This window comes from Aliirhizobium smilacinae, assembly GCF_006335145.1.
Lineage (GTDB): Bacteria > Pseudomonadota > Alphaproteobacteria > Rhizobiales > Rhizobiaceae > Neorhizobium > Neorhizobium smilacinae.
In genome coordinates this window covers 228404-286074 of sequence record NZ_VDMN01000005.1, presented here as the reverse complement: position 1 = coordinate 286074, position 57671 = coordinate 228404, and the positions used below count along the sequence as shown (strand labels likewise).

General features: G+C 59.5%; 55 protein-coding genes, 1 pseudogene and 1 riboswitch (2 of these 57 running past the window's edge). Of the genes and pseudogenes, 32 read left to right on the top strand and 24 right to left on the bottom strand.

Annotated elements, in window-relative coordinates; translation table 11 throughout:
* A pseudogene (locus FHP24_RS21265) lies at window positions 1–318 on the top strand (hypothetical protein); its annotated part reaches 290 nt to the left of the window's first position; the annotation flags it as partial.
* Between the two features lie 88 nt (window positions 319–406).
* Here FHP24_RS21265 and FHP24_RS21260 read toward each other — a convergent pair.
* Complete coding sequence (locus FHP24_RS21260) at window positions 407–1315, bottom strand: LysR family transcriptional regulator (protein ID WP_139678234.1); 909 nt, start codon at window positions 1313–1315, stop codon at window positions 407–409.
* A gap of 133 nt (window positions 1316–1448) precedes the next feature.
* On the opposite strand from FHP24_RS21260, the gene FHP24_RS21255 reads away from it, so the two are divergent.
* From FHP24_RS21255 to FHP24_RS21240, 4 genes are all read left to right on the top strand, one after another.
* Window positions 1449–1928: a carboxymuconolactone decarboxylase family protein gene (locus tag FHP24_RS21255; protein WP_139678233.1), complete on the top strand. Its 480-nt coding sequence runs from the start codon at window positions 1449–1451 to the stop codon at window positions 1926–1928.
* A 66-nt stretch (window positions 1929–1994) separates the two neighbouring features.
* Window positions 1995–2747 carry an SDR family oxidoreductase gene (locus FHP24_RS21250; protein ID WP_139678232.1) on the top strand — a complete coding sequence of 251 codons (753 nt, stop codon included), beginning with the start codon at window positions 1995–1997 and terminating at the stop codon, window positions 2745–2747.
* Between the two features lie 38 nt (window positions 2748–2785).
* Window positions 2786–3208, top strand: a complete 423-nt coding sequence (locus FHP24_RS21245; protein WP_139678231.1) for a cupin domain-containing protein — start codon at window positions 2786–2788, stop codon at window positions 3206–3208.
* A gap of 65 nt (window positions 3209–3273) precedes the next feature.
* Window positions 3274–4272, top strand: coding sequence for a mechanosensitive ion channel family protein (locus FHP24_RS21240; protein ID WP_139678230.1), 999 nt, complete (start codon window positions 3274–3276; stop codon window positions 4270–4272).
* Between the two features lie 2 nt (window positions 4273–4274).
* On the opposite strand, the gene FHP24_RS21235 is transcribed toward FHP24_RS21240, so the two are convergent.
* The 3 genes from FHP24_RS21235 to FHP24_RS21225 all read right to left on the bottom strand — a co-directional run bounded on the left by FHP24_RS21235 (window position 4275) and on the right by FHP24_RS21225 (window position 7412).
* Entirely contained in the window at window positions 4275–4763 is a 489-nt protein-coding gene (locus FHP24_RS21235; protein WP_139678229.1) for an RrF2 family transcriptional regulator, read from the bottom strand.
* Window positions 4764–5187: 424 nt separating this feature from the next.
* Window positions 5188–6249, bottom strand: coding sequence for an aldo/keto reductase (locus tag FHP24_RS21230; RefSeq protein ID WP_139678228.1), 1062 nt, complete (start codon window positions 6247–6249; stop codon window positions 5188–5190).
* Between the two features lie 68 nt (window positions 6250–6317).
* On the bottom strand, window positions 6318–7412 hold the full coding sequence (locus FHP24_RS21225) for a LacI family DNA-binding transcriptional regulator (protein ID WP_139678227.1): 1095 nt from the start codon (window positions 7410–7412) through the stop codon (window positions 6318–6320).
* Window positions 7413–7609: 197 nt separating this feature from the next.
* Between FHP24_RS21225 and FHP24_RS21220 the strand changes: the two genes are divergently transcribed.
* The 7 genes from FHP24_RS21220 (at window position 7610) to FHP24_RS21190 (ending at window position 15663) form a co-directional block, all read left to right on the top strand.
* On the top strand, window positions 7610–8641 hold the full coding sequence (locus FHP24_RS21220; RefSeq protein ID WP_139678226.1) for an ABC transporter permease: 1032 nt from the start codon (window positions 7610–7612) through the stop codon (window positions 8639–8641).
* A 20-nt stretch (window positions 8642–8661) separates the two neighbouring features.
* Window positions 8662–9672: a substrate-binding domain-containing protein gene (locus FHP24_RS21215; protein WP_139678225.1), complete on the top strand. Its 1011-nt coding sequence runs from the start codon at window positions 8662–8664 to the stop codon at window positions 9670–9672.
* 91 nt (window positions 9673–9763) lie between these two features.
* Window positions 9764–11317: a sugar ABC transporter ATP-binding protein gene (locus FHP24_RS21210; RefSeq protein WP_139678224.1), complete on the top strand. Its 1554-nt coding sequence runs from the start codon at window positions 9764–9766 to the stop codon at window positions 11315–11317.
* Window positions 11314–12348, top strand: coding sequence for an ABC transporter permease (locus tag FHP24_RS21205; RefSeq protein ID WP_139678223.1), 1035 nt, complete (start codon window positions 11314–11316; stop codon window positions 12346–12348). Before FHP24_RS21210 ends, FHP24_RS21205 begins: the two co-directional genes overlap by 4 nt.
* A gap of 18 nt (window positions 12349–12366) precedes the next feature.
* Complete coding sequence (locus tag FHP24_RS21200) at window positions 12367–13368, top strand: dihydroxyacetone kinase subunit DhaK (protein ID WP_139678222.1); 1002 nt, start codon at window positions 12367–12369, stop codon at window positions 13366–13368.
* A gap of 11 nt (window positions 13369–13379) precedes the next feature.
* A complete protein-coding gene (locus FHP24_RS21195; protein WP_139678221.1) occupies window positions 13380–14021 on the top strand; it encodes a dihydroxyacetone kinase family protein in 642 nt (213 codons plus the stop codon).
* 16 nt (window positions 14022–14037) lie between these two features.
* The gene (locus tag FHP24_RS21190) at window positions 14038–15663 is read left to right on the top strand and encodes an FGGY-family carbohydrate kinase (RefSeq protein WP_139678220.1); all 1626 of its coding nucleotides are present in this window, start codon (window positions 14038–14040) and stop codon (window positions 15661–15663) included.
* A 1198-nt stretch (window positions 15664–16861) separates the two neighbouring features.
* On the opposite strand, the gene FHP24_RS21185 is transcribed toward FHP24_RS21190, so the two are convergent.
* The 10 genes from FHP24_RS21185 to FHP24_RS21140 form a co-directional block, all read right to left on the bottom strand.
* Entirely contained in the window at window positions 16862–17671 is an 810-nt protein-coding gene (locus FHP24_RS21185; RefSeq protein ID WP_139678219.1) for a phosphate/phosphite/phosphonate ABC transporter substrate-binding protein, read from the bottom strand.
* The gene (locus FHP24_RS21180) at window positions 17668–19167 is read right to left on the bottom strand and encodes an HAL/PAL/TAL family ammonia-lyase (protein WP_139678218.1); all 1500 of its coding nucleotides are present in this window, start codon (window positions 19165–19167) and stop codon (window positions 17668–17670) included. The genes FHP24_RS21185 and FHP24_RS21180 overlap by 4 nt, the downstream gene beginning before the upstream one ends.
* Window positions 19164–20165, bottom strand: coding sequence for an ornithine cyclodeaminase family protein (locus FHP24_RS21175; protein WP_139678217.1), 1002 nt, complete (start codon window positions 20163–20165; stop codon window positions 19164–19166). The genes FHP24_RS21180 and FHP24_RS21175 overlap by 4 nt, the downstream gene beginning before the upstream one ends.
* 12 nt (window positions 20166–20177) lie before the next feature.
* Window positions 20178–21494, bottom strand: a complete 1317-nt coding sequence (locus FHP24_RS21170) for an LLM class flavin-dependent oxidoreductase (RefSeq protein ID WP_139678216.1) — start codon at window positions 21492–21494, stop codon at window positions 20178–20180.
* The gene (locus tag FHP24_RS21165; protein ID WP_139678215.1) at window positions 21491–22564 is read right to left on the bottom strand and encodes an LLM class flavin-dependent oxidoreductase; all 1074 of its coding nucleotides are present in this window, start codon (window positions 22562–22564) and stop codon (window positions 21491–21493) included. Before FHP24_RS21165 ends, FHP24_RS21170 begins: the two co-directional genes overlap by 4 nt.
* A complete protein-coding gene (locus FHP24_RS21160; RefSeq protein WP_139678214.1) occupies window positions 22564–23307 on the bottom strand; it encodes a DUF427 domain-containing protein in 744 nt (247 codons plus the stop codon). The genes FHP24_RS21165 and FHP24_RS21160 overlap by 1 nt, the downstream gene beginning before the upstream one ends.
* Window positions 23308–23320: 13 nt before the next feature.
* Window positions 23321–24253 (bottom strand): ABC transporter ATP-binding protein, encoded by a 933-nt coding sequence (locus FHP24_RS21155; RefSeq protein WP_139678213.1) that lies wholly within the window; start codon window positions 24251–24253, stop codon window positions 23321–23323.
* The gene (locus FHP24_RS21150) at window positions 24250–24891 is read right to left on the bottom strand and encodes an ABC transporter permease (RefSeq protein WP_139678212.1); all 642 of its coding nucleotides are present in this window, start codon (window positions 24889–24891) and stop codon (window positions 24250–24252) included. The genes FHP24_RS21155 and FHP24_RS21150 overlap by 4 nt, the downstream gene beginning before the upstream one ends.
* Before the next feature lie 10 nt (window positions 24892–24901).
* Window positions 24902–25519 carry an ABC transporter permease gene (locus tag FHP24_RS21145; protein WP_139678211.1) on the bottom strand — a complete coding sequence of 206 codons (618 nt, stop codon included), beginning with the start codon at window positions 25517–25519 and terminating at the stop codon, window positions 24902–24904.
* 122 nt (window positions 25520–25641) lie between these two features.
* Window positions 25642–26514 carry a glycine betaine ABC transporter substrate-binding protein gene (locus tag FHP24_RS21140; RefSeq protein ID WP_139678210.1) on the bottom strand — a complete coding sequence of 291 codons (873 nt, stop codon included), beginning with the start codon at window positions 26512–26514 and terminating at the stop codon, window positions 25642–25644.
* Window positions 26515–26812: 298 nt separating this feature from the next.
* On the opposite strand from FHP24_RS21140, the gene FHP24_RS21135 reads away from it, so the two are divergent.
* From FHP24_RS21135 to thiD, 6 genes are all read left to right on the top strand, one after another.
* Window positions 26813–27748, top strand: a complete 936-nt coding sequence (locus FHP24_RS21135; protein WP_139678209.1) for an aldo/keto reductase — start codon at window positions 26813–26815, stop codon at window positions 27746–27748.
* Window positions 27749–27885: 137 nt separating this feature from the next.
* Window positions 27886–27988: riboswitch (TPP riboswitch) on the top strand.
* 136 nt (window positions 27989–28124) lie between these two features.
* Window positions 28125–28889: an ABC transporter permease gene (locus FHP24_RS21130; protein WP_139678208.1), complete on the top strand. Its 765-nt coding sequence runs from the start codon at window positions 28125–28127 to the stop codon at window positions 28887–28889.
* 16 nt (window positions 28890–28905) lie between these two features.
* On the top strand, window positions 28906–29850 hold the full coding sequence (locus tag FHP24_RS21125) for an ABC transporter substrate-binding protein (protein WP_139678207.1): 945 nt from the start codon (window positions 28906–28908) through the stop codon (window positions 29848–29850).
* 2 nt (window positions 29851–29852) lie between these two features.
* Window positions 29853–30590: a hydroxyethylthiazole kinase gene (locus FHP24_RS21120; RefSeq protein WP_139678206.1), complete on the top strand. Its 738-nt coding sequence runs from the start codon at window positions 29853–29855 to the stop codon at window positions 30588–30590.
* Window positions 30580–31239, top strand: a complete 660-nt coding sequence (thiE, locus tag FHP24_RS21115) for a thiamine phosphate synthase (RefSeq protein ID WP_139678205.1) — start codon at window positions 30580–30582, stop codon at window positions 31237–31239. Before FHP24_RS21120 ends, thiE begins: the two co-directional genes overlap by 11 nt.
* The gene (thiD, locus tag FHP24_RS21110) at window positions 31236–32036 is read left to right on the top strand and encodes a bifunctional hydroxymethylpyrimidine kinase/phosphomethylpyrimidine kinase (protein ID WP_139678204.1); all 801 of its coding nucleotides are present in this window, start codon (window positions 31236–31238) and stop codon (window positions 32034–32036) included. Before thiE ends, thiD begins: the two co-directional genes overlap by 4 nt.
* Window positions 32037–32057: 21 nt before the next feature.
* On the opposite strand, the gene FHP24_RS21105 is transcribed toward thiD, so the two are convergent.
* Window positions 32058–32459, bottom strand: a complete 402-nt coding sequence (locus tag FHP24_RS21105; RefSeq protein ID WP_246091886.1) for an ArsR/SmtB family transcription factor — start codon at window positions 32457–32459, stop codon at window positions 32058–32060.
* Window positions 32460–32583: 124 nt separating this feature from the next.
* Between FHP24_RS21105 and FHP24_RS21100 the strand changes: the two genes are divergently transcribed.
* From FHP24_RS21100 to FHP24_RS21050, 11 genes are all read left to right on the top strand, one after another.
* Window positions 32584–33447, top strand: coding sequence for an ABC transporter substrate-binding protein (locus tag FHP24_RS21100; protein WP_342782350.1), 864 nt, complete (start codon window positions 32584–32586; stop codon window positions 33445–33447).
* 2 nt (window positions 33448–33449) lie between these two features.
* A complete protein-coding gene (locus FHP24_RS21095) occupies window positions 33450–34583 on the top strand; it encodes an LLM class flavin-dependent oxidoreductase (RefSeq protein ID WP_139678202.1) in 1134 nt (377 codons plus the stop codon).
* A complete protein-coding gene (locus FHP24_RS21090; protein ID WP_139678201.1) occupies window positions 34576–35397 on the top strand; it encodes an ABC transporter permease subunit in 822 nt (273 codons plus the stop codon). The genes FHP24_RS21095 and FHP24_RS21090 overlap by 8 nt, the downstream gene beginning before the upstream one ends.
* A complete protein-coding gene (locus FHP24_RS21085) occupies window positions 35394–36098 on the top strand; it encodes an ABC transporter ATP-binding protein (protein WP_139678200.1) in 705 nt (234 codons plus the stop codon). Before FHP24_RS21090 ends, FHP24_RS21085 begins: the two co-directional genes overlap by 4 nt.
* A gap of 49 nt (window positions 36099–36147) precedes the next feature.
* The gene (locus tag FHP24_RS21080) at window positions 36148–37101 is read left to right on the top strand and encodes an aliphatic sulfonate ABC transporter substrate-binding protein (RefSeq protein ID WP_139678199.1); all 954 of its coding nucleotides are present in this window, start codon (window positions 36148–36150) and stop codon (window positions 37099–37101) included.
* A gap of 1076 nt (window positions 37102–38177) precedes the next feature.
* Entirely contained in the window at window positions 38178–39512 is a 1335-nt protein-coding gene (locus FHP24_RS21075; protein WP_139678198.1) for a CitMHS family transporter, read from the top strand.
* Window positions 39513–39549: 37 nt separating this feature from the next.
* Window positions 39550–40887 (top strand): acyclic terpene utilization AtuA family protein, encoded by a 1338-nt coding sequence (locus FHP24_RS21070; RefSeq protein ID WP_139678197.1) that lies wholly within the window; start codon window positions 39550–39552, stop codon window positions 40885–40887.
* A gap of 4 nt (window positions 40888–40891) precedes the next feature.
* Complete coding sequence (locus tag FHP24_RS21065; protein ID WP_139678196.1) at window positions 40892–41203, top strand: AtuA-related protein; 312 nt, start codon at window positions 40892–40894, stop codon at window positions 41201–41203.
* Window positions 41204–41269: 66 nt separating this feature from the next.
* Complete coding sequence (locus FHP24_RS21060; protein WP_139678195.1) at window positions 41270–41929, top strand: CoA transferase subunit A; 660 nt, start codon at window positions 41270–41272, stop codon at window positions 41927–41929.
* Window positions 41926–42582, top strand: a complete 657-nt coding sequence (locus FHP24_RS21055) for a 3-oxoacid CoA-transferase subunit B (protein WP_139678194.1) — start codon at window positions 41926–41928, stop codon at window positions 42580–42582. The genes FHP24_RS21060 and FHP24_RS21055 overlap by 4 nt, the downstream gene beginning before the upstream one ends.
* A gap of 170 nt (window positions 42583–42752) precedes the next feature.
* Window positions 42753–43925 carry an acetyl-CoA C-acetyltransferase gene (locus FHP24_RS21050; protein ID WP_139678193.1) on the top strand — a complete coding sequence of 391 codons (1173 nt, stop codon included), beginning with the start codon at window positions 42753–42755 and terminating at the stop codon, window positions 43923–43925.
* Between the two features lie 204 nt (window positions 43926–44129).
* Here the strand turns inward: FHP24_RS21050 and FHP24_RS21045 are convergent, their stop codons facing one another.
* The 5 genes from FHP24_RS21045 to mdoH are packed head-to-tail and all read right to left on the bottom strand — an operon-like array spanning window position 44130 to window position 49278.
* Window positions 44130–44915, bottom strand: a complete 786-nt coding sequence (locus FHP24_RS21045; protein ID WP_139678192.1) for a class I SAM-dependent methyltransferase — start codon at window positions 44913–44915, stop codon at window positions 44130–44132.
* Window positions 44912–45967, bottom strand: a complete 1056-nt coding sequence (locus FHP24_RS21040; RefSeq protein ID WP_246091884.1) for a glycosyltransferase family 4 protein — start codon at window positions 45965–45967, stop codon at window positions 44912–44914. Before FHP24_RS21040 ends, FHP24_RS21045 begins: the two co-directional genes overlap by 4 nt.
* Window positions 45964–46362 (bottom strand): 6-pyruvoyl trahydropterin synthase family protein, encoded by a 399-nt coding sequence (locus FHP24_RS21035; protein ID WP_139678191.1) that lies wholly within the window; start codon window positions 46360–46362, stop codon window positions 45964–45966. Before FHP24_RS21035 ends, FHP24_RS21040 begins: the two co-directional genes overlap by 4 nt.
* A gap of 28 nt (window positions 46363–46390) precedes the next feature.
* Window positions 46391–47368, bottom strand: a complete 978-nt coding sequence (locus tag FHP24_RS21030; RefSeq protein WP_139678190.1) for a zinc-dependent alcohol dehydrogenase — start codon at window positions 47366–47368, stop codon at window positions 46391–46393.
* Window positions 47365–49278: a glucans biosynthesis glucosyltransferase MdoH gene (gene mdoH / locus FHP24_RS21025; protein ID WP_281287467.1), complete on the bottom strand. Its 1914-nt coding sequence runs from the start codon at window positions 49276–49278 to the stop codon at window positions 47365–47367. The genes FHP24_RS21030 and mdoH overlap by 4 nt, the downstream gene beginning before the upstream one ends.
* 206 nt (window positions 49279–49484) lie before the next feature.
* Here mdoH and FHP24_RS21020 point away from each other — a divergent pair, with 206 nt between their 5' ends.
* Both FHP24_RS21020 and FHP24_RS21015 read left to right on the top strand, forming a co-directional pair.
* Window positions 49485–49925, top strand: a complete 441-nt coding sequence (locus tag FHP24_RS21020; protein ID WP_139678188.1) for a DUF2231 domain-containing protein — start codon at window positions 49485–49487, stop codon at window positions 49923–49925.
* A 2-nt stretch (window positions 49926–49927) separates the two neighbouring features.
* On the top strand, window positions 49928–51484 hold the full coding sequence (locus FHP24_RS21015; RefSeq protein ID WP_139678187.1) for a PQQ-dependent sugar dehydrogenase: 1557 nt from the start codon (window positions 49928–49930) through the stop codon (window positions 51482–51484).
* 53 nt (window positions 51485–51537) lie between these two features.
* On the opposite strand, the gene FHP24_RS21010 is transcribed toward FHP24_RS21015, so the two are convergent.
* Both FHP24_RS21010 and FHP24_RS21005 read right to left on the bottom strand, forming a co-directional pair.
* Complete coding sequence (locus FHP24_RS21010; RefSeq protein WP_139678186.1) at window positions 51538–53700, bottom strand: site-2 protease family protein; 2163 nt, start codon at window positions 53698–53700, stop codon at window positions 51538–51540.
* The gene (locus FHP24_RS21005) at window positions 53697–54062 is read right to left on the bottom strand and encodes an HlyD family secretion protein (protein WP_281287466.1); all 366 of its coding nucleotides are present in this window, start codon (window positions 54060–54062) and stop codon (window positions 53697–53699) included. The genes FHP24_RS21010 and FHP24_RS21005 overlap by 4 nt, the downstream gene beginning before the upstream one ends.
* 36 nt (window positions 54063–54098) lie before the next feature.
* Between FHP24_RS21005 and FHP24_RS21000 the strand changes: the two genes are divergently transcribed.
* Window positions 54099–55448: a cadherin-like domain-containing protein gene (locus FHP24_RS21000; RefSeq protein ID WP_246091879.1), complete on the top strand. Its 1350-nt coding sequence runs from the start codon at window positions 54099–54101 to the stop codon at window positions 55446–55448.
* A gap of 61 nt (window positions 55449–55509) precedes the next feature.
* On the opposite strand, the gene FHP24_RS20995 is transcribed toward FHP24_RS21000, so the two are convergent.
* Window positions 55510–56943 (bottom strand): cytochrome c, encoded by a 1434-nt coding sequence (locus tag FHP24_RS20995; protein WP_139678184.1) that lies wholly within the window; start codon window positions 56941–56943, stop codon window positions 55510–55512.
* Window positions 56944–56945: 2 nt separating this feature from the next.
* Window positions 56946–57671, bottom strand: the 3' end of a protein-coding gene (locus tag FHP24_RS20990) for a GMC family oxidoreductase (protein ID WP_139678183.1). It continues 909 nt past the right edge of the window; 726 of the gene's 1635 nt are visible here — the last part of the coding sequence; its start codon lies beyond the right edge, outside the window; its stop codon occupies window positions 56946–56948.

Sequence of the window (57671 nt, the reverse complement as noted above, 5' to 3'; positions counted from 1 at the left end):
ACCTTGTCATCATCGTCGTCGAGAAGCGCTTCGGCCAAAGCAACACCCTTCCCAAGACCACAGAATGGCTGACAGACAACGGCTCCTGCTTCATTGAGAAAGTCGTTGCTCATCAATATCGGCATGGAGCCTTGTTCGACGCCCGTTCGAAGTCCGCAGTCCAACGGAATGGCTCAAGCCTTCGTCAAAACCTTCAAGTGCGACTACCTGGGGCTTTGCTATTACTATCCCGAGAGACGCAATCCATCAGCCAGCATCAGAGCATTTCTGGATCCGGCGCGTGAATTAGCACGACGAGATGCGTCTGATCCACATTAGCCAGTCAAACCCAATGCTTCGTAAAGACGTCTTTGTGTCGGTGTCAGAGTTCGCGTTTTATGACAGGCTCGATACGCAAAGCAGGCCCTTAACAGGCGGCACCGCTCATCAGGGCGTCCTCCTTGACCGCGTCGGCAAGAAAATCGAGAACCGTGCGCACCCGTAGCGGTAAGTTTCGGCGCGAAGCATACACTGCGGTGATAGGCAGCCGTGCCGGCGGCAGACAAGGCAGAACGTTGATGAGCCTGCCTGATGCAATGTCTTCGGCCACGAGGATATGAGAAAGGATGGCCAGCCCTCCGCCGGCGATGGTCGCTCTATAGACGGCAGTCGCATTGTTGAACACCATCCGTGGAGCAATCGGTGCGCGCACCTGATCGGCGCCGTTGACGAACACCCAGGCCCGTGTTTCTCCGCCACGGCTGTAACAGATGCAGTCGTGCTGCGCGATCTCATCTGGTCCACCGGGCATACCCCGCTCACCAACATAGCCGGGTGATGCAACGAGGAAGGCCGTGGTCCAGCCAAGCCGGCGACAGATCAGACTGCTATCGGAAACGTCGCCGAGACGAACCTCGATGTCTATCCCCTCTCCGACGAGATCTGAGGGTTCCTCGCGAAACACGGTCTCGACCGTCAGGCGCGGATGGCGTTTCAAAAGTGCAGGCAGTCGCTCACTGACATGCAAACCAAGCGGAGCGGGAAGGCTGATCCTCACCCGGCCGGACGTCGTCACGCTTTCGGCCGCCGTCGTATCACCCAGCGCCTCCATGGCGTCGATGACCTTGCGCGCCATCGGGATCATCTGCTCGCCTTCCACTGTCAGCGACAGGCCATTGGTGCTTCGATGCAGCAGCCGGGTGCTATAGTGCGCCTCCAGCGAGGAGATTTGCCGCGACACAGCAGGCTGCGTCAGACCAAGATCCAGCGCCGCGTTCGAAAACGAACCCGTTTCGGCAACCCTCAGAAAGGTTCGCAGAGCAGCAACCACATCCATCCGTCATCCCCCTCATACTTTCCCGCATAAAGCTTATGCGGAAAGCTTAGACCGGTTTCGGTTGCACGTCCATCTATTGCGGATATTTTATATCCATAAGGATATTTAGCATCCTTAATAGATGGAGATAGCTATGACACAGCGCCTGAACTACGCAGCCCAGTCCCCGGAATTCTTCAAGAAGCTGTCTGACCTTAGCCAGTCACTCAAGGACAGCGTCATCGAGCAGTCGATCCGCGATCTGGTGAACATAAGGGCCTCCCAGATTAACGGCTGCGGCTTCTGCCTCGACATGCATGTCAAGGAAGCCAAGATCCATGGAGAGAATGAGCTTCGCCTTTATCATGTCGCCATCTGGCGGGAATCGAACCTGTTCGCTCCGCGCGAGCGTGCAGCTCTTGCCTGGACCGAAGCAGTCACCAAACTTGCTGAAGGCGGCATTCCCGACGAGCTTTACGAGCGGGTTCGCGGCCAGCTGTCGGAGAAGGAAGTCTCCGATCTGACCTTCTCGATCATGACCATCAATGCCTGGAACCGTGTCAGCATCGCTTTCAAGGCCGTGCCCGGCTCGGCCGACAAACTCTACGGCCTGGAAAAAGCCGGCCTCAGCTGAGCTGCGCTTTCACAACATACGCCATTTCAAATCCATTCGGCACGCATTCCTCAAGGGAGAACAGACATGAAGATCGTAATCATCGGCGGAACCGGCCTCATTGGTTCGAAGACGACCGAACGCCTTCGCGCCAAAGGCCATGAGGTGATCGCCGCCTCACCGAACACCGGCGTCAATACTATCACCGGCGAAGGCCTTGCCGAAGCGCTGCAAGGGACCGAGGTCGTACTCGACCTTGCAAACTCGCCATCCTTTGAGGACAAGGCTGTCATGGAGTTTTTCGAGACGTCCGGCAGCAATTTGCTCGCGGCGGAAAAGGTCGCAGGCGTTAAACATCATGTCGCACTTTCCGTCGTCGGGACCGAACGCTTGCAGGAGAGCGGGTATTTCCGGGCAAAGCTCGCTCAGGAAAAGCTGATCAGGGAAAGTGGCATTCCCTTCACGATCGTCCATTCCACGCAGTTCATGGAATTCGTCGGCGGCATCGCTCAATCGAGCATGGTCGGAGACAAGGTCCACCTGTCGTCGGCCTTCGTTCAGCCGATCGCCTCCGATGATGTCGCCGATGCGATGGCAGATGTTGCGCTTGGTGCACCGGCTGCCGGGATTGTAGAAATCGCCGGCCCGGATCGCTTCCGTCTCAATGAACTCGTCGCCCGCTATCTGGAATTGACCGGAGACAGCCGCCAGGTCGTCGCCGATCCAGAAGCGAAATATTTCGGGGCACGTCTCGAGGACGGATCGCTGGTCACGGACAACGATCCTGGGCTCGGCAAGATCGGCTTCGACCAATGGTTCGCAACAGCGCCGCGTCGCTAAGGCAGCCAAATCCTGCAAGTTCGGAAAAGGACACGATAATGATCAAGCTCAGCCTTGCGGCCTTCGCCGCATTCTTTCTCATTGCCGGCACGGCCGGTGCTCACGACACCTCGGGCGGTTCCGCATCGAAAGTGACACTCGTCTACGAACACGAATTGCCGAACGTGCCCGGCAAGAGCATGAAGGGCGTACTCGTCGAATACGGCCCGGGCGGCTTCTCCGATGCGCATACCCATCCGGATTCGGCCTTCATCTATGCCACCGTGCTGGAAGGCTCCGTCTTGAGCCAGGTCAACGAAGGGCCAGTGACGGAATACAAGGCGGGCGAGAGCTTTTCGGAATATCCGGGCGACCGCCACGGGGTCAGCAAGAACGGCAGCGACACAAAGCCCGCCAAGCTTCTTGCCGTCTTCGTGGTCGATACGGCCCAGACGGAACTGACCTATCCTATCAAGAAGTGAGACCAGCCAAGGACCGGGTGCAAACGCAGCCCGGTCCTTCTTCTTTTCAGGGCAAGGGAACCACAATGGCTTACAATTCGCTGATGCCAGCCTTTCTGACCGTCGATCTCCTCGGCCTGCTTGGGATTGTCGTGTGGCATCTACAAGGACAGCAGAGGCCGACGGCCCGCCTGATTGTCCAGATCCTGTTCTTCGCCTCCATGACGGCAACGTTGATTGTGAGCGGCATCCCGCCGCACCGCGTGATCGCCGGAGAAACCGACGGGTTCGCGGTCTATATGGGCACTGCGGCTCGCGTCCTGTGGTGGGTTCATCTTGCCTGGGCGACCATTGGTTTCATCCGTCTTTACATCGTCCTCGATCGCCGCCCGCAGGAAGCGCGGCTGATCCAGGATCTCATCGTGGCCGGGGTCTATCTCGGCGTTACGCTGTCGATTGTCGGCTTTGTATTCGGTGCCCCAATCGGCACCCTGGTTGCCACATCCGGTGTCGTGGCGATCATTTTGGGCCTGGCGTTGCAGAACACACTCGGCGACCTGTTTTCGGGGATCGCACTGACGCTCGGGCGGCCTTTTTCGATCGGAGACTGGATTCAGCTCGCGGATGGCACTGAAGGGCGTGTCGTTCAAAACAATTGGCGATCGACGCAGGTGCTGACACCAGCCAACAATCTCGTCGTGCTTCCCAACAGCACACTCGCCAAAATCGGCCTGACCAACCTTACCAAACCTGACGAGAGCCATCTCGTTATCCTGCCGATCCGCATCACATCTGACAGTCGACCGGCCGAGGTCGAGGCAATCCTCAAGTCGGCGTTGCAGACATGTCAGTGCATTGTCCAGGCTCCGGCTCCCATCATCGCGCTCAAAAGCATCGACGCGATCGCTATCGATGTGGAGCTTCAGTTTCGGGTCACGGCCCCCGCAGCCCGGACGCCGGCCCGCAACGAGGTCATCGACACGGTCCATCAGCGCTGTGCAACTCACGGCCTGTCATTGGCGATGCCTGCACAGAGCTACCTTGGGATTGCCGTAAATTCATCGGCAAAAAAGGCTTCGGCCTGAGCTTATCCGGCGCGCTTGAGAACCCATTCGAAGGTTCCGGACCAGATCTCCGGGGTAATTTCCGTTTGCAGGATCTTTCCGAGATCCGCAAACGTCACTTTTCGAAGGGCGGAGCGCCAAGCCTCGTCGGCCTCCCACATGATACGCGCGATCGCACAGGGGCCGCTCTCGCAATACCCTTTCGGACGGCAGGGATTATTGGCTCGGATGTTCTGGCAAACAAAGGTCCGACCGCTACCTTCGACAGCTTCAATGACATCGAGGAAGGTCAACTCGCTCGCGGTCCTGGCAAGACGATATCCACCGGATGGGCCAAGAGTGGTGTGAACAAGACCTGCCTGTGACAAGCTCTGCAGTGCTTTCGACAGATATTCCTTCGGAAGCCCGTGCAGCTCGGCGAGTGCTTTGGTTGAAAGATATCGGCCTTCGGGGAGGCCCGAGAGAATGGCGCAACAGTGCAGCGCCCACTCGACTTGGCTTTTAAGGATCATTAGGAATGCCCGGTCAATAATTACGGATATACAATATCCCTATTTGGTTTTGCTGTAAATGCGAGCGCTGGCCCTGTTTCAAAACTCCCAAAGAGGATCGCCCATGCGGCCCGCAGATCTCCAGAAAATCATCACAGCGAGTAGCTCCGCACAAGGCTAAAGATCGCTTGCCCCACTGAGCGTCTTCTCGCAGACAAGGCGTATGATGCAGACAGCCTTCGCGACCGGCTAGGCAAGGCCCGTATAAAAGGCGGTTATTCCATCATCACGGGCATGAAAGAAACTCTATCCGCTGGATCGAGCCGCGTACTAGCGAAGAACCGTCATTGAACGTCTGTTCTGCAGGCTTGATGGGATTTGGACTCTCGACCCGTTTAGTGGCTCATCATCACGGCGCCAGATTTAAGTTGCAAGCGGCCCATATTTACACATGGCCTAAGTCGTCATAGCTCTCGTGGAGCGCCCAGTCCCCCGCGCTGAAGCGATCGCGGGCAAAATTGTGCTGGTGCCAATACGGATAGATATAGGGCGCCCGACTGGCCTGATTGAGCTTTTCGAGCTCTTCCGGGGTCAGTTTGAGATCGACTGCCGCTATGTTTTCACGAAAATGATCTTCCGTCAGCCCGCCGACAACCAGCGAGCTAATTGCCGGTCGCGTCAACGTCCATGCCAGTGCGATCTGCGCGACCGTGACGTCCCGGTCCGCCGCGATCTCATCCAGGACGTCGATGATCGCCCAGAGTTTTTCCTGATTTCGGATCGGCGGTTCGGACCAGCCTGCAGCCTGCCGTGAATCTTTCGGCGTCCGGTTTCTGCCGAACATACCGGAGAGGAGACCTGCCGCGAGAGGGCTCCAGACCGTCACACCAAGCCCCTGATCGATCGAAATCGGCAAGAGTTCGTATTCGGCCTCGCGCGCTTCCAGAGTGTAATGGATCTGCTGGGTGATGAACCGCGGCAGATGCCGCTGGTCGGCGACCGCAAGCGCCTTCATCAGATGCCAGCCGGAATAGTTAGAGCAGCCGATATAGCGGATCTTACCGGCCTGAATGAGGCTGTCGAGCGCCGACAGCATCTCTTCCAGCGGCGTTAAGCCATCCCATTCATGCATATGGTAAATATCGATATGATCCGTCTGCAGCCGTTTCAAGCTCCGCTCACATTCACGGATCAGGTGAAATCGGGACACGCCCTCATCGTTTGGTCCTTCACCAATGCGCATGCGCACCTTGGACGAGATTAGCACGTTGTCTCGCCTGCCTTTCAGTGCCTCACCGAGAATCTCCTCGGAGCGACCGAACGAATACATGTTCGCAGTGTCGAACAGGTTCACGCCGCCATCGATGCAGACATCGATGAGCCTGCGGGCATCATCGACGCCCTGATCGGCAACTCTGGCAAACGCCCCGACCCCGCCGAAGGAGAATGTTCCCATTGAGATCACCGAAACCTTCAGCCCAGACTTTCCCAGAACGCGATATTCCATCGTCTCCTCCCAATAAGATCGTTGAAGAATCTATGCCCACGGGCCTCCACCCGCAGGCCGAAAGGCCGTTACTCTGCGGGCTGCCTCCTTGCCGCACGCACTTTCGGCTGTAGCGGCATTGGCCGCGGAACATCCTGCCCATCGCTGGCCCGCAGGACGAGATCTGCCCCCACCAGCATCTTGACCGAAGGCTGGCTTTCGGCAGCGTTGATGATATCGTCGAGGATTGTCACGGCAAGGTAGCCGATCTTGCGCTTCGAAACTTCGATCGTCGTCAGCGACGGCTCGGTCGTGGCACTTTGCGGCAAGTTGTCGAAGCCGATGATCGAAACGTCGGCCGGAACCCGAACACCAAATTCCTTCAGTGCCTTCATGAACCCATAAGCAATGATGTCGTTGGTGCAGAAATAACAGTCCGCAAGATCAAGCCCGCCCTCAAGCAGCGCGCGGGTATCATCGTAGGCCCCATCATACGTCGATTCGATCGAAAGGACGTCGCTCTCCCGTACCTTCAGACCGTGCCGTGCCATGTTCTTGAAAAATGCGTCCTGCCTGAGGCGAAAATTCGTCGTGTCAACGTGACTGGCGACAAAACCGATCCGCTCGAAGCCATGGCTGCGGAAGCGTGACAGCACTTTGTAGACGGCATCTTCATTGTTCATATCGACGAAATTAGCGTCAACAACATCGTAGAACGTATCGATGAACACGGTCGGAAAGCCGATACCCTGGATGAGCCGTATATCATCCTCGGTGAGCTCTGTGCCAAGCGCGATCACACCACTGATCGGCGCACCGGCGAGCGATTCCGCCACAGCACTGATCGGCTGACCTTCGAAACTGACAACCTCCAGCGTATAGTTCCGCCTGGTCGCTTCAGCCGACATGCCATCGATATAATCGGAGATAAAGACGCTGTGATCGCGGTTCACCGTATGGCCGTGCTTGGAAATTTTCAGGAAGCGGAGCGTATCTCCACCACCTTCATTGCCGCCCTTCAGGCTACGCGGAACGTAGTTTAGCCTGGCCACAGCTTCCAGCACGCGCTTACGCGTCACGCCGGAAATATCACCCTTGCCGTTCAGGACAAGAGACACGGTTGCCGGGGACACTCCAGCGGCCTGCGCGATATCACGGATTGTCAGTTTCTTTGTCGTCTTCATACGGTCTGAGGACCTCTAAATCGGTTCAAACACGGATACGTGTTTAGTAAACGGTCCAGTCGCCTATTTGAGCGTTATGACAATTCAAAGCGCGACGCAACCGCAAAAAATGACTAAAAAACCACTTGCTAAGGGAAAAATGCTTTGGTAGCCATTTAGTAAAGCTCGCGCTTGTTTACTAAACATGGGAGGAGACCATGCATAAAACCGGCGAGCAGCTGGTCATGCTTGTCGTGATCAACTGCGCTCTGCTGGCAGTTGGTGCCGCAATTTCAGGCGGCACATTTCTTGCCGTGTTCAATCTTCAGTCCATGGCAAGCCAGGTCCCGGAAATCGGCCTGCTGGCGATAGGCGTGATGTTGGCCATGTGCGCCGGCAATGGCGGTATAGATCTGTCCGGCAATGCGCTGGCAAACCTTTCAGGCGTCCTGTCCGCGGTGGTCGTATCGTCCTTCCTGTCGAGCACCGACAGCGAAATGGCTTTCAGCCTCGCATTCATGAGCATGACTGTCGGCGTCGGCCTGATCGGTGGAATGATCAACGGCCTGCTGATCTCAAAGCTAAACATCACGCCGATCCTCTGCACGCTCGGGACGCAGATGGCCTTCATGGGTCTTGCGGTGGTGGTGTCCGGCGGCAGGGCAACCACTGTTGGCAGTCCGGATCTTTTGTCTCGCATCGGCAACGACATGTTCCTGGGAATGCCGATCAGTTTCTTGATCTTCGCCATCGTCGCAGCTGTGATCGCAGCCGTGCTTAAGTTCACCCCCTATGGACTCTGGCTGATGCTGATGGGCACCAATCCAAAGGCTGCCGTTTATGCCGGCTTCCCGCGCACGGGCATCATCGTCGGCACCTATGCGCTTAGTGGAATGCTGTCCGGCGTCGCCGGCATGATCATCGCTGCCCGCAACGTCAACGTAAAGTTCGATTATGGCAGCTCCTATCTGCTGATCGCGATCCTGATCGTCGTTATGGCGGGAGTAAAGCCGGAGGGCGGGTACGGGCGAGTTGTCTGTGTTGTGCTTAGCGCGATCGCACTACAGCTTATGTCGAGCCTCCTGAATTTCGGCGGACTGTCCAACTTCGTGCGCGATTTCGCCTGGGGCCTGCTGCTGCTGACCTTCCTTGCCGTCGGTCGCTACGACATCGCCGGCTTCCTGATGCCTTTCAAAGGACACCCAAAATCTTCGGCGCCCGGCCCTCAGGCACCGAAGCTTAACAACTGAGGGATCTCGTGGAGGAGAAAATGAAAGCAGTATCGAAACATATTCTGATCGGCGGCGTCGCAATCGCTGCCCTTCTCTCCGGCACCGCCAGCACGCTGATGGCCCAGCAAAAACCGGTTATAGCAACGGTCGTCAAGATCAGCGGCATTCCGTGGTTCGACCGGATGAACACCGGTGTAGAGGCATACCAGAAGGCCAATCCAGATGTCGTCGCCACGCAGAGCGGCCCGGCAACTGCCGATGCGGCCCAGCAGCTGCAGATCATCCAGGACTTGATCGCCAAAGGCGTCAACGCTCTGGCCGTGGTTCCGATGGATCCGGCCGTCATCGAAGGCACGCTGAAGCGCGCCATGGATCGTGGCATCGTCGTCGTCACCCATGAGGCCGACAACCAGAAGAACACCCAGGCAGACGTTGAGGCCTTCGACAACAGCGACTACGGCACGGCACTCAATGTTCGTCTTTCCGAATGCATGGGCAACAAGGGCAAGTGGACGACCTTCGTCGGCTCGCTCGGCAGCCGCACCCATATCCAGTGGGTCACGGCTGGTGAAGAAAATGCCAAGAAACATCCGGACATGCAGCTCGTCGACCCGAACAACGAATCCTTCGACGATGCCAACGGAACCTATGAGAAGGCCAAGGAAATCCTGCGGAAGCACCCCGACATCAAGGGCTTCCAGACATCGGCCGGTAACGACGTCCTCGGCGTCGGCCGCGCTATCGACGAAGCGGGCCTCTCCGGCAAGGTATGCCTCGTCGGTACCGGCCTACCGAACCCGTCCGCAGACCTTCTCGAATCCGGCGCGATCACCGCAATCGGTTTCTGGGATCCGCAAAAGGCCGGCATGGCGATGAATGCCGTCGCCAGACTTCTTCTCGAGAAGAAGGAAATCAAGGAAGGCACCGACCTCGGCGTACCGGGCTATGAAAAAGTGAGCGTCAAGAAGGGTGCCGGCGATGGTTTGCTGATCATCGGCAACGGCATGGTTCTGGCCGACAAGGCGACCTACAAGGAACACATGTTCTAATCCTCCAGACCATACCGGCCGGTGCGATCCACGTGCCGGCCGGACCTGGCGCGCCCTCGGCGGCGATGCGTAATGAAAGAGGACTTTTCCATTGTCGGCGACTTCCAACACACAACAGGCATCGGGCCGGTTTCTGGAACTTCGCAATATCCAGAAATGGTTCGGCGGCGTGCACGCGCTGCGCGGCATCGACCTCACGCTCGACCTCGGCCAAGCCTATCACCTGCTCGGTGAAAACGGCTGCGGCAAAAGCACGGTCATCAAAATCATGTCCGGCGCGATCACACCGAGTGCGGGTGAGATCATTCTGGAGGGCGAAATCCATTCGGCGATGACGCCGATCCAGTCGCTGAGCGCCGGGATCGAGACCGTCTACCAGGACCTTTCGCTGCTGCCAAACCTGACGGTGGCGGAAAATGTTGCGCTGAATGAACAGCTGGTGTCCGGCCAAGGGCGGCTCGGACGTTTCTTCGATCGCAAACGGTTAAAGGAAACTGCCGAAAAGGCGCTGACGACCGTCGGCCTGCCGAACAACGGCACATTTCTCAATACGATCGTCTCCGATCTGCCGCTGGCGGCACGCCAGCTGGTGGCGATCGCCCGCGCCATCGCCACGCGCGCCAAACTGGTGATCATGGACGAGCCGACCACGTCGCTGACCCGCCGCGAGGTCGACAATCTCATTCGCGTCGTCGACAGGCTGCGGCAGGAAAACGTCGCCGTCCTGTTCGTCACCCACAAGCTGGACGAATGTTACCGTATCGGCGGCAATGCCGTCGTATTCCGCGACGGACAATGCGTTGCCCAAGGACCGATCGAAAACTACACCAAGACACAGATCGCCGAACTGATGACTGGCCGGACGATCGATTCCGCCCGCTATCGTACGGCGACACCCATGGATGGCGAACTCTTCTCTGTGAGGGGTCTGAGTGCCACCGGCTTCGAGCAGCTGGATTTCAGCCTCCGCAAGGGCGAGATAGTCGGCATTACCGGTCTGGCGGACTCCGGCCGAAACGAACTAGCGATGGCAATCACCGGCGTGGCGCCGGCCCGATCCGGTAAGATCACGTTGGATGGTAGGCACGTGGTGATCCGCCGACCCGCGGACGCGATCGATCACGGAATCGGTTACGTGCCCGAAGACCGATTGGCGGAAGGGCTCTTCCTCGACAAATCCATCCTCGAAAACGAGATCGCGCTGATCCTGACGCGGCTCAGCAATCGTTTCGGCGTCATAGATAAGAAGGCCGGGCGCGAGACCGCCGCCAGGCTTTCGGAAGAAATGCGCCTTAACACCAAGGATCTTGATCTGCCGGTCGGTTCGCTTTCGGGCGGCAACCAGCAGCGTGTATTGATCGGCCGCTGGCTCAGTATCGAGCCGAAGTTGCTCGTGCTGCATGGCCCGACAGTAGGCGTCGATGTGGGTTCCAAGGATACGATCTACCGGGCCATACAGGCGCTCGCCGAACGAGGTATCGGGCTGATCATCGTCAGCGACGACCTTCCCGAACTGCTGCAGAACGCCGACCGCATCCTAGTGATGAACGGCGGCCAGGTGGTCGCCGAATTCGAAGCGGAAAAGGCCACCGAGGACCAGCTTTACCAAGCCATGCTGACATCCAAGCTGGAGACGACCCAATGAACAGCTCGCGACTGGAAGAACTGCAGCAAAGCCGGGTGGAGCGTCAGCCATTCAGCTTCGGGGAGTTGATCCGCCGGCGGCCGGAAACCATAACCGCCGCATTGCTTGTCGCGATCTGCATCATCGTGGCGATTGCCAATCCGGCCTTCCTGCAGCCGTCGACCCTGGTCGATATCGGCCGCGCCAGCGTTGTGATGGGGTTGTTCGCGCTTGGCGTACTCGTCATTCTCGCGGCCGGCGGCATCGACGTGTCATTCACCGCGATCGCGGCGTTCACCATGTATTCGCTGACCGTGCTGGTGCAGAACTATCTGCCCGGCCTGCCGATTGCCGTAATCCTGATGATCGCGACGGTCGGCGGGGCGCTGCTTGGCGTCATCAATGGGCTGTTGGTGCATCACCTCAAGGTGCCGTCGCTGATCGTCACGATCGGCACGCAATATTTGTTCCGCGGCTTTCTCCTGTCGTTCATCGGCACTGTCTGGATCATGTCGCTGCCGCCGCAGATGGGTGCCTTCGGTCGCCTTCCGCTTCTGCAGTTCGAATCCGCCAATGGCGCGACGATCACCCTGCCTTTCTATTTCCTCGTTCTGCCGATCGCCGCCTTCGTCACCTGGCTGATCCTCAACCGTACCTTGATGGGCCGTGCGATCTTTGCCATGGGCGGCAATGCCAACATTGCCAGTCGGCTGGGATACGACCTGAAGAAGCTGCATATCTTCATCTTCGGTTATGCGGGCGCACTCGCGGGCCTTGCCGGTATCATCCATGTCTGCGCCAACCGCCAGGCCAATCCCTTCGATCTTGTCGGCACCGAGATCAACGTCATCGCCGCGGTCGTGCTCGGCGGCGCCAAGATCACCGGCGGCACCGGTACGGTGCTCGGCACCATTCTCGGCGTGCTTCTGATCGTCGTCATCAACAGCGTGCTCGTGCTGGTCGGTATTCCCAGCACCTGGCAGCGGCTCGTGGTCGGCGTCTTCATCCTACTGGCGGCCGCGTTCTTCGTGACACGCCAGCGCAAGAAATAAGCTTTTCCGGAGGAACCCATGAAAAAATTTCTGAACGATCCCGTAAACTTCGTTGATGAGATGCTCGAGGGCATCTACCGTGCACATCCGGACGTGACATATACGGCAGACGACAAGCGCTGCATGGTCACCTCCAGGCCAAAGACCGGCAAGGTTGGCATCGCAACCGGCGGCGGCTCAGGCCATCTGCCACTTTTCCTCGGTTATGTCGGTGACGGCATGCTGGACGGTGCCGCCGTCGGCGGCGTTTTCCAGTCGCCAAGCTCGGAACAGATGTATCAGGTCACCAAGGCGATCGATCAAGGCGCCGGCGTTCTCTATATCTACGGCAATTACAGCGGCGACATCATCAACTTCGACATGGCCGCCGAACTTGCCGATCTCGACGGCATCCAGGTCAAGCAATGCGTCGGCAACGACGACGTTGCCTCGTCCAAGGTCGGCGAGGAACACAAACGCCGCGGCGTGGCCGGCATCTATTTCGTCTACAAGACGGCAGGGGCGGCGGCAGCCGAGGGCCTGTCTCTCGACGAGGTTCACCGGCTCGCCGAAAAGGCACGCCTGCGCACCCGCACCATGGGCGTTGCACTTTCGAGCTGCGTCGTGCCGGAAATCGGTCATGCCACCTTCTCGATCGGCGAGGACGAGATGGAGATCGGCATGGGCATTCATGGCGAACCCGGCATTAGCCGAAAGACGCTCGGTACCGCAGATGCCGTCATAGACGAGATGATGGAACGCATTTTTGCCGAGCAGGACTACAAGTCCGGCGACGAAGTGGCCGTGCTGATGAACGGTCTCGGCGGCACGCCGCTGGAAGAGCTTTACATCCTGTTCCGCCGCGTCGCCCAGTTGCTCGAAGGGCGCGGGGTCAAGGCCAAGCATGTGTGGGTCGGCGAATTCGCTACGTCGATGGAGATGGCGGGCGCTTCCGTGTCGATCCTGCATCTCGATGCGGAACTGGATCGCCTCGTCGCGGCACCGGCCAACACCCCCTTCTTCAAACATTTTTCAGCCTGAGGACCTTGATCATGGACGCCATTACAGCTGCCGATCTGATCCGCCTGTTCGATGCCTGGAAGCAGCTTTTCGCCGAACAGCGGGAATTCCTGATCGCTCTCGACGGCAAGGTCGGCGACAGCGATCTCGGCATCACCATGGCCAAGTCTTTCGCTGCAGCGGCCGATGCCGTTGCAGCGGAAGGCGAGGCCGCCGGTATCGCCAAGCTTCTACGCACCGCCGGGGCCACCATGGCGCGGACGGCGCCTTCCACCATGGGTACTCTGACTGCAACGGGGTTCCTACGTGCCAGCAAGGCCGTAGAAACTGCGACGTCCCTTGGCACGCCCGAAATGGCGGCGTTCTGGGTCGCTTATCATGACGGGATTGCGGAACGTGGCAAGGCCAAAGTTGGCGACAAGACCATCGTCGATGTCCTCGATCCGGTTGCCCGGACCCTGGAGGAACAGGCAGCGGACGGCGTTTCGCTTGTCTCCGCCCTTGCCGCCGCCGCGGCTGTAGCAGAAGACGCGCTGGAAAAGACCAAGACGATGGTCGCCCAGCATGGCAAGGCCGCGGCCTTCCAAGAGAAAACAATCGGTCTTCAAGATGCAGGCGCAACCGTCGGCGCACTCATTTTGAGAGAGCTCAGCAATTTCGCTACCACTCGATAGCTGCAAGAAGGAAGCGATGGCAATCTATTTAGGTATCGACGTCGGCACGGGCAGCGCAAGGGCCGGCCTGTTCAGCGACGATGGCTCGCTGATAGCAAGTGCCACGCATCCAATCCAGATGTGGCCGACACCCGGTGAAATCTTCGAACAGTCATCGGAAGATATCTGGCAAGCAATCTGCATCGCGACCCGTCAGGCGATGCATGACGCTGGAGCCAATCCTGCATCGGTGGCGGGCATCGGTTTCGATGCGACTTGTTCCATGGTTATCGTTGGCAAGGATGGAAGTCCTCTGCCAACGCTGCCGACAGGTGATACAAACCGCAATGTCATCGTGTGGATGGATCACCGCGCGACAGAACAGGCCGAGCGGATCAATGACGGACGTCACCACATCCTATCCTATGTCGGCGGTCGAATGTCGCCCGAGATGCAGATTCCGAAGCTGCTTTGGTTGAAGGAAAACAATCGATCGACTTTCAATGCGGCCGAACATTTCTTCGACCTCGCCGACTACCTCACATTCCGCGCAACGGGCAACACCACTCGCTCGCTCTGCACAGTCACATGCAAATGGACCTATCTCGGCCATGAGCACCGCTGGGACGCGGATTTCCTGCAAGCGGTTGGTCTGCAGGATCTCGCGGAGCATGGTTTCGAGCGCATTGGCAAGATTGTCGGCGATATAGGCACCCCGCTCGCAGGAGGCTTGCTGGCCAGCGCAGCCGATGACCTTGGCCTCTTACCCGCCACACCGGTTGGCCTTTCGGCAATCGATGCCCATGCCGGCGGCATTGGTACGATAGCCTCGGAATCCAGCGACGCCCCTACAGGAAATCCGACCAGTCGGCTTGCACTCATCATGGGAACATCCGCCTGCGCCATGACTGTTTCCCCCAACCCGACCTTCGTTGACGGCGTATGGGGGCCCTATAGCGGCGCGATGCTTCCCGGGTTCTGGCTCAACGAAGGCGGCCAATCCGCCTTTGGTGCGGCGCTTGCTTATATTGTCTCCATGCATCCGGCTGCTGCCGTTGCGAGAAATCTGGCTTCTGCAGAAGGAGTTGACCTTTTGGTCTTGCTGGAGCGCATGGCGATCGAGAAAGCAAAAAGTATTTCGGAGGTCGCGCAACTCGCCCAGAATATTCATATCGTCCCGGAATTGCTCGGCAACCGCTCACCGGAAGCCGATCCCTCAGCAACAGCACTCATTTCGGGGTTGCGGCTCGACGACAGCATCGGCAATCTCGTCGAGCTTTATGTCGCGACGCTCTGTGGTCTTTGCTACGGCACTTGCGACATCATCGACACTCTTGTGGCCAATGGCCTGCCAATTAGAGACATTGTCGTCTCAGGTGGCGCAGCCCGAAGCGAACTGTTCCGCAGAATTCTTGCAGATAGCACGGGGATGACGGTCCATCTCCCTGCGACGGGCGAGCCGGTATTGCTCGGAGCAGCCATTATCGGCGTTTGCGCGCATCAGGGAGGATCCCTCATCCAACACGCGGCAAAGATGAGCAAGATAAAGAATGCCGCCCATCCAGAGGCTGGAGAGGCCGCCAGGTTTCACGAAAAGAAGCGAAAGGCATATCAGCTCCTACGAACTGCGGATAAAAACATACGGAAGACTATGAACGATTAAGACGATAATAGCTGCCTAATCGCGTTGATGGGATGCGTGCCATCGATCCAGGTTGCTCTATATACACAAGGAATTCAATGCCTTGCTTCACTGCGACCGACATCAACATCGCAGGCATCCGGGCTTTCTAATCTGTTCAGGACTACTGCTGATCATTCGGGACTTGCCAGCCCTCTACAAATATCTCGATGCGTAAATTGACCGTTGCCGTGGTGTTCCATTTTGATGGCGCGAGAGACTCAGGAAAGCTTTTCGTCAAAGCAGCGAAGAGGATCTAGCATCGATGCAGCGTACAACTCCATTGCTTTCTGCAAGGCTTGGCGCACCGGCATTCAGCGCGATTAGATCTACAATCCCGACACCAGGCACGGTGCAATCGAAGGCTTTCTGCCACATGGGCCGCACTATCTGAGAGACATTATTGCAACTCACATCTTGAAGCAGAATGGTCCCTCTGAACAGGCCAGCTATGTTATCCAAGATATATCCGACGTAGTTCAGCAGCGCTGTAGTCGTTTCCTGCCGTAGGACAAGGCGGCGTCGGCAGCCAAAATGCTTAACCACGTGTGGAACACGACATACGGTCAGGAAAAAGCGGGCTCAGATGTTGAAGCGAGTTCAAGGCTGAGACCACATCGTTGTCTCGTTCCGGAGACTGAACGCTTCCGCGACTTTAATCGAGGCTGAATGCTGTAGCATGACGCCGCCGGATCCCATACGGACGCTGGAGGTATTGGCAAGCATCCAGCCCACGAGAACCTCAAGCGCAGAACTCTCCAACTCGGTCGATCCGTGCTGCTCTGCGACTCAGAAGTCGCATACATTCTAAAGCTCTAGCCAGCCTTGCCAGATTGACTGTCGCCGATAACGCGCCGACCGCTGTCTGTCCATCTGTAATCGGGCTTTTGTGGAGCAGGCTTAAGCTGTATATCCGCAACCTCGCGCCACACCTTTAACGTGCACCCATTTGTCTACTGGCATGGATAACAAAGAGCGATATCTGCTATTGCAATGAGTGAAGGGAGAAGTCTTCCGTGTTGCGGTGACGGCGCTAGCATTGAGGGCGACAGCTTACCGCCCAAGGCGCGATTGCGAAAAAAAACTGGCCAATCTCTTGTGGCTAACAGTATTCTGGAACGTGTAAGTGCTTCGTCGAGCCTTATTGTTCAAATACATCGCAAGATTGGTCGGCTGCACCTTAGGCGATTTCAGGATATCCGCACGCCACGGCATTTCGTTCGAGTTCAAGCAGGCTGTCGTAGTCGCCATCAGTCAGAAAAGCGAAATCAACGATACCCATTCCGTCAAGGACCTCTTCCAGTTGCGGCGCGACGAGGGCGGCGCGCAATGCCGTCCTCAGTATTTCAACGTCCTCATCGGATGAAATCCCTCGTGTAATGAAGGGTAAACCAGGCCCGCCCGGCGTTTCTGCAAGAATGGAAATGTCCTTCAGGCGCTCCGAGGCGTATCGGGCAATATTGCCATAGGTTACGCAATCAATGGCTGCGCAATCGGCTCGGCCATCGGCAACAGCCGAAATGCTGGCGTCGTGCCCGCCGGTTTGGATCACTTCACCAAAGAAACTGGTGCCGCGCGCGATCGGCGACAGCGTTGCGCGAAACAAGTTGTAGCCGGAATTACTGTCGCGGCTGTTGATCGCTGCCCTTCGTCCTTGAAGGGCCTTGAGTGAAGATACACGTTCGTTTCTGTTGGTGATCACGAAACTGCGCATCCAAGCGCCGTCGCAACCCGGATAACGGTAACAGGGCGTCGCCACCAGACGCACCTTCCCGCGCAGGGATTTGGCATACGGGAAACCGCAGGTCTGGGAGAGCAAAAGATCCGGACGCAACCAGACGTCGCGATAGTCCGTGGCCCTGTCGAGTTCCTTGGGCACACCGGGAACTCCAGCGCTGATCAGATGATCGCGGAGAAAATGCCAGAGGGCATCAGTCGCCTCGGCTAACGGCTCCGGCGTGACATACATTGAGATGCTTGCGATGCTCAAGGCCGACCTCCGGCTAAGGGCGAGACGTCGCGTTCCAGATGGCTTGCCAGAACCGAGATATCTTCGCCGAGCGAGCGATCCTCCTCAAGGGCCGGCACTTTGCTTCGGATCATGTCATACGTGTTACGCGTCCCAATTCCGCAGCGATGCCCTTTCTGCAGATCCACGGCCTGTGCCGCGGCCGCCATTTCGCAGGCGATCAGTAACTGCCATGAGGCCAGCATCTCGTCGAGTTTACGGATGGTGAGCAGAGATTGTGTCGCGTGGTCCTCGACGCCTTCGGAAACGGCGAGAAAATCCAGCATGACCGGGTTCGCCTGGTGACGGATTTCGGCCATCAGTGCCGTTACCGTCTTCTGCATCGGCACAAAGCCCGCAGAAGCTCCACCGACGGGGGAAAGATAACGAGGCAGGCCTTTGCGGGCGGGACCGGTTAGCTGGATGAACCGGGCAGCCGAAGCCGCCGCCGCTTGGGCGACCGCCAGTCCGAGGTTCTCGAAAGCAAGCGAGAGCGCCGGTGTATGGAAATTGCCCGTCGAGAGCACACGGCCTTCGTCTATGATGACAAGCGGGTTGTCCGCTGCGGAATTGAGCTCAAGTTCGACCACGCGCTCCGCCCGTTCCAGTGCGTCGGCCAGAGCGCCAAGGATCGGCGCAATGCATCGCAGGCTCAACGGATCCTGGATCGCTGTGTCGCCCTCGAAAAGCGACGAACCATGCAACGCCTCTTCCAGCAGACGGGCCTCCTCGATCTGACCGGGCGCAGGCCGCGCCGCCTGGATCGCCGGCGCAAGGATCGCAGGATTGCCAGCCATCCCTTCGAAGCTTAGCGCTGCCGCCTGCCGCTGCCAGCCGAGGAGGTGCCGAAGGTCGTGCAGCACCAGAGCTCCCTTTCCCGCCGATACGGCCGAGGCGTTGAGAAGGGAGATTCCATCCTTTGGCTGGAGGGTTGCGGGCTTCAGGCCCGCGCGAGCGAGCGCTTCGAGAGCTGACAAAACATTGCCTTGATACTCGGCGTCCCCCTCGCCCACCAACACGCGCGCTACGGCAGAGAGAAGCACAAGGTCGCCGGCGCCGATGGAACCGACCGAGCGCATCACCGGATGAACGCCCGCATTCAGAAGAGCCAGCAATGCCTCGAACACACCGGGCGATACACCCGACCCGCCAACGGCGAGCATGGCGATCCGCGCTGCCAAGACCGCACGCGTTACATCGCGCGGCATAGGTTCGCCAACCGCCATTCCCCGGCCCCGGATCAGCTGAAGCTGGAAGGCGGCGAACTCTCCGGTGACGGCGGTTTTCAGGTTGGCGCCGAGGCCGGTATTCATCCCATAGATAGGCTGACCGGGTGCGGCAACGCTTTCAAGAACGAGCCGCGCCTCCACAAGACGCGCAATCACCCGCTCGTCGGCAACCACCCGCACCTGTTTTCGAGCAATTGCGGCGATATCCGCGATCGAGACGCCCGAACCCGTCAGCCTGACCGTCGTCATGCGAAACGCAGCCTCTGGCCGAGATTGGCTGCCTTGGCTTTTTCGAGAAGTGCCGAGCCCAGCGCGATATCACTGAGCGACAGACCGCGATGCCACAGGAGAATGGTCTCGTCGTCACTCTGGCGACCGGGCTTCAGCCCGGCAACGATCTGGCCCAGTTCCGCATGAAGGGTCTGCTCGGAGAGCTTTCCGGCTTCCACATGTGCGCGGAGCGAGCCAAGTTTGCCGCCCTTGCACTGGCCCCAATCGTCGACCACCAACTTGTCCATGATGTCGGTCAGCGAAAGCTCGACCGCACTCATGGTTCCGTAGGGCACGACGAAGGCCCCCTTCTTGATCCACTCCGTCTTCAGCATCGGCTCCGGCGCATTCAGCCGCGATGCTTCGACGACGATGTCGGCGCCCTCGACGCAATCACGCCAGTTGTCGGTCACGGTGATCTTCTTGCCGAGATCCTGTTCGAGCTTGGCGCCAAAGGCGTCCCGGCTTTCTGGGCGACGTGAATGGACGCGGATCTCATCGAAGTCGAAGAGATGGTCGAGCAGGCGCACGTTCCAGTAGGCAGTTCCACGTGCGCCGATATGGCCGAGCACTTTCGAACCCTTGCGGGCGAGATGTTTTGCACCCATTGCGGTGACCGCACCGGTGCGCATGTCGGTAATGGCGGTAGCGTCGAGGATCGCCTTCGGCACGCCCGTGCGCGGGTCAAAAAGGTTGAGAACCCCGAATTCCGACGGATAACCGAGCTTGTAATTATCGACATAATCGCCGACCACCTTGATGCCCGCCAGCCCCAGCGGCGCCACGTAACCGCGCAGCACGTTGAAATGGCCATGGAAACTCGGATCCGGCTCCAGATGCACGCGTGGCTCGATTACCGTTTCGCCGTTGCCCTGTGCGCCCAGAGAAGTCTCGATCGCACCGAGGATCTCGTCATTGCTAAGGTCCAGCGCCTCGATATCGAAGGCGTTGAGATAGTCGATATAGATCGGGTCCATTGTCATCTCACTTCATGATTTTCCAGGCTGGGCAACGCCGAGATTGGTTCTGAGCGTGGTGCCCTCGTATTCTTCGCGGAAGATCCCGCGGCGTTGCAACTCCGGCACGACCAGTGTGACGAAATCCTCCAGCCCCGAGGGAAACAGCGGCGCCATGACGTTGAACCCGTCGGCAGCACCGTCGGCAAAGCGCTCCTCCATCGCATCGGCGATCTGGATCGGCGTGCCGACCACCTGCCAATGGCCGCGCGCACCCGCGAAATGCCGCGCCAGCTCGCGGATCGACAAACCCTCGCGCTTTCCGAGATCGATGATCAGCTGTTGACGGCTCTGGATCAGGTTGGTCGGCGGCATTTCGGGTAACGGGCCGTCGAGCGGATAGGCGGAGAGATCCTCAATGCTGAGATAGCTTGCGAGCAGCGCCACTCCGACCGCATCGGGAATGAGGTCCTGCAGGGCGCGGTATTTCGCCTTCGCCTCTTCCTCTGTTGCACCGATGATCGGCGAAATTCCCGGCATGACCTTCAGATCACCGTGTCCACGGCCGTATTTGCCGAGCCGCGCCCTCACGTCGGCATAATAGGCCTGAGCCTCTGCCTTTGTCTGAGACGCGGTGAACACGACGTCGGCAGTGCGCGCCGCGAGATCCTTGCCGACATCCGATGCGCCGGCCTGCACCATGATCGGCCGCCCCTGTGGCGAGCGCGGGCTTTCGAGAATTCCATCGACGGAAAAATGCTTGCCGTGACGGTGGACAGGATGCAGCCTGGACCGATCCGCAAAAGCCTCCCCGTTGGACAGCAGATAGGCTCCATCCTCCACCCCGTCCCAGAGCGCCAGCGCGGCATCGGCAAATTCCTCGGCGCGTTCGTAGCGCTGTGAATGTGAACGCAGCCCGCTTGCGGCAAAATTCTCCGCTTCCAGTTCGCTTGCGGAGGTGACGAGGTTCCAGCCGGCGCGTCCACCGCTCAACTGGTCGAGCGCTGCGAAACTGCGGGCAAGGCCGTAAGGCTCCGTATAGCTTGTGGAAGCGGTGGCGACGAGGCCGACATGAGACGTGTTGACGGCAATCGCGGCGAGGAGGCTGAGCGGTTCGAAGGCCGTCGAGCGGGCAGCCTGGCTCGCCAGTTCGGGATCGCGCTCGCGAATGGCGGCGGCGTCCTCGATGAAGATCATGTCGAACTTGCCGCGTTCGGCAATCTGCGCCAGCGCGATGAAATGATCGATATCGCTGCCGGCCTGCGCATACGCGTCCGGATGACGCCACGCAGCTATATGATGGCCGCCCGCCATCAGGAAGGCACCGAGCTTCATGCGTGACCGGCTCATCGTGATACCTCTCTCAACGAGACCGCTGGATGCACCGGCCGCGCCAAACGGAGCCGGTCGCGCAGAGTTGCGTCGGAGCCGTCATTGATCAGGCCGCGTTGCCTGAATTCGGGAACGACGTCCGCAACAAAGCGCTGCCCCATTTCCAGCGTCGGCGGAAGAATGGTGAACCCGTCGAGATCAGCAACTGCTTTCAGCTCCTGCAACTGATCGACGATCATTCGCGGTGTCCCGAGGAGGCGGGTTGCGAGAAGCGGCTGCGCCGTCCGGTCTTCACCGGACAACTCCAATCTCTCATTCATGTCCTGGGCAGCAGATGCGATGACCGGACCGATGCTGGCAAGAATCCGGATATCTTCTCTCCGGCGACCCGCGCTCTCGATTGCCTTAATTGTCCGCCCTGCTGTCCTGACCAGATCCTCTGCCGCCCTTGCCTGCAGCAGGAGCAGTTCTCCGGTTTCGAACGCGAGAGTGTCGTTGCCACCGTCCAGCAGATGCGCCATGACCGGCCTGCCCTGCGGCGAGCGGTTGACGTTCAGCGGGCCACGCACCGAAAAATGTGTGCGGCTGTGGTGCGCGATATGCATTTTCGACGGATCGAAGAAGCGGCCGGCGACCTTGTCATAAACAAAGGCATCGTCCTCGAAACTGTCCCAAAGGGTTTTGACGACGTCAACATATTCCCTTTCGCGAGCGGCATCGGCACCATCGGCGACCACCATCCATCCCGCACGCCCCTTGGTGATCAGGTCGAGCGAAGCGAAACGGCGGGCGAGATTGTAGGGCTCATGCTGAGCGGTGACTGCGGCAGCAACGATGCCGATCCGCTTCACCCGTGTCGCAAGGGCCGATGCAAGCAATGTCGGCTCGAAGGGTACCGCCACCGACGACAGATCGTCGACAGGGCGAAGGCCAACCCGGTCGGCGAGCAGAACAAAGTCGAAACCCGCGGTCTCGGCCGCCGACACCTGATCCAGCAACGCGTCGAAACCGAGAAGACGACCGTCCCGTGCCTGCCGCCAGGCATCCGGGTGATGGCCGAAAGGCGAAAGCGCATAGCCGAGTAGCATCAGGATGCATCCTCTATGCTGACACGGATCTCGTCGACCTTCTCATTGTAAAAGGAGATCAGGCCGGCGACCTTGATGCTCTCGTCGAGCGGCTCGGGGTAATACCAGACGATATTGTCGTGCCGCTGCCCGTCCAGTTCGAAATGGAAGTAGGAAGCGGTGCCCTTGTAGGGGCAATATGTCTTCAGTTCGCTTGCCGCGAGCCGGCCCGCAACGATATCTTCAGCCGGGAAATAATAGCGGGGTATATGTCCTGTCTCGAACAGGAAAACTGCCCTATTGCTGCGCGCAACGAGCTGTTCATCGACGAAAACCTCGACCAGGCGCGAGCTGGCGATCGTATCGATCCGTTTATAGACGTTGCGCGGATGGCGGAAAATCTCCTCGTCCTCCTCGAACCAGCGCACGGCCGACCATTCCACTGTGACGAAATCGGCAAGTTCGGCCTTTCCGACGGCTGTTCCGTCGAAAGACCATGCCGCGGCTTCTCCGACCCCAGCCACGCCGAAGACATATCTTTCTCCGAGAAGCTGAGAGGCCTCGCCCTTGCCTTTGGGCGACAGAACGCCTGGGCTGAAATCGCTCTTGGGTAGATAATAAACCGGATGACCACCGTTCTCGTAGATCACGATCGCGCCAGTCGTATCGGCAATGGTATTCTCCCCAACCTTGAGCCGGATCCGGCGATGGGTAGGCTCGATCAAGACGGCCGGTACTTCGGAAGAACGATAGGAAAGAGACATCAGCTTTCTCCGGTCAGATCGAAAAGATAGCTTCGCGTGTCAGATGACCAACGACAACGCCGTCTTCGCCGGTCACAGCCAGAATATCGGTATTGCCGGCCACCATCAGCGACAGCGCATCGCGAAGATTGAGCGACGCAGCGACACTCGATTTTGCATTGGCCGACGGTAAGGCAAGCGCAGCATCGGCCACCGAAAAAAGGCTGAGCCGCTTGATCGCCCGATCGACGCCGACGAAATTGGAGACGAAATCGTCCACGGGCTTGGACAGGATCGCGTCTGGAGTATCGTATTGCACGATCCTTCCCGCCTTCATGATGGCGATGCGGTCGCCAAGCCGGATCGCCTCGTCGAGATCATGGGTGACGAGAACCACCGTCTTGCGCACACGGCTGAGGATCTGACGAAACTCGTCCTGCAGCCTTGCGCGGGCTATCGGATCGATCGCTCCGAACGGCTCGTCCATCAGAAGTACGGCGGGATCTGCTGCCAGCGCGCGGGCGACGCCGATGCGCTGACGCTGGCCGCCCGAAAGCTGGCGCGGATAGCGGGCCAGCATTTCCTTCGGATCGAGCCCGACGAGATCGAGCAGGTCTTCCGTGCGTTTCCGAATACGTGGCTGATCCCAGCCGAGCAGGTTCGGAACCGCCGCGATGTTTTCCGCGATCGTCATATGGGGGAAGAGGCCGACATTCTGGATCACGTAACCGATATGCCTGCGCAACTGAACCGGATCGGCTTGCGTCACGTCCTCGCCATTGACGAAGATGCGCCCCTCTGTCGGTTCGATCAGACGGTTGATCATCCGCATCGTCGTGGTCTTGCCGCAGCCGGACGGGCCGATCAGTGCAACGGTCGACCCCTCCGGAACCTCGAGCGTCAGGTTGTCGACCGACGGCGCTGCCCCTTCTGCATAACGCTTGGTGACGTTCTCCATGCGGATCATGCGGCTGTTCTTTCTGCAAAAAGCTTCTTCTCGGCAAAGCCGAGGAAAAATTCCGTCCCGAGAGCGAGGATGGCAATCGGAACAGCACCGACGAGAAGGCGCGACATATCCATCATGCTGATGCCGCCGGCGATGAAATCCCCCAAGCCGCCGCCGCCGATAAATGGCGCCAGCGTCGCGCCGGCGAGAACCTGGACCGCGGCAGTTCGCGCACCGGCAAACATCGCAGGGGCGGCGAGCGGAATACGGATTCTCCACAAAACCTGGCTACGGCTCATGCCCATGCCGATTGCCGCCTCCACGGCATCGGGATCGACATCCCGAAGACCTACATATGCGTTGAGCAGGATGGGCGGCAGGGCAAGTACCGTCAGAGCCACGATCGACGGCATCAGTCCGATGCCGAGCAGCGGCATCATGATGGCAAGGATCGCGAGGCTCGGAATGGTACGCAACCCATTGACCGTATTGATCACCCCGAATGCGAAGCGGCCGTGATTGACGATCGCTACCGATAGCGGCAGGGCGATGGCAAGCGCGATCGCCAAGGAGACGCCGGACATGACCAGATGTTGGCCGAGCGCCCGCAAAAATACGTCGGAATTGTTGGCGATCCAGGAAACTGCGTTGTTCAACATGGAGACGCCCTCACTGCCACCGGACCAGCAGCCGTTCGGCGCGGGTCAGGATGAGATCGAAGGCTATCGCCAGCAATGCCGTCAGGATGCCGCCAACAAGGATCTTTTCCGGATATTCCTGGTCGATGCCGATGAGGATGATCGTGCCGAGCCCACCGCCGTCGATGAAAGCGGCCACCGTGGCGATCCCGATCGTCGTTACCAGCGCGATGCGGGCACCGGAAAGGATCAACGGTGCGGCAAGCGGCAATTCGATGCGGAACAATCGCTGCCAGCGGCCATAACCCATGCCGTCGGCGGCATCGAGGACATCGACGGGTACACCCCGAAGACCGGTGACGATGTTGCGCAAGAGGATCAGCAGACAGTAGGAAGACAGGCCAATCAGCGCCGGCTTCATGCCAAGCCCGACGAGCGGAATAAGCAGCGCGAAAAGCGCCAGGCTCGGAATGACGAAAATGACATTGGCGACAGTCAAGGCGACAGCATATAGCCTCTGCCGGCGGGCGCAGAAGATGCCGATCACAAGTGCGACGACCAAACCGATCAGAACCGCGGAAATCGACAGGACCAGATGCTGCCAAACGGCCAGCGCGATCTCGGGAATATGCCTGGGAGCCCACTTCAACGATGACGAACTTTCTCTGAAGCGATCATAAAACGACAAAAACCAATCGATGCGGAAGGGCGCTAAAGGCCCCACCGCATCGTCATCTCAAGTTGCGCGTTGCGCGATTATATCAAGGTCTTTCAGATCCCTTGAGCCTTCAGGAATTCGGCCGCGACATCCGCCGGCTCTTCCTTGTCGCGATCCACCTTGGCGTTCAGCTCGCGCATGTTCTCGTTATTGAGAAGCGGGCTGACCTTGTTCAGAACCTCGGAGATCTTGGGGTTCTTGGCGAGCGTGTCCTGGCGGACCACCGGCACAAGATAGTAGGGCGGGAACAGGTTCTTGTCGTCGGCGAGAACGGTGAGCTTGTTCTCCGAAATCTGCCAGTCGGTGGCGAAACCATAGGAAACGTCGAGATCCTTGCTGGTCAGCGCACTGTAGCGGATGCCGAGCTTGGCGAAGATCTTGAACTCCTTGAACTCGATGCCGTAGACCTGCTTCAGGCCCGGCAGTCCGTCCTTGCGTTCGCCGAAGCCGGCTTCCGCGCCGAACGTCAGATCCTTCGAGACCGGGCCAAGATCGCTGAGCGTCTTCAGCTTGTACTTTTCGGCCGTCTCCGGAAGCGTGATGATCGCATAGCCGTTGTTGATCTGGGTCGGCTGCAGAAGCGTCAGCTTCAGGTTCTTCTCGTAATAGTCCTTGACCTCGCCGTAGATCTTCTCGGCGCTGCCCGACAGGTCACCCTTCACGACGGCTGCGAGCGCTGTGCCGGTATATTCCGGATAGAGATCGATCTCGCCATTCGTCAGTGCTGTATGGGCCACAAGCGTAGCGCCGAGGTTGAGCCGGCGCTCGACTTCCACGCCAGCTTTTTCGAGGGCCTGCGCATAGATTTCCGCCACGACGAACTGCTCGGTGAAGTTTTTGCTGCCGATCTTGACCGCCTGCGCATAGGCTGGCGCTGTAAGCCCAATGAAAGTTGCGGCGACGACGCCGAGTATTCCTAGATTCACGGTTTCCCCCTGATGTGTGACGATTGTCACGACGTTTTTACGCCCAGAAGGTTCCAATGGCGCAGGATGCTTTGCTATTTTCGCCTGGAATCGGGAAACAAATACCCTGGCCCGGCCTTCTTTGGGCACCTGTCAGCTGCAACGCACCGCACGGTCTGGTGATCAAGAATGCTTGGATCGGCAGGCGGACTATGCCAACGTCCGCTGCTGAGCAATAAGGTGGAGCAACGCTACAAAGGATGTATGGCGTTTCGATCTCCTGAGAAACCAAACTGAAAAATCGAAAGAGGCTCCGCTTATGGCCATCCCAAAACGTAAACATCCTCGGCGAGATGCGTGGTTCACCGAGATCTCATTTGGAAATTCGACCTGGAGTTCGCTTGGTGGCATCGAAGGCGATGTTCTGGCTGCCGAAATCATAAGCAAAGCCTGGGAGGGAGGAATCCGCTACTTTGACACGGCGCCTTATTACGGGAGCGGTCTGTGCGAACGACGCCTCGGAGCCGGCCTGGTATGGCAACCTCGCTCGGAATTCCTGCTTTCGACGAAGGTCGGCATCAATCTCGATCCCTTTTCGAGACGGCCCAGCGTTGATCGACATTACCCGCATTACGCAGGTTTCGCACCGACATGCGACTACAGCGTGGACGGCATATCCATGTCGTTTGAAACCTCGCTCCACCGCCTCGGGATTCCCTCCGTGGACATCGCCTACATGCATGGGCTTTCCATCTGCGATGGTGGCATCGATGCGGCTCTTGAGACTGGCATGCCGGCCCTGATCGAGCTGCGAGACGATGGTCGCACAAAAATGATCGGCGTAGGTGCAAACACGCCCGAAATCGCGATGGCGTTTCTGCAGCGTTACGATATCGATCTACTTCTCTTTGCCGGCGGCTTTTCGTTAGTGGACCATGCCGGGGCAAAAGCCGTTATTGATCTTTGCGAAAAGCGGGGAACTGGCATCATTGCTGCGTCGCCTTTTGCCAGCGGGCGCTATTTTTCGCCTGAAAACGAGGCGTTTCGCCACAAGCTGAAGATACGGTGTTCCGAGTTCGGCATCGACGAAACTGCAGCTGTCGTACAATTTGGACTGCGACAGCCCGCTGTCTTGTCCGTTCTCTGGTCAACCAAAACACCCGCAAATATCGATCTCACCCTTGAGGCGAGCCAGCAAACCATACCCGAGGATTTTTGGCTTTCCCTGAAGCGGGATGGACTTTTGTATTTTTAGAGGCCACGCAACGGCGTCGAATCCGTTTAGGGCGGCACTTCAAATTCGACCGTTTCAAAAAAAACATGCCGTCATCCGGACGCGACATGTGGCCGTCGTCGCCACATTGACAAAGGCAGTTTCTCGGTCCAACTTGGCACCATTCCGAGGGGAGCACTGTACGGTGCTGAGATGGCGGTGAGCCGAACCCTTGAACCTGATCCGGGTCATTCCGGCGTAGGAACGGAAACGGCGCAGATCCGCACCTCTTTCTTATTCTCCGCTCACCTGGATCTCCATGATATCGCTGTCAGGAGATCAGCCATGCTTTATGTTTTAAGGGTTTTCCAAGCCCCGGGACCATTGTGGTCCGGCGGCTGCACGTCGCGTTTCTGACATGCAGTTCAGATTCGCAGCCTTCGGGCTATTTCTGCTGCTGGCAATCTGGGTGGCGGCCGTGGAGCTGTTTTCGCCACCACGCTACCTCCTGCCATCGCCGCTTGCGGTAGTGCAGGCATTGTGGCGCCAGAGCGATTTCCTTGCCCATCACACGCTGGTGACGCTCGGGGAAATTTTTGCCGGTCTTTTTTTCGGCAGCATCTTTGGCGCCACGGTAGCGTTTCTGGCGATGGCGCTGCCGCGCACCGGCAGGCTTGTCTGGCCGATGATCCTTGTCCTGCAGACCTTCCCCGTCTTCGTGCTCGCCCCGCTGCTGGTTCTCTGGCTGGGTTTCGGCATGGCCTCGAAAGTGGTGATGACGACGATCGTCATATTCTTTCCGGTCGCCTCGTCCTTCGCCGATGGCCTGAGACGCACCCAACCGGTGCTTCTGGAAGCGGCCGCGCTGACGAAGGCGACACCCTGGCAAGTACTGGTGCGGCTGAGGGTGCCGCTTGCCCTGCCCGCACTCCTATCGGGCCTGCGTGTCGCCGTGCCGCTGGCGCCGCTTGGCGCCGTCATAGGCGAATGGGTCGGCGCTTCGGCCGGGCTGGGTTTCGTCATGGTGCAGGCCAATGCCCGCATGCAGACCGACATCGTTTTCGCCGCCATGGCCATTCTGGCGCTGACCAGCGTCAGCCTGCGGCTAATCTTCGATCACCTGACACGGGGACATCCCCATTGGGCGGCAGAGACCGATCCAAACACACTGTTTTCATCATGAGGAGAGACGACAAACAATGAAACGAACCCTGTTGGCGATCGCGATTGCCATATTCACCAGCTTCAATGCCTCCGCTGTCCATGCCGCAGACAAACTGACGGTCATGCTCGAATGGTTCGTCAACCCGGACCATGCCCCGCTCGTCATTGCGGCACAGAATGGCTACTTTGCAGCCGCCGGCCTCGATGTCGAACTGGTGCCACCAGCCGATCCATCGACGGTTCCGCGCCTCGTCGCGGCAGGTCAGGCAGATATCGGCATCCACTACCAGCCGAACCTCTATCTCGACCGCGCTGCCGGCCTGCCGCTGAAGCGCATCGGCACGCTGGTCGAAACACCGCTGAACACCGTCACCGTGTTGGCCGATGGTCCGATCAAAAGCCTGAAGGATCTGCGCGGCAAGAAGATCGGGTTTTCGGTCACCGGTTTCGAAGACGCCATGCTGAAACGCATGTTGGAGGGCGAAGGCCTGAGCCTTGAGGATGTCGAGCTGGTCAATGTCAATTTCGCGCTATCACCATCGCTGATCGGCGGCAAGGTCGATGCCACGCTTGGCGGTTTTCGCAATTTCGAACTGACGCAGATGCGCATCGAGGGCCATGAAGGCCGATCGTTTTTTCCAGAAGAACATGGCGTGCCCGTCTATGACGAACTGATCTTTGTCACAAACGATGCGCTGGCGGCCGACCCGCGCCTGCCACGTTTTCTCGAAGCTGTCGAGAAAGCTGCGATCTTCCTGACCAATCATCCCGATGACGCATGGAAACTCTTTATCGCCGCCTATCCCAATCTCGACGATGCGCTGAACCGTCAGGCCTTCACCGATACGCTGCCGCGGTTTGCCAAGCGGCCAGCGGCGCTCGATCGCGGCCGGTACCAGCGGTTTGGCGATTTCATGCAGGCAAGCGGGCTTATCCAAAAAGCGCCGCCGGTCGAAGACATCGCACTGGAGATCCGCTGACCATGACGCAGACATATCCCACAGCCGAGAAGGCGGCGGAGCTACTGGAGCGCGTGCGCGTGCGGCGTCCACGCGTCCATTGCCTGATGAACACGGTGGTGCAGAAATTCACCGCCGACGGCATTACAGTCATCGGCGCCATCCCGTCGATGACCTCCTCCCCGGACGAGATCGCCGATTTCGTATCCAAGGCGGATGTGCTGACCGTCAACTTGGGCACATTGGATGCCGAACGCCGCAACGTCATCGAACGAGCGGTCGAGATCGCCAATGATGCCGGAAAACCCTGGATCCTCGATCCGGTGCATTGCGACTATTCACCGTCACGACTGGCCTTTGCCAGAACGCTGATTGCCCGCCGGCCGAGCGTGGTTCGCGGCAACAAGGCGGAGATGGCGCTGATCGGGAAGACCGGCGACATTCTGGGCATCGAGACCGGCGCGGCAGACCAGCTGACCGATGGCACGCGCAGCGTCACCGTGCGCAACGGCCATCGCTGGATGGCGGAAGTTACCGGCACGGGCTGCCTGTCCGGCGGGGTGATCGCCGCATTCCTGACCGTGGAGCCGGATGCGCTTGCCGCCGCCACGGCGGCGCTGGCTGCAACCGGCGTGGCGGCCGAACAGGCCGCCGAATTCGCACGCGGCCCCGGCAGTTTCGGCGTCGCCTTTCTGGACACGCTCTCGGCCCTCACCCCGGAAGCACTGCGCAAGGCTGCAAGGATCGACCATGACCATTGATTACCGACTGAACCCGATCCTTGATGCCGGCCTTGCCGATATCGGCGACCTTGCGGAACTCGCCGCCTTGGCCGCGAAAAACGGCGCGACGCTGATCCAGTACCGCGACAAGACCGGCTCCACCGGCGCCATGATCGAGCGCGCTCGGGCTATTCTCGAAGCGCTGGAGGGAACCGGCGTGCCGCTGGTGGTGAACGACCGCGTCGATGTGGCATTGGCGGCCGGCGCAAACGGTGTGCATCTGGGGGCGGACGACATGGATGCCGCAACCGCGCGCCGGCTGCTTGGCCCGACAGCCATCATCGGCCTCACCGTCAAGACACCCGCCGATGCCGAACGAGCCGGACGGGCAGTGGCAAGCTATGCCTGCATCGGCGGCGTGTTCGAGACGTTGTCGAAGCACAATCCCGATCCGCCGGTGGGGCTGGATGGCTTTCGCCGGTTACGGGCACAATTGCGCGCGCTCGATCCCGGCCTGCCGGTCGGCGCGATTGCCGGTATCGGCCTGCCGCAGGTGCCGGATGTGATCGTGGCCGGTGCCGATGGTGTCGCCGTCATCTCGGCGATCTTTCGCGCATCCGACATTGCCACTGCCTGCCGCGATTTTCGGCACGCCGTCGATGATGCCCTGAAGGGAGCGCAGCGATGACAGCCACCGCCATGACGATTGCCGGGTCCGACAGCGGCGGCGGTGCCGGCATCCAGGCCGATATCAAGACGTTTTCGGCGCTCGGAGTGTATGCCACCAGCGTGATCACCGCCGTGACCGCGCAAAACACGCTTGGGGTAACCGCGGTGGAGGATATTTCGCCGCAGACGATCCGGGCGCAGATCCGAGCGGTGCTTGCCGATATCGATGTGCATGCCATCAAGATCGGCATGGTGTCACGCAGCGAAACGATCCTCGCGATTGCGCAGGAACTGGAAGGTTATCAAGGCCCGATCGTTCTCGATCCGGTGATGGTCGCGACATCCGGCGACCGGCTGCTGCGCGAGGATGCGATCGGAGCCCTGCTAACGGCCCTGGTGCCGAAGGCGACGATCGTCACCCCCAACCTGCCGGAAGCCGCTCTGCTGACGGCCACGCCAATCGCCGAAACGCGGGCGCAGGTGCTTCGCCAGGCGGAAATCATCCTGACCGCCGGCGCTGCTGCCGTGTTGATCAAGGGCGGCCATAGCGGCGGCAAAGACAGTATCGACCTTCTTGTCGATCATATGGGAGTGACGGAGTTTTCGGCACCCCGCGTCGATACAAACAATGATCATGGCACCGGCTGTACGCTGGCGGCCGCTATAACCGCAGGGCTCGCCACTGGCACGCCGCTTGAGGAAGCGGTGCGCAACGCCAAAGCCTATCTTCAGCAGGCCTTGATTGCCGGTAAAACGCTGACCATCGGCGGCGGGCACGGCCCGGTCCACCATTTCCATCAATGGTGGCGCGCATGATGCCCGCCATTCGCTGCAGGATCAGCCCATCTCGCCCGGCAGCGTTTCGCCGAATTGCGCGCCGCGCCAGATCGCCGAAGCCTGCGGGTTGGCAAACAGAAGACGCAAATGGCCGATAATCTGGCCCGCGCGGGGATCGGCCAACCGATAGACGACCGCTTTGGCGGCACGTTCGCCGGCGATGATGCCCGCCTCGCGCAGTTCACCGATCTGCTGCGACAGCGTCGGCTGGTGCACGTCGAGTATCTTTTCCAGCTCCCCCACCGTGCGCGCGCCCTCCATCAGCACACACAGGATCGACAGGCGAACCGGGTTCGACATCGATTTCATGAAATCCGACGCCTCGCCGATTGCCTGGCATCTGATCTTCGGCACATGCGGCTTGCGATGATGGTCATCCGTGCCGTTTTGGTCCTGGGTCATTCTGCGTCCTCCAACGCCGGAATATTTTTCTTCTCTACCGCGCAATTTCAGCGTCGCATTCCTGGCCGAGACTGCCACCTTCATTATATAACTTTATATAACAACAATCAATGAGGTGAACATTTTGGTTTTGAGGATCGGCCACCACCCAAACAATCTGCACCTTCGGCTGGCATCTTTATGGCCCGGCGCCTTCGCATCCTTCAAGCCGGAATTCGTAAGCTATGTCGAAGGCCGCGAGACAGCCAAACGCCTGCAGGCTGGTGAATTAGACATCGGCGGCACAGGCTCCACACCGCCCATTCTGGCGGCGGCTTCCGGCCTGTCGGTCGTTTATGCCGGCGCATCGGCACCACGCCCGACAAACGGTGCCATTTTTGTTGCCAAAACCTCCAGCATTGAAACCATCGCCGATCTGAAGGGCAAGCCGATCGCCCTGGTGGACGGTTCTTTCCTGACCTATCTCCTTGCCAAGCGCCTTGAAGAGGCAGGGCTCACGCTGAATGATGTAGAGCGCCGGGACATTGCGCCCGTGCCTTCCCGCGAGGCTTTGCAAGACGGAACGGTTGCCGCCTGGATCGCCATGGCACCGCATCTCGAACAATCTCTCGTCAGCGGGGAGTTCCGTGTTCTGGCCCATTGCGGCGACCTCATTCCCAATCGCTCGACCTTCTGGACGATCAAGGATCGTGGCCTGTCGGCCGAAATGCTCAACGCCTTCGCAGGCGAACTGCAACACCTCGGCCAGCAGATCTCGGCCGACCCCGAAAAGGCTTCGGCATTGCTGTCTGCCGATGGCAACGAGGCAGAGCGCCGCGCCTGGACGCGGATCGTCTCCGAGCGAAACTGGGAGGTGATTACCGCCGATACGCGGCTGTTGCGCGAACAGCAGGCAGAAGCCGACACGCTGTTTGCCCATGGCGACCTCGCCGCCAAACTCACCATCGAGACGAATACTGCCGACACGAACAACGGCAAGGAGATCTGACCATGAACGTTCTCTGGTACATGTGCGCGCCCGATGGTGCCTATCCGTGGAAGCCGGAAGGCTCACGCACGATCGATTACGGTTATTACAAGCAGCTCGCCCAGGCCTATGACCATCTCGGTTATACCGGCGCCCTTTTCGCCACCGGCGCCCATGATGTCTGGCCCCTCGCAGGCGCGCTGCTGCCCTACACGGAACGCATGAAATTCCTCATCGCCTTCCATCCCGGCCTGATCGCACCGACGTTGCTCGCCAAGATGGCGGCGACGTTTCAGGAATTTTCCAATGGCCGCCTGATGCTCAACGTCGTCTCTGGCGATGCAAAAATGCTCGGCGCCTATGGCATGATGCTCCCTCATGACGAGCGCTACGTCATGGCCGATGAATACCTGACCATCTGGCACCGGCTGATGGCGGGCGAAAGCGTTACCCACAAGGGCATATATTTCCAGACCGAAGGCGCAAAGCTGGCGCTTCCGGCCGGCACCGACATTCAGCCGCCGCCGCTGTGGTTCGGCGGCTCATCGGACAGCGCCATCGAAGTGGCCGCCAAGCATGTCGAAACCTATCTCTCCTGGGGCGAAACGCCGGAGCAGATGGGCGAGAAGGTCAAGAAGGTAAAAGCCCGCGCTGCGGAACATGGCCGCGAACTGACCTATGGCATCCGCCTTTACGTCATCGTCCGCCAGACTGACGCCAAGGCCTGGGAAGCCGCTGCCGATCTCTACGATCAGATGGACGATACGGCGATTGCCGGCAACCAGCGTTTCGTTTCCAACACGGATTCGATTGGCCAGCAGCGGATGAGCGCCATGCATGGCGGCATCAAGCCGACCAATCTTCGCGATCTCGAAATCGCCCCCAACCTGTGGGCCGGCATCGGCCTCGTTCGCCCCGGTCCCGGCACCGCCATTGTCGGTTCACCCGATACCGTGATCCGCACGCTTGAGGCTTACCGGAAGGTCGGCGTCGACACGTTCATCCTCTCCGGCATGCCGCTTCTGGAGGAAGCCTATCGTTTCGGCGAACTCGTGCTGCCAAAACTGCCGGTCGAACGGCTGCTGCCGGAACGCAAGCAGTTCACCTGGTCGACCCTGTTCGATCGCGATCTGTCCGGGAAACCCGCCAATGGCTGATACCAGCACGGCGGCCCCGGCAACCGGCCAGGCACCGGGCCGACGCGGCGGCCGCAAACTGGCCAATACGGCCATGCGGCTGGCCTCTCCGCTTGCCATCATCCTTGTCTGGCAACTCGCCAGCATGACGGGCCTGCTGTCGCCGCGCATCCTTGCAGGACCAAGCGAAATCATCGCCACGGCTGGACGCCTTGTCGCATCCGGCGAGTTGATCACCGGCCTTGTCGTGTCTTTCCTGCGGGTATTGGCCGGTTTTTCGATCGCACTTGTGCTCGGCATCCTTCTGGCCTTGGTCTCGGGCCTGTCGCGGCTGGGTGAAACGATCATCGATCCGCCGATCCAGATGCTCAAGGCCATGCCGTTCCTTGGTCTTCTGCCGCTGTTCATCCTGTGGTTCGGCATCGGCGAAGCGCCAAAGATCGGGCTTGTCGCCTTCGGCGCCGTCTTTCCGATCTACCTTACCCTGCATGGCGGCATTCGCGGCATCGACAAGAAGCTGATCGAGGCCGGGCAGACGCTGGAACTGGGTACATTCGGCATCATCCGCCATATCGTCATTCCCGGCGCGCTTCCCTCGCTTCTCGTCGGCGTGCGCTATGGCCTCAGTGTCGCATGGCTGAGCCTCGTCGTCGGCGAACAGATCAACGCCTCCAGCGGCATTGGCTACATCATCACCTATGCCCGCGATTTCCTGCAGACCGATGTCATCGTCGTCTGCCTTCTCGTCTACGCCATCATGGGCCTGCTGACCGATGGTCTGGTGCGCATGATCGAAGCCTATGCGCTGCGCTGGCGCCCGGAGGTGATCGCATGAGCACTCTCGTCGATATCCGCAAACTGCACCGCTCGTTCGGCGGCCCTGCCGTTCTCGACAGCATCGACCTGACAATGGCGCCCGGCGAATTCGTCGCCCTGCTTGGCCGCAGCGGCTCCGGAAAATCAACACTGCTGCGTGTTCTCGCCGGCCTCGACACCGCACCGGCGCAGAAGCTGGAACTTCCCGTCCGCCGTTCGGTGGTTTTTCAGGAGCCGCGTCTTCTGCCATGGAAAAGTGTCATCGAAAACGTCGCGCTTGGCGTCCGCCGCGCCGATGCGCGGACGCTGGCAACACAAGCACTCGCCGATGTCGGCCTGTCGCACCGGGTGGATGCCTGGCCGCTGACGCTTTCGGGCGGCGAGGCGCAACGCTCGGCGCTTGCACGGGCACTGGTGCGTGAGCCGAAACTACTGCTGCTGGACGAACCCTTTGCCGCACTCGATGCCCTCACCCGGCTGCGCATGCATGATCTGGTGTTCGAACTCTGGCGCAAACATCACCCCGCCGTGCTGCTCGTCACCCATGACGTCTGGGAGGCGGTTGCACTTGCCGACCGTATCCTGGTGCTAGATCAGGGTCGTTTCATCAAAGAAATTCGCGTCGACATCGATCACCCGCGCCGCCGCGACGATCCTAGAACCAGCCGCATTGAAGCAGAGCTTCTGAAGGAACTCGGCGTCGAACCCCTCCATGCTTGAACACTCACTTGCCTGAACCCCACGCCAGAATGGCAGATTGGACAAACCGATGATCACCAAGCGCAAACTTCTTGCAGCCGCGGCCTTCCTCACGGCGGCCGCCACCTTTGCACCCTCCGTTCAGGCCGCCGACGACATCGTGCGGATAGGTTGGCTGCGTGGCCCCAATGACATCACGCTCGCAAAATCGCGCGGCACGCTGGAAAAGGCGCTGTCTGAAAAGGGCATCAAGGTTGAGTGGGCCGGCCCCTTCCCGGCCGCCGCACCCGCGTTCGAGGCACTCAATGCCGGCAGCATAGACATCACCGCCGGCAGCTCGACATCGGCGATCGCAGCACTTTCGGCAAAAATCCCGCTCGTCGTCTTCGCCTACCAGAAGATGGCACCGGGTTCCGAAGGCATCGTCGTCAAGAAGGATTCCGGGATCACCTCGATCAAGGACCTGGCCGGCAAGAAGGTCGCGGTCAATCGCGGCGGCACCGGTGAATATCTGCTGATGCAGGGACTGGAAACCAACGGCGTTGATCCGAAAAGCGTCGAGCGCGTTTATCTCAGCCCAAGCGACAGCGGCCCGAGTTTTACCCAGGGCCATGTCGATGCATGGGCGACCTGGGACCCCTTCCTGACCATCGCGGAAAAGGCATATGATGGCAAGGTCGTGGCCGATGGCGCCGCCATCAAGTCCGACAATGCCGTGGTTCTGGTCGCAAGCCGCGATTTCGCCAAGGACAAGGCCGATCAGCTGCAGCTCGTTTTCGACGTCATCAAGTCGGAAAATGCCTGGGCTGTTGCCAACAAGTCGGAAGCCGGCGCCATCTGGGCTAAAGAAATGAACGTCCCTGCCGATCTCGGCGCCAAGATCGGTGAGAACAATGCCGTTCCGACCACCGGTGTCTCTGAAGCCAATGTGAAGCAGATCACTTCCGTGGCCGAATGGTACGCAAAGAGCGGCATCATTCCGGCCTTGCCGGATGTGGCAGCCGGCGTTGTTTCGCTCAAATAAGCTTTGGTCTGAAATCAGCTGCCTGATGACGCCATTGGCGCCACAGGCAGCTGGCCTGCACACACAGGCGTCAGTGTCTGATCTCGGAATGAATGCCAACCCGCTATCTGTAGAAAAAGGCCATGCCTTTTTGACTCAATTGAGCTATCTGGCCAATTTCTACACCCTCAAGTATCCGACAAACAGAACGCGGCGAAGACGGCCCATCCGGGGCTTTGTACGGTGCCGCTAAGGCTCGAAAATTAACTGGTAAGCCGTCCGTCGTTTTTCACATGCGGTTGGTCTACCTTCCTCCGCATTTCCGATCTCACGAGGGGTAGTGAAGCATTCGACATTTCGGGAATGGGGTCTTATCCGCCTCAAAAGGTTGATTGCCCTCTACGAGGTTTTCGTCGCCCTTGATGTCTCTGCACGCCTGAAAACCTAGCGGAAAATCCTGGATTCAGACCTTATCCAATTATTTCGATCGCGCGATGCACGGCCTCTCCGGGTCCTGCTACGGCGAAACCAGCTCATATTCGAGTAAGCAATATATGTGGCAACGTGTCGATGACCGTTGCACGCAACTCATGGCGCCGGAGAAGCTACGAAAGAGCAATCCTTTCATGCCCTATGCCGCAATGATCCGACACATCCCTGCGACAATCACAACCTTATAGTTGTTTAACAATCACGCTCCAGCCACGCATCGTCATATCAACGACGCACCCGCGCGGGCGAAACCATGCGACAAAACGTCAACATTTTTTCAGAGCGATATCGGCACGCACCTCAATGACGCGGGCAACCAATTGATAATATGAGATTTTCGAAACCGTCCCTCAGTCATTACGTTTGATAATTACAGTGATCCGATAAATTCAATTTTTTAAATGTCACATCTCTGCCACAAAATCTTCAGGCGCTTCCTTAGAAGTGAAAAGCAAATTCAGATCAGATATTTCAGGCGATTTCGCAACGAAATTGTATTCTGTCAAGTGCGCTTATCAGCAACAAAAGGAACTCCTCCGAGGAATTACATCAAAATTTAAAAGTAAACGCTCCACGAACGGAGCGCTACTTGGGAGAGAGCACATATGCTAGCTATTCTTGGATTAGTGACAATCATTGTATTGTTGACAGTGATATTGACAAACAAGCTGTCGCCACTGGTTGCCCTTATCGTGATCCCGATCATTGCATCGCTGATTGGTGGATTCGGTGCCGAAACCGCTACATTCATCGTCAGCGGCGTCAAGAACATCGCGCCGACGGCCGCGATGTTTGTCTTCGCGATCGTCTTCTTCGGCGTCTTGACCGACGCCGGCATGATGGACCCGATAATCGACCGTATTCTGAAGGCCGTTGGGCTGAAGCCGACCCGCATCGTCGTCGGCTCCGCACTGCTCGCCCTGATCATCCATCTGGATGGCTCCGGCGCAGTCACCTTCCTGATTACCATTCCGGCCATGCTGCCTCTGTATGACCGCCTGGGTATGCAGCGTCGCATTCTTGCGCTTGTCGTTGCTCTGGCCGCTGGCGTCAACTTCCTACCCTGGACCGGACCGGTCCTGCGCGCCTCGGCTGCGTTGAACGTTCCTGTATCCTCGATCTTCACCCCGCTCTTTGTCGTGCAGATCGTCGGTCTCATCTTCACCTTTTCGGTCGCATGGTACATGGGCAAGCGCGAAGAACGCCGCCTCGGACTTGGGGCAAGCGCTACAGTTGCCGCAGCAGGCAATGGGGCTACTTCGGAAATCGCCTACAAGCGTGAACTGACCGACGCCGAAAAGGAAATCCGTCGCCCTCACCTTTTCTGGGTCAACATTCTGCTGGCGCTTGCTATCCTCGGCACGATGATCTCGGGTTATGTCGATGCCGCTCCGATGTTCATGATCGGCACCGTGCTTGCCCTGATGATCAACTATCCGAACGTCAAGGACCAGAAGAACCGCGTCGATGCCCATGCCAAGGCTGCGCTGATGATGGCTTCCATCCTCTTTGCTGCTGGCGCCTTCACCGGCATCATGGGTGGAACAGGCATGATCAAGGCCATGGCCGCAGCCGGCGCAACCTACGTCCCGGCAGACCACGCACAGGCCATTCCCTTCATCACTGGCATTCTGTCTATGCCGCTCAGCCTGCTGTTCGACCCCGACTCCTACTATTTCGGTGTCATGCCGGTTCTGGCAAATGTCTATCACAGCTTCGGTGGTGACCCGATCCATGTCGCCCAGGCATCGATCCTTGGCCAGATGACCACCGGCTTCCCTGTCAGCCCGCTGACGCCTGCCACCTTCCTGATCATGGGCCTGACCGGTGTCAGCCTCGGCGAGCATCAGAAACTGGCAATCCCATTCCTCTTCGCTGCCACGGTCGTGATGACCATTACCGCAGTGATCCTGGGTGTCATCCCATCCCCGTTCGGATGAGCCACACCCACCTTTTTTGAAATAAGGAGTTATAATTATGCGCACTATTCGCATCGGATCTGGAGCCGGATATTCCGGCGATCGCATCGAGCCGGCGGTAGAACTCGCCGAAAAAGGCAATATCAACTACCTCGTTTTCGAATGCCTGGCAGAGCGCACCATCGCGATCGCCCAGAATGCCAAGCTGAACGATCCGACCAAAGGATACGATCCTCTGCTGGTCGAGCGTTTCGAATCTGTTTTGCCAATCTGCAAGAAGAACGGCATCAAGATCATCACCAACATGGGCGCCGCAAACCCTCAGGCCGGCGCGGCCAAGGTTCGCGAGATTGCCACCCGCCTGGGTCTCGGCAAACTCAAGATTGCAGCAATCTCCGGCGATGATGTCGTCGAAGCTCTGAAGGTAAGCGACACGAAAATCCTTGAAACCGGGGCTCCGGCCTCCAACATGGCCGACGTACTTATCTCCGCCAACGCCTACGTCGGCGCTGCTCCGATGGTCGAGGCTCTCGCCAATGGTGCCGATGTCATCATCACCGGCCGCGTTGCCGACCCGTCCATGTTCCTCGCTCCGCAGATCCACGAATTCGGCTGGTCGCAGGATGACTGGGACAAGATCGGCAAGGGCACGGCTGTCGGCCACCTCCTGGAATGCGGCGGTCAGGTCACCGGTGGTTATTACGCCGAACCCGGCAAGAAGGATGTCGCCGATCTCGCCCGCCTCGGTTTCCCGATTGCAGAAGTCTCCGAAGATGGTGCAATCGTCATCACCAAGGTCGAGGGTTCAGGTGGCAAGGTCACCGAGCACACCTGCAAGGAACAGATCCTTTATGAGGTTCATGATCCGAAGACCTATCTGACGCCGGATGTGACAGCTGATTTCTCGCAGATCACCTTCACCGAAATCGCTCCCAACCGCATCCGTGTTACCGGCGTCACCGGCCGCGCTCGTACTAAAACCTTCAAGGTCTCGGTCGGTTATGCCGACGGCTACATGGGCGAAGGTCAGATTTCCTATGCCGGTCCCGGTGCGCTTGCACGCGCCCAGCTGGCACTCGATATCGTCAGGGAAAGGCTCAAGATCACCGGCGTCAAGGCCAGCGAGCTTCGCTTCGACCTGATCGGTGTGAACTCGATTCACGCCGAGGTTCTCGCACCGGCTCCTGAACCGACCGAAGTCCGTGTTCGCGTCACCGGACGTTGCGACAGCATGAAGGAAGCCGTGCGCATCGGCAACGAAGTCGAGACGCTTTACACCAATGGCCCTGCCAGCGGTGGTGGCGCCACGAAATCGGCCAAGCAGGTGGTGGCAATGCTGTCCGCGCTCTTCCCGCGCGACAAGGTCATTCCCGTCATCGAATATCTGGAGGCTTAAGGCCATGAAACTCTTCGACATCGCCCATTCCCGCACCGGCGACAAGGGCAACATCTCCAACATATCCGTCATCGTCTATGACCAGAAGGACTACGAGCGCGTCCGCGAATACGTCACGCCTGAACGGGTCAAGGCGCATTTTAAGGGCATCGTCAACGGCGAGGTCGTCCGTTACGAAATCCCGACCTTGGGCGCGCTCAACTTCGTCATGCAGGATGCACTCGGCGGCGGCGTGACACGCTCGCTAGCGCTCGATGCACACGGCAAGTGCCTGGCCTCCGCGCTTCTTGCGATGGACATTCCAGCCAAGAATTAAGGCGCCGACGGCGCGGGCAGCTCGCTTCACCGCAAGCTGCCCCGCTTTCCCCAAAAGGATATTTCCATGTCAAAAGTAAGTACCGTCGCGGCGGCCGTTGAGCAGATCCCGGATGGCGCCGTCCTGATGATCGGCGGGTTCATGGGAGCCGGAACACCGCCTCTCCTGATTGATGAATTGGTCCGTCAGGGCAAGAAGAACCTGACCGTGATCGCCAATGACACAGCCCGTCCCGGTGTCGGGATCGGCAAGCTGATCGATGCCGGTCTGGTGAAGAAGGTGATTGCCAGCCATATCGGCACCAACCCACAAACGCAGAAGCTAATGATCGCCGGTGAGCTCGAAGTCGATCTCGTTCCTCAGGGGACGTTGGCTGAGCGGGTACGCGCCGGCGGGTCAGGCCTCGGCGGCGTGCTGACGCCCACCGGTGTCGGCACCACGGCTGCTGACGGCAAAACGACCGTCGAGCTCAACGGTGTCACCTATCTGATCGAAGAAGCGATCAAGGCCGATGTCGCCCTGATTGCGGCCCGCAGTGCCGATTATTCCGGTAACCTGCGCTACTCGCTGACATCGCGCAATTTCAATCCGTTGATGGCGCTTGCTGCGGAACTTGTCATTGCTGAACCCGACGAGATCGTACCGATCGGCTGCATCGAACCGGATTCCGTCGTAACCCCGCATGTGCTCGTGGACTTGATCGTCGTGAAGGGAGCAGAAGCATGAACGACAAGGAAATCATCGCCCGGCGTGTCGCGCTGGAACTGAAGCGCGGCGATCTGGTCAATCTCGGCATCGGGCTTCCCACCATGGTCGCCAGCTATCTTCCCTCCGATGCGGGTATCTCGTTTCAGTCGGAGAACGGCATTATCGGCATGTCTTCCCTGCCCGACCCGGCATTGGCCGGCGTTAATCTGACCGATGCCGGCGGCTCGCCCATCGGTGCCCTGCCAGGAGCCTGCGCCTTCGACAGTGCCATGTCCTTTGCCCTGATCCGCGGCGGTCATCTCGATGTGACCGTTCTTGGCGGCCTGCAGGTCGACGAACAAGGCCAGCTCGCCAACTGGATGGTGCCGGGCAAGATGGTGCCGGGCATGGGTGGTGCGATGGATCTGGCGTCAGGGGCCAAGCGCGTCATCGCCGCCATGACCCACACGGCCAAGGGCGCTCCGAAGATCATCAAGAAGTGCACCCTGCCTCTGACTTCGGTTCGCCGCGTCGATCTGGTCGTCACGGAACTGGCCGTGATTCAGCCGACAGATGAGGGGCTTGTGCTTCTCGAAATTGCTCCCGGCGTGACTGTCGATCAGGTTATCGCCGCATCCGAAGCCAAACTGTTAATGCCGAAGGTTCCAGGCGTGATGGGCATCGCAGCCTGAACCATCGGTTTGCGGGAGGGGTGGGTATCCTCCTCCGTCGCCCCTCCCGCTCTATTCCAGCTTTTCACTAAGTCGCAAAAAATCTAAGCGCGGGTCTTCTGCGCCATGTTCTCTCTTTTCGCCGCAGATCCGGGCCGGTAGGTCGGTCATGTGGCAAGATTGGAAAAACCATGACCAATATCGTAATCGTATCTGCCGCCCGCACGCCGGTTGGCAAGTTCATGGGTGGCCTGTCCACCCTTCCCGCAAGCCAGCTGGGCTCGATCGTCATCCGCGAGGCTCTGGAAAGGGCCAGGCTTGAAGCATCCGCCGTCTCCGATGTCGTGCTCGGCCATGTGCTGAGCGCCGGCCAGGGCCAGAATACTGCCCGCCAGGCAGCCGTTGCCGCCGGCATTCCGATGAGCGCCACCGCACTCACCATCAACCAGGTCTGCGGTTCCGGCCTGCGCGCCGTTGCGCTCGGCGCACAATCGATCCTTGCCGGCGATGCCGATGTCGTGGTTGCCGGCGGCCAGGAGAACATGAGCCTTGCCCCGCATGCCGCAGTCCTGCGCACCGGCGTCAAGACGGGCTCGGCCGAGTTCGTCGACACGATGATCAGGGACGGCTTGTGGGACGCTTTTAACGACTACCACATGGGCATCACCGCCGAAAACGTCGCCGCTAAATACGGCTTTACCCGCGAGGAGCAGGATGTGTTCGCACTCGCCTCGCAGACCAAGGCAGCCACTGCGATCGCTGAGGGCCGTTTAAAACAGGAGATAGTTCCGGTCACCGTCAAGACTCGCAAGGGCGATATCATCGTCGATACCGACGAAAACCCGCGGGCCACGACACTTGAGGCACTTGGCGGCCTCAAGCCCGCCTTCAAGAAGGACGGTACGGTGACGGCCGGCAATGCCTCGGGTCTGAACGACGGCGCAGCCGCAGTTGTCCTGATGCGTGAGGATGAAGCCGCCCGTCGCGGTCTGACACCGCTGGCCCGGATCGCCTCGTTTGCGACGATGGGCGTCGATGCCGCAATCATGGGAACCGGTCCTATCCCTGCCTCCCGCAAGGCGCTGGAACGGGCCGGCTGGAGCATCGACGATCTCGACCTGATCGAGGCCAACGAGGCTTTTGCCGCACAGGCGCTGTCGGTCAACAGGGATCTCGGCTGGGACCCGGAAAAGGTCAATGTCAACGGCGGTGCGATCGCCATCGGCCATCCGATCGGGGCGTCCGGTGCGCGTGTGCTGGTGACACTGCTGCATGCACTGAAGCAACGCAACGCAAAGAAGGGTCTCGCAACGCTCTGCATCGGCGGCGGAATGGGCATCGCTCTCTGCGTCGAAAGCTTCTGACACACCCCTTTGGAGCTTCGGCTTCGCAAGGCTTGGGCATCATCAAGATGCCCATGCCAACCCAATCTCCCGAAAGGCAAATTATGGTAGATGCCGGCCAGGGCGATCAGCAGTCGGCGGCCAAGGCAGGCATACAATAAAGCGCCACGTAGACAGAAACCAGATCACCATGCCGGCTCCGTGTGCTTGCGTGGTGATACCGTTTCAACGAAACGCGAACAGATCCCAGTGTCCGACAAAGCAGCTTGAGTTTTCCGCCCGCTCCAGCCGCGCCGACTGCCAGTCATTTACATCCATCTTACTGACAAGACCGGTCTCGGCGGCCGCCGTTGCCATGCCGGAGACGAACTGCCGCTGCAGCTCCGCATGTGACGGGTCGAGCCGCCACGGGCTCGGCGCCATAGCGACATGAAAACTCTGGCCTTCTAGCAACTTGCGCAATGAAGGCGTAGCGGCTGGACCGAGCGCCGGGCCGAACCCCTTGTCGGACTGCTGATGGGTGTTGAACGCTGCGACAACCTCCTCGTCCATCGGATGCGGATCGTCCCAATGGCAGATGCCGTCATAGTTCAGCGCGGCGTAGAGGCTGACGTCTGCCTGTACGAGCTGCGCAACCAAACCGGCCAAAAAATCCTCGGAAACGAGATCGAAGAGAGCCGAAGCCGTAACCAGCCGTGATCCGTCAAATGTGTCCACGGAAATATCATCCAGATGCGCTTCGACACATTCGACCCGTCCTGACAGGCCGTGCCGGCTTCCTGCCTCCGCAAGCAGATTCGCATCGTTATCGACAAGCTTCCAGCGCCAATGCTGCGCTTCGGGCAGAAGCGCCCGGAGGGTAGAGCCGGTTCCGGCGCCCAGATCGACGACAGTTGCGTCCTCCCCCACGGCCATCACATGATCGGTCACCCGCTGTCTCAGGCCGCGATCACGTGCCGCATGGTCGGCGACCTCGCGCAGATCGAGCCATCGCGTATCGAACCCGCTCATCGGATACCCTCCAGAAAATCGGCAAGGACCTTTGCGCTCGCAGTCCAGTCCGGCAATTTTCGACCTGTCGCGAGCGACCCGGCGGCGTAGTCCCGCCGCGCCTGCGGATCATCGAGCAGCCTCGCCAGCGCTTCGGAAAATCCATCGACATCGCCGGGCTGAACCAGAATTCCAGCTTGATCGGAAACAAGATCCGGCACCGCACCGCCGCGGCAGCCCACGATCGGCACGCCTCGCGCCATGGCCTCGGCAAACACCATGCCGAAACCTTCGTAGCGGCTTGCCAGCGCAAAAATATCGGCACGCGCATATTCGGCATTCACGTCATCAAGCGCACCGGTCACGACAATCCTGTCGCTCAACCCATCGTCCGCAATCTGTCGGCGCAAGACGGCTGCGGATCGCGGATCCATCATGTCGCTGCCGACGATGCGGCATTGCCATGGCCGGTCGCGCAGCTTCGCCAGAGCCGCGACAAGCGTTGCATGATCCTTGCGCTGCGTCAGCGATCCTACGGCAAGGATCATCGGCGGCTCGCCGTCCGCACTGCCCTGTGCAGGTTCGTCACGTTCGGTGCCGGGTATCGCCACACAGATCGCCTCCTCCCGGATACCGAAATCCGAGACCAGAGTGCGGGCCGTCTCCGAGCTCGTCACGACGACGCCGCGAACACAAGACAGCGCGGCGATTTCGCTTCGGCGCAGATCTTCCGCCTGCCCTTCCGATAATCCCGTCTCCAGTGTTAGCGGATGATGAACGAGCGCGACCAGTTTCAGCCGTCCGGCCTCTGCCAAGGCGATGTCGGGCATGGTGCCGAATGCCAGTCCATCGATAAGGACGAGGCTTTCATCGGGAAGCGCGGCGAACTGTCTTGCCGTTGCCTCCAGCTCTTCACGGTTTGGATTGGGAAACCCATCAGGCAGCCGTAGATGATCGACCCGCCAGTCAAGCGCGCGCAGCTCCGCGATCATCCGTCGATCGTAACCATAACCGCCGCTGCGGATCTCGATGTCTCCGGGAATGACGAAAACGAGATGCGCTGCGCGGCTCAAATCGCTGCCTCATACCATGCACGCGCCACGTGGCTTTCATGCAGGGTGATCTTCAGGCGACGTATCCGCTTGCCGCCGGTTCCGAGTTCGCCGGCCTCTATGCGTCGACGCAAGTCGTCAAAAATGTGTTTCGCCAGCACCTCTGTCGTCGTCACCTTGCCGCGAAAGACGTCGAGTTCATCGAGGTTCTTGTAGTTAAGCGGCGCAACCGCTTCCTTCAGCACCGTTGTTGCCAGACCGATATCGACGCCGAGGCCGTCCTCGTCGAGATCCTCCGTCATGAAGGCTGCATCGACAACGAATGTCGCCCCATGCATCGCCTGGGCGGGGCCGAAAACCTCACGCGGCAGGCTATGGGCAATCATCATATGGTCGCGCACTTCGACAGCAAACATCGTCTTGGAATCCTTCAATTAAAAATCATCAGCAATAGCGGATGCGGTGACACAACGTATCCGGATCAGAGAGTATCCCGATATAGCGCCCGGCGAGATCGTCAAAAGCCGTCTCGCCGGAAACAAGATCGTCGAGGCGGTCGTCGTTGAGAAGAGCAAGCGCCGTCTCGAGACGCCGCGAAAGCGGCCACCGGGCTCGCCGCAAAGCGGGAACATGGCCGACCTGCGAACCGATGATCGACAGGCGGTGGCTGTGAAACCGGCCGCCGAGCGGCACGGCCGACGTGCCTTCACCGAACCACGACATTTCGACGATCCGCGCTTCGAAGCCCGCGACAGCGATCGCTGTCGCAAGGCCTTCGGATGAGGCCGAGGCATGAATGACAACATCGCTGTCGCAGGCAGATGCTTGCGCCTCTTCAGGCAATGCGAAGCGGCACCCGAGCTTTTCTGTGAGAGTGCGACGGTCGGGGTTCACATCGATCAGTGTCACCTGCGTGCCGGGGACTTTTGCCGAAAGAAATGCGACCAGCAGTCCGACGAGCCCGCCGCCGACAACCGTCACTTTGTCGCCCGCAAGTATCCCGGCGTCCCATATGCCGTTCAGCGCCGTTTCCATGTTGGCGGCAAGCACGGCCCGAGCGGCCGGCACATCCGCAGGAACCGGTATCACCATGGCCGCCGGAACATGAATCAGATCCTGATGCGGATGCAGGCAGAAAACGGTTTCACCAACCAGCCCTGCACCACCGGCTTTCACCGTGCCGACAACCGCATAACCGTATTTGACGGGAAACGGGAATTCGCCGTCCTGCAGCGGCGCACGCATGTTTCCGTATTCGCTCACGGGTACCGATCCTTCTGCAACGAGGGACTCAGTGCCTCTGCTGATGGCGCCGAAACGGCTTTCGATCAGAAGCTCGTTTTCGGCAAGCGGCGCCAATCCCGACTGCTTCAGTTCAGCCCGTCTTATTCCGGTCAGCCACAATGCCCGCGACGTCGTCATGTGCGGCTATCCGCCAGCACCTGGCGGGCAACGCCCGCTTCCCGCTGTGCCGACCTATACGCGGCCTGCGGGCGTCGCCAATGGCGGGCGGCATGCGGCACGAGCGGGCTCAAAATTCGCGGCATGCGCCCTTCTTCGGGAATGGCGAACAGACCGAGACGCGTGGTCCAGCGGCCAAAACTTTTGGAAGCGGTCAGCATGGTGAAGGGGATCGCCAGACAGAGCCCTGCCACCATGGGCAATGCCCAGAGAAAAGCGGTCGCCCCTGCCCCGAACAGCAGGATGACGGCAAGCGAAACCCCGATCACCGTCTGCAGCCCCATGGTCTTGAGGGCCGATAAGAAGGACACGCCGAGCCTGTCGCGGTTCTGTCCGCTCCATGCCATACAACGTCCGAACGGCAGGCCGAGCAGGAAGACGGATACGTAAACGGCAATGATCGGCGCCATCAGCATCGAGGCGAGGATTTCGATGATTGCGGACAAGCCGAAACGCAAAGGCCCGCCATAACTGCGCACCGCGCCCCTGGTCAGACAAACATCGATCATGCCGGCGAGTTTCGGTGCAATCGACATGAAGAAGATGACGCCAAACAGGGAAAGGCCGAGCTGCAGATAGGTAGGATCGAAACCTGCCGACATGGCCTTCCATGCGGCTGCGAAAGTCGCGGCAATCCAGGCCGGCGGCGCGATATACATCAGGATCGCCTGCAGCACCTGAAACCGGCTGAGCAGCTTCAGCCGCGGTTCGAACAGAAAACGCCAATACTGCATGTTGCCCTGGCACCAGCGCAGGTCGCGCTTGGCGAAATCGGGAAATGTCGGCGGATTGGCCTCGTAACTCTGCGTCTCGATCGGCAACACGCGGACCTCGTAGCCGCCCCGGCGCATATAGGCCGCCTCCAGCTGGTCGTGGCTCAGCACATGCCCGCCGAGCGGCGGCGATCCGGGCAGGACAGGCAGGCGGCAATGCCCCTGGAATGCTGCGGTGCGGATCAGGGCATTATGCCCCCAATATGGCCCGCAATCAGCATTCCACCAAGCAGCTCCCATGGTGAAGGCACGCATGCCGTGCCGCATGCCGAACTGGAACATTCGCGCAAAACCGCTGGTCGCTGGCGTACCGACGACGAGTGACTGCATGATGCCGATTTCCGGTCGCGCTTCCATGGCCGCCGCAAGCCGGACTATGGCGTCGCCGGACATGACGCTGTCGGAATCGAGCGGCAGGAAGAAATCATAGTCCCCGCCGTGTTCATCGAGGAAGTCGTGGATGTTGCCGGCCTTGTAACCGGTATTGATCGCACGCCGCCGATAGACAGGACGGTTTTCAGGCGCCAGATCGACAGTTTCGACAAAACGAGCGAAGCCGGCCAACTCGACCTTCGCGACGACTTCGTCGGATGTATCGCTCAAAACGAAGACCCGGAAATGGCGCTCCAGGCCCGTTGCCTTGAGGCTTGCCGTCATTGCCTCCAGTCGCGCCAGAGCCGGTAGCGGGTCTTCGTTGCGCAGAAACAATGTCAGCGCGGTTCTAGACGAAAGCACACGCGGACGGTCGTACTCGCCCTGCGGATAAAACGGGTAGACGCTGCGCGCGGGATCTCCCGGGCCATGCTGCAGCATTAGCCCGATGATCGCATTCCAGAAACCCAGCACCGTCCACGGCATGGCGAGTAGGAAACCAAGCAGCATGATCGCTTCGAACACATCGATGCCACCTGGAGACAGGAGGCGAAACAGCCCGTAACCGAGTGCCGCAATCGTTGCCAAATTGAGTATCAACACGATGGCACGACGCTGTGTAACCCTTAGCCCCGTATATCGAAATGGGTGTTCGGGCGGAGTTCTGCCCGAATGCACACCGTCCCTCTCGAAGCCGCCGCCTGAGGCGGTCGCGGCGGAGTCCATCCGGCTGGTATGCAAATCCATGGAGGCATTGCTTTCGATGAGTGTCTGACGGCTAAAATTAGGCACAGGTTACATTTCAACAAGACGGTGCCCCCTTCAAACCCGTCACAATCTTGCTCACGAACGGGTGATCCGGAATGGCACGGAACAAATCTCCCGCACTGGTGGTTGACGGGAAAATTACGCTTATTCGTACGGAGAGCAAAATGGCTGTGTTATCCTCCCGTGACAGGGATTCTGCCGCCTACCCACTACAGTCGCTTTTTGTCCCGTTTCCATTCGTCTGCTTCACGCTCGCACTTGGTACTGACATCGCCTTCTGGCAGAGCGAAGGCAACATCATGTGGCAGAATTTTTCGTCCTGGCTTCTGTTTGCCGGACTGGTCTTCGGCGCTATCGGTCTGATTGCCGGTCTGCTGGATCTTATACGGCGACGTACACGTCCGTTGCGACCCGGCTTTCTGTCTATTTTTCTCTATATCGTGGTACTCGCCGTGGCACTTCTCAATAGCTTCGTTCATGCGGGCGACGGGTGGACGGCGGTTGTGCCTTACGGTCTTTTTCTTTCAGCCGTGACCTTCGTTCTGGCGCTCTTTGCCGCCGTCGTTTCCGCTCGCAAATATGCCAGACTGGCCTGGAGGGTATGATCATGAAGTATTCCGCTCTCGGCGTATCGATCATCGCGCTTTCCGCCGGGCTCACCAGTGCAATTGCCCAGGATGGCGGTTTCGATATCTCGCAGCAGATCGGGCCAGACCCGGTTCTTCCAGAGCCGCAGCAGGTTCTTCTCCCCGACCTCAAGGTTGCCGAGGTTGTTGGCTGGAAAGACGGCGAAACGCCGACCGTACCGGACGGTTTGAAGGTGACTGCCTATGCCGCGGATCTCGCTAATCCCCGCACCGTCCATACACTTCCGAATGGCGATGTTCTGGTCGTTCAGTCGCAGGCGCCGGAAGGCGAGCCACTCAGCCGCCCGAAGGATTTCATTCGCGGCTGGATCATGGCGCTTGCCCATGGAAGCGGTGGCGGTGAAAAGAAAGAAAGCAACCTGATCACCCTGCTTCGCGACACCAATCGCGACGGTCAGGTGGATGAAAAGCATGATCTTCTGACCAAGCTGGACTCGCCGTTCGGCGTCGCCTGGATCGAAAACACTCTGTATGTCGCTTCCGCCAGCGCCGTGCTGGCCTATCCTTATGAGCTCGGCCAGAACGAGATCACCGCACAACCGAAAGTGCTGACACCCCTGCCTGGCGGCCCAATCAATCATCATTGGACAAAGGATCTGGCGCTCAGCCCCGACGGGCAAATGCTTTATGTCTCCGTGGGATCGAATTCGAACGCCACCGAAAACGGGCTGGAGGCAGAAAAAGGTCGCGCCGCGATCTGGCAGGTCGACCGTCGGACGGGTGCGGCTCGGGTATTTGCGTCGGGCCTGCGCAACCCCAACGGCCTGACCTTCCATCCGGAAAGCGGCGAACTCTGGGCAGTCATCAACGAACGCGACGAGCTTGGCCCTAATCTCGTACCGGATTACATGACCTCCGTGAAGGACGGCGCCTTTTATGGCTGGCCATGGAGCTATTACGGCAATCATGTCGATGCACGCGTCTATCCGCCCCGGCCGGAAATGGTCGAGAAGGCGATTGCGCCGGATTACGCGCTTTCCAGCCACGTTGCAGCTCTCGGCATGACATTCACGATGGGCGCCGCCATGCCGCAGGCCTATGCCAGCGGAGCCTTCATCGGTGAACATGGCAGCTGGAACCGCACCAGTTTCAACGGATACAAGGTCGTTTACATCCCTTTCGAAAATGGCAAGCCATCCGGCAAGGCCCAAGACGTGGTGACGGGTTTCCTTCAGGGCGATCAGGCACGTGGCCGTCCGGTCGGCGTCGGCATAGACGGCACGGGGGCTCTGCTCGTGGCCGATGATGCGGGCAATACGGTCTGGCGTGTCGCCTCCTCCGACGGCAACATCATTCCACAGCCTGTCGGCACGGATCGGGTATCGGGCAGCGAAAAGGTTTCTACGGATATGAGGTCAGGACGCGTTCCCGCAGCCGGAACAACCGCTTCGGCCGCATCGCAGACGACGCCTCAAGCTAGCTCGCAGGACCGCCTTACCACTCAACAGCCGATTTCTGACGAGCCGGAAAAGCTGCGCCCGGCCCAGATGCAGATCGCGCCGGCAACCGGCCCTTGAGGCAGGTTGCATGTCGTTACCGCAAAAACGCTACACACTTTTGCGCGTTATGCTTAGAACCCCGCTTCACGGAAAAGCACCATGAGGATGCGCCTCCAGGCGCGTTCAGCGAAACTAACGCCTTTGCCGTCGATCAGCATCACCCCCTGAACCGATCGCAACGGAAGAGGGGTGCTGCCGTCTATCGTTGCCACCACGACATATTGGGCCGAGACCGGCACCAGCCTCTGCCGCTTTCCTTCGTTGACCGCATGGACGGCGACGGCACCGTGATAATGAGATGAAAGCTGCGGGACATCGATCTCCCGCGCGCCGGCTTCTGCGATGGCAGCGAGAGTGACCGGCATTCGCGGCTGTGAAAGATCGTCGGGGACGAACCAGCCGGAGGCATTAACAGTGAGCCGCGAACTGTCATTGCCGGCCACATATCCCCTCGCTACCGAACCAAGACCTGCCGAAAGGAAGGCTATCTGCTCGCTGCGTCCCACCCATTGACCCGATTGGATTTCGGGGTTGATCTCGGTGACGGTGCCATCGAATGGTGCCTTGACGATCAGCGCAGTCCTGCGCTCTTCCAGCCCCTGCCTGCGGGCTAGCAAACTGCCAAGTTCGCTTTGGATGATGCTGCGCTGGGCAAGGTCGTCCGCATTGGCGCCGATCCGCGCCAGACGCGATCGGGCCAGTTCGATCTCGACATCCGCGATCCTCAGCTCCTCGTTGATCTGCGGCGCATCGATGGCAAACAGCACATCTCCCGCTTTCACCGCCTGCCCGGCAGATATGTCGAGGCGTTCGACCTGTCCCGGCTCCTTCGGATAGAGACGCACGAATTGCTGCGGATAGATGACCGCAGGTGCGATGACGCGGGTCGAAAGCGGCAAGAATGCCAAAATGATCAACAGTCCAACGATCGAGGCCGTCACATAGGTCCTGCGGGTTCTAAGGATGTCGCTGCGCATGGCCCACCACTCCTTCATTTCCATGACGACAGGGCGAATGATGAAAAAGCCGATCTCGACGGCAAAAAGCAGAATGCCGACCAGCTTGATGGTGAAATGATAGACCAGCACGGCAATGCCGAGATAGAGGACCAACCGATAGATGGCAGTGGCCACCGCATAGGCAGTAAGGATCACGTCGAGCCGCGGCGGAAACGTTTCAGGCGCCGGATATCCGGGCCGGAACAGGAATTCCCGCAAGCGCCAGCGCATGTGCCGGAAGCTGCGCGGCTGCAGGTTCTCGATCCCGAGCAGATCCGCCAGGATGTAATAGCCGTCGAAACGCATGAATGGATTGAGATTGACGACTAGGCTCAACACCACGCCGGTTGCCGCGAGCACGAAGACGGCGCTGCGCAACGGACCATCCGGTACGAACGCCCAGGCCAGCAGCGCGTAGGCCGCGACCGTCAGTTCCACCAGCATTCCGGCGGAATCGATCCGCAGTCTTTGCCAGCGCGACTTCAGTTTCCATGCATCGCTGACATCGGTGTAGAGCAGCGGCACCATGACCATGAAGGCGACGCCCATGGTCGGGATGCGGCAGTCGAACCGATGTGCCACATAGGCGTGCCCCAGTTCGTGCAAGCACTTGATGAAGATCACCGACAGGATCGAAATCGCCGCCCCTTCCAGCGAAAAAACGAAGGGAAAAGTGCCGATGAAAGCATCCCATTGGCGGGAGACTAGGTAGAGCCCGATCAGCCCTGCGGCAGCCGAGATCCACCAGAACAGCTTGCTGAACAGGAAGGCGACATGGGGCCAGGTCGCCCGGATGAACCGCTCGGGTCGCACCAGCGGTATCCTGAAGAACAGATAGTTATGGATGAGCCGCATGAACCATGAATGGCGCGGCTGCGCCTTCTGGTGCAGCGCCCGCCAGGCCCCACGCGTCGGCTGTACCAGAAGCAGATTGTGCTCCAGCATGCGCACAATGGTTCCGATATCATCCGCCGACATCCGCTCGATGAAACGGGCATTCACCGCTTTCAACAGATTTCCGACCGTCCTGCTGACATTCCAGAAGCTGAGAACCTGGAACATCTCATAGGTGATGCGAAAGAAACGGTTGCGGATCGGGTCGAAAACCACCCAGGTCGGCGCGCCGGAATAACTCGCCCCGACCCGCATGATCTGTAGATCCTGACGCAGGGCCGGCAGTGGTGCATCCTGCGGCTGGCCGATCTGCGGTTGAGCAACCTGTGGCTGGCCGCTCATAAGCCGAACCGCTGGCGGATGACCGAGATCGGCTTGCGGAACAGGTAATAGGCAAGCGCAACCTTCTCGCCGCTGATCTGCGCCGTGCCGCGAATGCCGAGCCGCATGCCGGGTTGATCGCCGTCCAGCGCCGCATAGATGCGATAGGCCAGTACGTCGCCCTCGATCATCCTTGCCTCGAAAGAAGCTGCCACCACTTCGGCACTGGCCGGGTTGAGAGGATCGGAATCGAGAAAAGCCCTGACCTTCGCCCCTTTGGAGACCGCAATCGCATCCGCCACCGGCACATCGACGCGAAGCTGCATGCGGTCGGGATCGGCCACTTCCATGATCCGCTCGCCGGTCGTCACCGGCCGGCCGATCCAGTCGGCGATGGTCAGGCGACCTCGACCTATACCGTGACCGTCTCGATCGGGGCACCGAACCGACCGCCCGTCGGCTCCGACGCCAATGTCACCGCCTTCGAGGATACGCCGTTCAACGGCCGCCTGCCGGTTGCAACGGATGCGGATGGCGACACGCTGACCTATGGCCTCGGTGCGCCCGCCGTCCACGGCATGGTCACCGTCAATTCAGATGGGACCTACACCTATGTTCCGGCACTCAATTTCAACGGAACGGACACATTCACCTACACGGTGAGCGACGGCCGCTCGATATCTACCTACACGATCACCATCACGGTTGATCCGGTCAACGACCCACCGAGTTCCTCGGATACGTCCATCTCGGTTACCGAAGGAACATCGGTCTCGGGCAACCTGCCGCCGGCTACAGATCCTGAAGGCCAGCCGATTTCTTACGGCCTCGGTAACGGCCCACAGCATGGTACGGTGACGATCAATCCGGATGGGACCTACACCTACATACCATCTGTCGGTTACAACGGAACGGATAGCTTCACCTTCACGATCAGCGACGGCACCAACACAGCCACCTATACCGTGGCGATCACGGTCGATCCGGTTGAAGGCCCGGACGAGCCGCGCCCGCCGCTGGAGGTGGATCCGGCGTCGCCGGTCACTGCCGAGCCGACCGATCCCTGGCAACCGCCATCGGTCTCCGACAGCATATCGGCCGGATCATCGTCGCCGATATCCTCGATCATGGACAATCTTAACGGGATTGCCGATCTCACCGCTCAAGGCCCGATCGTCAACGTCGTCAATTCCATCCGCTCGCTGAACGGCATTGGCTATCTCCCGGAAGAAGGCGCCGTCATCTATGCCGCCAGGCAGATGGACGAATGGGTGGAGAGCGGCCGCATCATCGATGACCTGACAGCAGGCTTCTTCAAGGGCGGCTCGAACATCCATCTGGCGCGGGAAGGCGCCGAAAGCACGTGGTTCCAGATCGATACGATGGTCTACAAGGATTACCTCTACATCATGCCGTCCTCGGACGGAGATGTTGAGAATGCTTCATTTGGTGTGACGCTCGCGGATGGACGCCCGTTGCCGGACTGGCTTAAACCGACGCGCCAGGGCCTCGTCATCGGCCGTCCGCCGGCAGGTCTTGAATTCATTGACCTGCGCATTCACGGTAATTCATCGGATGGCGTGATCTCCGACACGATCCGCATCGATCTCAACACCGGCGCGATCCTCGATCACGTCAGCGACCGCAGATCAGATCTTGGTCCAGGCCTGTTCTCGGATCATCTGCTTGCAGCGGCAGACCTGCCTGGCGACGACGTTTCTATGCTCGGCCACGCGCTTCAGCGGTGGAGCGAACTGCCCGACCGCTGATGGAGCTGCCCACTGGCGTCAACGCTATCCGCCGGGTTGAAAACCGGCGGATAACCAGTCTTTACACAGACGGGACCGGCAGCGTCTTGCGGCGGGCCCGATACCAGATCAGACCGGCCAGGAGAAACACGACGACTGCCGCGCCCGCGCCCATTCCAATCCTGGCGAGCTGGACGATATTGGACTTCGGCCCGCCTTCGCGGATCACCTGAACATCTTCTGGCGTCACCTTGAGCTTCTCGTTACCATACTGCGCCAACAGGTAGTTGGAGAGCGAGGCAACCTCGACATTGTTCAGCTGCACGACGGCATTCGTCTGATCGCCGAAAGGCGGCATGAATACATGGCCGGCATCGGTGTGGCGATCGACGCCATTGAGGATCGCGGAGATAACGTTGATCGAGTTGTCACCGGCCGTGGCGGCATTGTGGAACAGGCTCGGGTAATAGCCGTCCCTCGTACCTTGTGCATTGTAACCGTGGCACGAGGCGCAGTTGGCGGTAAAGATTTGCGCGCCAGCGTGATTGCCTGCGAGGCTTTCGGCATACTCCTTGCCACGGAAGGCAGCCATGTCATTGCCGGCTTTTCCATTGTCGAAGCGGGTGGCGCCGGATGCGGGCGAAGCATTCGCCGATGGAACGCTGCGCACATAGGTGACGATTGCGTTGAGATCCCCATCCGTCAGGTGCTGGAACGAGTAGCTGATCGCCTCCGCCATGCTGCCCGCTGCCTGCGCCTTGTTTTCCAGCTTGCCGGTTTTCAGATAGGTGACGAAATCTTGCTGGCTCCACGAGCCGATACCATGCACCTTGTCATTGGTAATATCGGGCGCATACCACGCGCCGACCTGACCGCCCGTAAGGTTCAGGCTTTTCTGTTCCTGCATGAAGGCACCGCGCGGCGTGTGGCAGGTGCTGCAGTGACCGGCACCTTCGGCGAGATACTTTCCGCGGTTCCATTCGGCCGATTGGCTTGGATCATCGACATGCACCTCGTTCGGGCGGAACAGCAGGTTCCATCCCATTATGGAGGCCCGGATGTTCATCGGGAAAGGCAGCTTCGTTTCAGGAGCCTTCTCGTCCACCGGATCGACGCCCTGCATGAAATAGGCGTAGAGCGCGTGGATGTCCTCATCCGTCATGACGGAATAGGAGACGTATGGCATGGCCGGATAGAGGTTTGAGCCATCGCCGCGAACACCCTTGCGGACCGCGTCGGAAAACTGGGCTTGCGTATAGTTGCCAATGCCGAATTCCTTCGACGGCGTGATGTTCGTCGACATGATCGTACCAACCGGCGAAGACATCGGCAGGCCACCCGCCATCGGCTTGCCGTCGGCATGGTTGGTATGACAGGCGACGCAGTCGGAAGCGGTCGCCAGATAGCGACCCTTCTCGACCAGTTCCTTCGAGAATTCCTGAGCCGATGCCATGGCCGGAACTAAAGCTGCAAACACCAGAGGTGCGGCGAAAGCGAATGATTTTATCATCTTCATGTTCATGCACCCCGCATCTGTTCGACAATGGCATCCGCCGACTTGATGGCGAGCGCGACCATGGTGATGGTACTGTTGCCGCAGGCCGTGGACGCCATGGCGCCGCCGCCCGGAATGAACAGGTTTTCATGATCGTGCGAACGACAGTCGACATCGACCACCGAGTTGCTCGCCTCGTTGCCCATGATCGTGCCGCCCATGATGTGCTTGCTCTGGTTGAACTTCGGCGAGATCTTGACATCGGTTGCGCCCATGGCTTCGGCAATGCGCTTGCCGATCGGTAGCGAGTACACTTCCGCCGATCGGCGCGTGTATTCACCGACATCGTAGTGGATGTGCGGCTTGGGCAGACCGAGCCAATCCGTCTTATCGGAGAGCGTCAGGCGGTTGTTCGGATCGGGCAGCACTTCATGCGCGGCAACGACATCAGCCGTACAGGCTGTCATGCGCCGGATTTCCTCGTCCAGCGCCTTGCCAACCAGCCCCTTTTTCAGCGCTGCGAAGGTGACGAAGCGGTTGCGGGCAAAATTGTTGTAACGGAAATAAGCGCCGGCATGTTCGGAGCGGAAGGACCCTTGCGAGGTTTCCATGATGCCCGAATTGACGACCGGGCCGACACCCGACCAGAACGGCTCCTTGGTGGTGACCGTCAGCGTCAGCTGCGGGTGGTCCATCATGTTGCGGCCGACTTGATCTGACGAGTTGGCAACGCCGTTGGGGTTACGATC

Bases quoted from the DNA above. Each gene is read 5' to 3' on its own strand.
- FHP24_RS21260 (WP_139678234.1), bottom strand. From the start codon at position 1,315: ATGGATGTGGTTGCTGCTCTGCGAACCTTTCTGAGGGTTGCCGAAACG.
- FHP24_RS21255 (WP_139678233.1), top strand. From the start codon at position 1,449: ATGACACAGCGCCTGAACTACGCAGCCCAGTCCCCGGAATTCTTCAAG.
- FHP24_RS21250 (WP_139678232.1), top strand. From the start codon at position 1,995: ATGAAGATCGTAATCATCGGCGGAACCGGCCTCATTGGTTCGAAGACG.
- FHP24_RS21245 (WP_139678231.1), top strand. From the start codon at position 2,786: ATGATCAAGCTCAGCCTTGCGGCCTTCGCCGCATTCTTTCTCATTGCC.
- FHP24_RS21240 (WP_139678230.1), top strand. From the start codon at position 3,274: ATGGCTTACAATTCGCTGATGCCAGCCTTTCTGACCGTCGATCTCCTC.
- FHP24_RS21235 (WP_139678229.1), bottom strand. From the start codon at position 4,763: ATGATCCTTAAAAGCCAAGTCGAGTGGGCGCTGCACTGTTGCGCCATT.
- FHP24_RS21230 (WP_139678228.1), bottom strand. From the start codon at position 6,249: ATGGAATATCGCGTTCTGGGAAAGTCTGGGCTGAAGGTTTCGGTGATC.
- FHP24_RS21225 (WP_139678227.1), bottom strand. From the start codon at position 7,412: ATGAAGACGACAAAGAAACTGACAATCCGTGATATCGCGCAGGCCGCT.
- FHP24_RS21220 (WP_139678226.1), top strand. From the start codon at position 7,610: ATGCATAAAACCGGCGAGCAGCTGGTCATGCTTGTCGTGATCAACTGC.
- FHP24_RS21215 (WP_139678225.1), top strand. From the start codon at position 8,662: ATGAAAGCAGTATCGAAACATATTCTGATCGGCGGCGTCGCAATCGCT.
- FHP24_RS21205 (WP_139678223.1), top strand. From the start codon at position 11,314: ATGAACAGCTCGCGACTGGAAGAACTGCAGCAAAGCCGGGTGGAGCGT.
- FHP24_RS21200 (WP_139678222.1), top strand. From the start codon at position 12,367: ATGAAAAAATTTCTGAACGATCCCGTAAACTTCGTTGATGAGATGCTC.
- FHP24_RS21195 (WP_139678221.1), top strand. From the start codon at position 13,380: ATGGACGCCATTACAGCTGCCGATCTGATCCGCCTGTTCGATGCCTGG.
- FHP24_RS21190 (WP_139678220.1), top strand. From the start codon at position 14,038: ATGGCAATCTATTTAGGTATCGACGTCGGCACGGGCAGCGCAAGGGCC.
- FHP24_RS21180 (WP_139678218.1), bottom strand. From the start codon at position 19,167: ATGACGACGGTCAGGCTGACGGGTTCGGGCGTCTCGATCGCGGATATC.
- FHP24_RS21175 (WP_139678217.1), bottom strand. From the start codon at position 20,165: ATGGACCCGATCTATATCGACTATCTCAACGCCTTCGATATCGAGGCG.
- FHP24_RS21170 (WP_139678216.1), bottom strand. From the start codon at position 21,494: ATGAGCCGGTCACGCATGAAGCTCGGTGCCTTCCTGATGGCGGGCGGC.
- FHP24_RS21165 (WP_139678215.1), bottom strand. From the start codon at position 22,564: ATGCTACTCGGCTATGCGCTTTCGCCTTTCGGCCATCACCCGGATGCC.
- FHP24_RS21160 (WP_139678214.1), bottom strand. From the start codon at position 23,307: ATGTCTCTTTCCTATCGTTCTTCCGAAGTACCGGCCGTCTTGATCGAG.
- FHP24_RS21155 (WP_139678213.1), bottom strand. From the start codon at position 24,253: ATGATCCGCATGGAGAACGTCACCAAGCGTTATGCAGAAGGGGCAGCG.
- FHP24_RS21150 (WP_139678212.1), bottom strand. From the start codon at position 24,891: ATGTTGAACAACGCAGTTTCCTGGATCGCCAACAATTCCGACGTATTT.
- FHP24_RS21135 (WP_139678209.1), top strand. From the start codon at position 26,813: ATGGCCATCCCAAAACGTAAACATCCTCGGCGAGATGCGTGGTTCACC.
- FHP24_RS21130 (WP_139678208.1), top strand. From the start codon at position 28,125: ATGCAGTTCAGATTCGCAGCCTTCGGGCTATTTCTGCTGCTGGCAATC.
- FHP24_RS21125 (WP_139678207.1), top strand. From the start codon at position 28,906: ATGAAACGAACCCTGTTGGCGATCGCGATTGCCATATTCACCAGCTTC.
- FHP24_RS21120 (WP_139678206.1), top strand. From the start codon at position 29,853: ATGACGCAGACATATCCCACAGCCGAGAAGGCGGCGGAGCTACTGGAG.
- thiE (WP_139678205.1), top strand. From the start codon at position 30,580: ATGACCATTGATTACCGACTGAACCCGATCCTTGATGCCGGCCTTGCC.
- thiD (WP_139678204.1), top strand. From the start codon at position 31,236: ATGACAGCCACCGCCATGACGATTGCCGGGTCCGACAGCGGCGGCGGT.
- FHP24_RS21105 (WP_246091886.1), bottom strand. From the start codon at position 32,459: ATGACCCAGGACCAAAACGGCACGGATGACCATCATCGCAAGCCGCAT.
- FHP24_RS21095 (WP_139678202.1), top strand. From the start codon at position 33,450: ATGAACGTTCTCTGGTACATGTGCGCGCCCGATGGTGCCTATCCGTGG.
- FHP24_RS21090 (WP_139678201.1), top strand. From the start codon at position 34,576: ATGGCTGATACCAGCACGGCGGCCCCGGCAACCGGCCAGGCACCGGGC.
- FHP24_RS21085 (WP_139678200.1), top strand. From the start codon at position 35,394: ATGAGCACTCTCGTCGATATCCGCAAACTGCACCGCTCGTTCGGCGGC.
- FHP24_RS21080 (WP_139678199.1), top strand. From the start codon at position 36,148: ATGATCACCAAGCGCAAACTTCTTGCAGCCGCGGCCTTCCTCACGGCG.
- FHP24_RS21075 (WP_139678198.1), top strand. From the start codon at position 38,178: ATGCTAGCTATTCTTGGATTAGTGACAATCATTGTATTGTTGACAGTG.
- FHP24_RS21070 (WP_139678197.1), top strand. From the start codon at position 39,550: ATGCGCACTATTCGCATCGGATCTGGAGCCGGATATTCCGGCGATCGC.
- FHP24_RS21065 (WP_139678196.1), top strand. From the start codon at position 40,892: ATGAAACTCTTCGACATCGCCCATTCCCGCACCGGCGACAAGGGCAAC.
- FHP24_RS21060 (WP_139678195.1), top strand. From the start codon at position 41,270: ATGTCAAAAGTAAGTACCGTCGCGGCGGCCGTTGAGCAGATCCCGGAT.
- FHP24_RS21055 (WP_139678194.1), top strand. From the start codon at position 41,926: ATGAACGACAAGGAAATCATCGCCCGGCGTGTCGCGCTGGAACTGAAG.
- FHP24_RS21050 (WP_139678193.1), top strand. From the start codon at position 42,753: ATGACCAATATCGTAATCGTATCTGCCGCCCGCACGCCGGTTGGCAAG.
- FHP24_RS21045 (WP_139678192.1), bottom strand. From the start codon at position 44,915: ATGAGCGGGTTCGATACGCGATGGCTCGATCTGCGCGAGGTCGCCGAC.
- FHP24_RS21035 (WP_139678191.1), bottom strand. From the start codon at position 46,362: ATGTTTGCTGTCGAAGTGCGCGACCATATGATGATTGCCCATAGCCTG.
- FHP24_RS21030 (WP_139678190.1), bottom strand. From the start codon at position 47,368: ATGACGACGTCGCGGGCATTGTGGCTGACCGGAATAAGACGGGCTGAA.
- mdoH (WP_281287467.1), bottom strand. From the start codon at position 49,278: ATGGACTCCGCCGCGACCGCCTCAGGCGGCGGCTTCGAGAGGGACGGT.
- FHP24_RS21020 (WP_139678188.1), top strand. From the start codon at position 49,485: ATGGCTGTGTTATCCTCCCGTGACAGGGATTCTGCCGCCTACCCACTA.
- FHP24_RS21015 (WP_139678187.1), top strand. From the start codon at position 49,928: ATGAAGTATTCCGCTCTCGGCGTATCGATCATCGCGCTTTCCGCCGGG.
- FHP24_RS21010 (WP_139678186.1), bottom strand. From the start codon at position 53,700: ATGAGCGGCCAGCCACAGGTTGCTCAACCGCAGATCGGCCAGCCGCAG.
- FHP24_RS20995 (WP_139678184.1), bottom strand. From the start codon at position 56,943: ATGAAGATGATAAAATCATTCGCTTTCGCCGCACCTCTGGTGTTTGCA.